Annotated in this window: 36 protein-coding genes; 22 read left to right on the top strand and 14 right to left on the bottom strand. The window is 65.4% G+C overall.

Features of this window, described 5'->3' with window-relative positions; translation table 11 throughout:
- The first annotated feature begins 24 nt into the window (after window positions 1–24).
- The 5 genes from Q1L50_RS08495 to Q1L50_RS08475 all read left to right on the top strand — a co-directional run bounded on the left by Q1L50_RS08495 (window position 25) and on the right by Q1L50_RS08475 (window position 12,606).
- Window positions 25–4,653, top strand: a complete 4,629-nt coding sequence (locus Q1L50_RS08495) for a putative Ig domain-containing protein (protein ID WP_300337528.1) — start codon at window positions 25–27, stop codon at window positions 4,651–4,653.
- Window positions 4,535–5,941 carry a putative Ig domain-containing protein gene (locus Q1L50_RS08490; protein WP_300337526.1) on the top strand — a complete coding sequence of 469 codons (1,407 nt, stop codon included), beginning with the start codon at window positions 4,535–4,537 and terminating at the stop codon, window positions 5,939–5,941. The genes Q1L50_RS08495 and Q1L50_RS08490 overlap by 119 nt, the downstream gene beginning before the upstream one ends.
- Window positions 5,925–8,876 (top strand): calcium-binding protein, encoded by a 2,952-nt coding sequence (locus Q1L50_RS08485; RefSeq protein ID WP_300337524.1) that lies wholly within the window; start codon window positions 5,925–5,927, stop codon window positions 8,874–8,876. The genes Q1L50_RS08490 and Q1L50_RS08485 overlap by 17 nt, the downstream gene beginning before the upstream one ends.
- A 113-nt stretch (window positions 8,877–8,989) precedes the next feature.
- Window positions 8,990–11,185 (top strand): type I secretion system permease/ATPase, encoded by a 2,196-nt coding sequence (locus Q1L50_RS08480; protein ID WP_300337522.1) that lies wholly within the window; start codon window positions 8,990–8,992, stop codon window positions 11,183–11,185.
- Complete coding sequence (locus Q1L50_RS08475; protein ID WP_300337520.1) at window positions 11,182–12,606, top strand: HlyD family type I secretion periplasmic adaptor subunit; 1,425 nt, start codon at window positions 11,182–11,184, stop codon at window positions 12,604–12,606. Before Q1L50_RS08480 ends, Q1L50_RS08475 begins: the two co-directional genes overlap by 4 nt.
- Window positions 12,607–12,859: 253 nt before the next feature.
- On the opposite strand, the gene Q1L50_RS08470 is transcribed toward Q1L50_RS08475, so the two are convergent.
- From Q1L50_RS08470 to Q1L50_RS08430, 9 genes are all read right to left on the bottom strand, one after another.
- Window positions 12,860–13,531 carry a lactate utilization protein C gene (locus Q1L50_RS08470; protein WP_300337518.1) on the bottom strand — a complete coding sequence of 224 codons (672 nt, stop codon included), beginning with the start codon at window positions 13,529–13,531 and terminating at the stop codon, window positions 12,860–12,862.
- Entirely contained in the window at window positions 13,528–14,670 is a 1,143-nt protein-coding gene (locus Q1L50_RS08465; protein WP_300337516.1) for an ABC transporter ATP-binding protein, read from the bottom strand. Before Q1L50_RS08465 ends, Q1L50_RS08470 begins: the two co-directional genes overlap by 4 nt.
- Window positions 14,667–15,329, bottom strand: a complete 663-nt coding sequence (gene modB, locus Q1L50_RS08460; RefSeq protein ID WP_300337535.1) for a molybdate ABC transporter permease subunit — start codon at window positions 15,327–15,329, stop codon at window positions 14,667–14,669. The genes Q1L50_RS08465 and modB overlap by 4 nt, the downstream gene beginning before the upstream one ends.
- A gap of 7 nt (window positions 15,330–15,336) precedes the next feature.
- Window positions 15,337–16,080 (bottom strand): molybdate ABC transporter substrate-binding protein, encoded by a 744-nt coding sequence (gene modA, locus Q1L50_RS08455; RefSeq protein WP_300337515.1) that lies wholly within the window; start codon window positions 16,078–16,080, stop codon window positions 15,337–15,339.
- Between the two features lie 98 nt (window positions 16,081–16,178).
- Window positions 16,179–16,817, bottom strand: a complete 639-nt coding sequence (locus Q1L50_RS08450; protein ID WP_300337513.1) for an MT-A70 family methyltransferase — start codon at window positions 16,815–16,817, stop codon at window positions 16,179–16,181.
- A gap of 91 nt (window positions 16,818–16,908) precedes the next feature.
- Window positions 16,909–17,865, bottom strand: coding sequence for a D-2-hydroxyacid dehydrogenase (locus Q1L50_RS08445; protein ID WP_300337512.1), 957 nt, complete (start codon window positions 17,863–17,865; stop codon window positions 16,909–16,911).
- Between the two features lie 25 nt (window positions 17,866–17,890).
- The gene (locus Q1L50_RS08440) at window positions 17,891–18,607 is read right to left on the bottom strand and encodes an aldehyde dehydrogenase family protein (protein WP_300337510.1); all 717 of its coding nucleotides are present in this window, start codon (window positions 18,605–18,607) and stop codon (window positions 17,891–17,893) included.
- An 83-nt stretch (window positions 18,608–18,690) separates the two neighbouring features.
- Window positions 18,691–20,145 (bottom strand): lactate utilization protein B, encoded by a 1,455-nt coding sequence (locus Q1L50_RS08435; RefSeq protein ID WP_300337508.1) that lies wholly within the window; start codon window positions 20,143–20,145, stop codon window positions 18,691–18,693.
- Window positions 20,145–20,885 carry a (Fe-S)-binding protein gene (locus Q1L50_RS08430; RefSeq protein WP_300337506.1) on the bottom strand — a complete coding sequence of 247 codons (741 nt, stop codon included), beginning with the start codon at window positions 20,883–20,885 and terminating at the stop codon, window positions 20,145–20,147. Before Q1L50_RS08430 ends, Q1L50_RS08435 begins: the two co-directional genes overlap by 1 nt.
- Before the next feature lie 148 nt (window positions 20,886–21,033).
- On the opposite strand from Q1L50_RS08430, the gene Q1L50_RS08425 reads away from it, so the two are divergent.
- From Q1L50_RS08425 to tolA, 10 genes are all read left to right on the top strand, one after another.
- Window positions 21,034–21,765, top strand: coding sequence for an IclR family transcriptional regulator (locus Q1L50_RS08425; RefSeq protein WP_300337534.1), 732 nt, complete (start codon window positions 21,034–21,036; stop codon window positions 21,763–21,765).
- Window positions 21,766–21,902: 137 nt separating this feature from the next.
- Window positions 21,903–22,784: a DMT family transporter gene (locus Q1L50_RS08420; RefSeq protein WP_300337504.1), complete on the top strand. Its 882-nt coding sequence runs from the start codon at window positions 21,903–21,905 to the stop codon at window positions 22,782–22,784.
- On the top strand, window positions 22,781–23,347 hold the full coding sequence (gene ruvC, locus Q1L50_RS08415) for a crossover junction endodeoxyribonuclease RuvC (protein ID WP_300337502.1): 567 nt from the start codon (window positions 22,781–22,783) through the stop codon (window positions 23,345–23,347). Before Q1L50_RS08420 ends, ruvC begins: the two co-directional genes overlap by 4 nt.
- Window positions 23,344–23,919 (top strand): Holliday junction branch migration protein RuvA, encoded by a 576-nt coding sequence (gene ruvA / locus Q1L50_RS08410; protein WP_300337500.1) that lies wholly within the window; start codon window positions 23,344–23,346, stop codon window positions 23,917–23,919. The genes ruvC and ruvA overlap by 4 nt, the downstream gene beginning before the upstream one ends.
- 7 nt (window positions 23,920–23,926) lie before the next feature.
- Window positions 23,927–25,012, top strand: coding sequence for an AI-2E family transporter (locus Q1L50_RS08405; RefSeq protein WP_300337498.1), 1,086 nt, complete (start codon window positions 23,927–23,929; stop codon window positions 25,010–25,012).
- Window positions 25,009–26,073, top strand: coding sequence for a Holliday junction branch migration DNA helicase RuvB (gene ruvB, locus Q1L50_RS08400; RefSeq protein WP_300337496.1), 1,065 nt, complete (start codon window positions 25,009–25,011; stop codon window positions 26,071–26,073). Before Q1L50_RS08405 ends, ruvB begins: the two co-directional genes overlap by 4 nt.
- A 76-nt stretch (window positions 26,074–26,149) precedes the next feature.
- Entirely contained in the window at window positions 26,150–26,611 is a 462-nt protein-coding gene (gene ybgC / locus Q1L50_RS08395) for a tol-pal system-associated acyl-CoA thioesterase (protein ID WP_300337495.1), read from the top strand.
- Window positions 26,608–27,285, top strand: a complete 678-nt coding sequence (tolQ, locus tag Q1L50_RS08390; protein ID WP_300337493.1) for a protein TolQ — start codon at window positions 26,608–26,610, stop codon at window positions 27,283–27,285. Before ybgC ends, tolQ begins: the two co-directional genes overlap by 4 nt.
- 4 nt (window positions 27,286–27,289) lie before the next feature.
- Window positions 27,290–27,694 carry a protein TolR gene (gene tolR / locus Q1L50_RS08385; protein WP_300337492.1) on the top strand — a complete coding sequence of 135 codons (405 nt, stop codon included), beginning with the start codon at window positions 27,290–27,292 and terminating at the stop codon, window positions 27,692–27,694.
- Window positions 27,691–28,734, top strand: coding sequence for a cell envelope integrity protein TolA (gene tolA, locus Q1L50_RS08380; RefSeq protein ID WP_366145227.1), 1,044 nt, complete (start codon window positions 27,691–27,693; stop codon window positions 28,732–28,734). Before tolR ends, tolA begins: the two co-directional genes overlap by 4 nt.
- 791 nt (window positions 28,735–29,525) lie before the next feature.
- Here tolA and Q1L50_RS08375 read toward each other — a convergent pair.
- Window positions 29,526–29,876 (bottom strand): hypothetical protein, encoded by a 351-nt coding sequence (locus Q1L50_RS08375; protein WP_300337490.1) that lies wholly within the window; start codon window positions 29,874–29,876, stop codon window positions 29,526–29,528.
- Between the two features lie 169 nt (window positions 29,877–30,045).
- The gene (locus tag Q1L50_RS08370) at window positions 30,046–32,034 is read right to left on the bottom strand and encodes a UvrD-helicase domain-containing protein (RefSeq protein ID WP_300337530.1); all 1,989 of its coding nucleotides are present in this window, start codon (window positions 32,032–32,034) and stop codon (window positions 30,046–30,048) included.
- 197 nt (window positions 32,035–32,231) lie between these two features.
- On the opposite strand from Q1L50_RS08370, the gene Q1L50_RS08365 reads away from it, so the two are divergent.
- The 6 genes from Q1L50_RS08365 (at window position 32,232) to arsC (ending at window position 38,405) form a co-directional block, all read left to right on the top strand.
- A complete protein-coding gene (locus tag Q1L50_RS08365; protein WP_300337487.1) occupies window positions 32,232–33,395 on the top strand; it encodes an efflux RND transporter periplasmic adaptor subunit in 1,164 nt (387 codons plus the stop codon).
- Window positions 33,396–33,398: 3 nt separating this feature from the next.
- Window positions 33,399–34,124, top strand: coding sequence for an ABC transporter ATP-binding protein (locus Q1L50_RS08360; protein ID WP_300337485.1), 726 nt, complete (start codon window positions 33,399–33,401; stop codon window positions 34,122–34,124).
- Complete coding sequence (locus Q1L50_RS08355) at window positions 34,106–35,314, top strand: ABC transporter permease (RefSeq protein ID WP_300337483.1); 1,209 nt, start codon at window positions 34,106–34,108, stop codon at window positions 35,312–35,314. The genes Q1L50_RS08360 and Q1L50_RS08355 overlap by 19 nt, the downstream gene beginning before the upstream one ends.
- Before the next feature lie 30 nt (window positions 35,315–35,344).
- Complete coding sequence (locus Q1L50_RS08350) at window positions 35,345–36,550, top strand: ABC transporter permease (protein WP_300337481.1); 1,206 nt, start codon at window positions 35,345–35,347, stop codon at window positions 36,548–36,550.
- A 287-nt stretch (window positions 36,551–36,837) separates the two neighbouring features.
- Window positions 36,838–37,932: an SGNH/GDSL hydrolase family protein gene (locus Q1L50_RS08345; protein WP_300337479.1), complete on the top strand. Its 1,095-nt coding sequence runs from the start codon at window positions 36,838–36,840 to the stop codon at window positions 37,930–37,932.
- Window positions 37,933–38,051: 119 nt separating this feature from the next.
- Window positions 38,052–38,405 carry an arsenate reductase (glutaredoxin) gene (gene arsC, locus Q1L50_RS08340; RefSeq protein ID WP_300337477.1) on the top strand — a complete coding sequence of 118 codons (354 nt, stop codon included), beginning with the start codon at window positions 38,052–38,054 and terminating at the stop codon, window positions 38,403–38,405.
- A 51-nt stretch (window positions 38,406–38,456) separates the two neighbouring features.
- On the opposite strand, the gene Q1L50_RS08335 is transcribed toward arsC, so the two are convergent.
- From Q1L50_RS08335 to Q1L50_RS08325, 3 genes are all read right to left on the bottom strand, one after another.
- On the bottom strand, window positions 38,457–40,304 hold the full coding sequence (locus tag Q1L50_RS08335) for a glutamine--tRNA ligase/YqeY domain fusion protein (protein WP_300337476.1): 1,848 nt from the start codon (window positions 40,302–40,304) through the stop codon (window positions 38,457–38,459).
- 33 nt (window positions 40,305–40,337) lie between these two features.
- On the bottom strand, window positions 40,338–40,787 hold the full coding sequence (locus Q1L50_RS08330) for a type II toxin-antitoxin system RatA family toxin (protein ID WP_300337474.1): 450 nt from the start codon (window positions 40,785–40,787) through the stop codon (window positions 40,338–40,340).
- A gap of 212 nt (window positions 40,788–40,999) precedes the next feature.
- Window positions 41,000–42,898, bottom strand: a complete 1,899-nt coding sequence (locus Q1L50_RS08325) for a sulfatase-like hydrolase/transferase (RefSeq protein ID WP_300337473.1) — start codon at window positions 42,896–42,898, stop codon at window positions 41,000–41,002.
- Window positions 42,899–43,086: 188 nt separating this feature from the next.
- On the opposite strand from Q1L50_RS08325, the gene Q1L50_RS08320 reads away from it, so the two are divergent.
- Window positions 43,087–44,142, top strand: coding sequence for a C4-dicarboxylate ABC transporter (locus tag Q1L50_RS08320; RefSeq protein WP_300337471.1), 1,056 nt, complete (start codon window positions 43,087–43,089; stop codon window positions 44,140–44,142).
- Window positions 44,143–44,285: the final 143 nt, after the last annotated feature.

Genomic DNA, 44,285 nt, shown 5'->3' with positions numbered 1-44,285 from the left:
GGTGTGCCGGGTGGCGAGATCCATGTGGATGGCTTTAACGCCAGCGATCCGCAGGCGGGCAGCGGCATCGAGAGCTTCCAGTTCGACGACGGCGTGCGCAGCTACCAGCAGGTCCTGGCCAAGGGATTCGACCTCAACGGGACACCCGGCGCCGACGTGATCACCGGCACGGGTGCGGCCGACCGTATCGACGCGCTGGCCGCGGACGACTGGATCTTTGCCGGGGGTGGCGACGACGTAATCGACGGCGGAGCGGGTGCGGATACGATGGACGGCAGCAGCGGCAACGACCGTTTCCTGGTCGACTCGGCCGGCGATGTGGTGGTCGAGGCGGCCAACGAGGGTGTCGATGAGGTTGTCGCCGACATCGACTACACGCTGCCGGCCAACGTCGAACGTCTGCTGCTGACAGGAGCAGCGATCCACGGGACCGGCAATGTGCTCGACAATACGCTTACCGGCAACGCGGCCGACAACCTCCTCGATGGTGGCAGCGGCGCCGATACCCTGATCGGCGGCTCGGGCAACGATACCTACGTCGTTGATGACGGCGGCGATGTGGTTACGGAAGGCGCCGGCGCGGGGGTCGATCTGGTGCAATCGAGCGTCAGCTGCACGCTCGCCGCCAATGTCGAGAACCTCACCCTGACCAGTACGAGCGCCGTCAACGCCACCGGCAACACGCTGGACAACGTGCTCATCGGAAACGGCGACGCCAATACGCTGTCCGGGGGTTCAGGGGCCGATACGATGCTGGGCGGTGGCGGCGACGACATCTACGTGGTAGACAACGTCGGCGATGTGGTCACGGAACAAGCGGGCGAAGGCAGCGATCTGGTTCGCTCCGGCATCAGCTACACGCTGATGGACAACGTCGAGAACCTCACCCTGACGGGTGCGGCGCCGCTCGACGGCACCGGCAACGCGCTCGATAACGTGCTCACCGGCAACGGCGCCGCCAACACCCTGATCGGCGGTGACGGCAACGATACGCTGGATGGCGGCAGCGGTGCCGACGTGCTGCAGGGCGGGCTCGGTGCCGATATTTACGTGATCGATAGCAGCAGCGACGTGGTTGTCGAGAACGCGGACGAAGGCGTGGACCTCGTCAGCAGCAGCGTGAGCTACACGCTCGGCGCCAACCTCGAAAACCTTACCCTCACGGGTACCGCCGTCACCGGGTTCGGCAACGCGCTCGACAACGTGCTCACCGGCAACAGTGTCGCCAATTCGCTGAGCGGCGATGCTGGCAACGACACCCTGGCTGGTGGCGGGGGCGACGACACCCTGCAAGGGGGACTCGGCAACAACACCTATTTGTTCGGCAGGGGCGATGGCCGGGACACAATCGCTGCATTCCCGGACGCCTCCGCCGGCAAGCTCAACGTGCTGGAATTGGCTGCCGGCATTACCTCTGCCGATGTCCTGGTCACGCGATCCGGCAGCGATATCGTCCTGGCGATTGCCGGTACGGAGGACAGCGTAACCATCAGCGAGTTCTTCCGGGATGAATCGCCGACCAATGCCTACAATCCAATTCAACAGGTCAAGTTTTCCGACGGCCAGACCTGGGATGTCGGGGCACTGCTGGCGACATTTGGTGCGCCACCGTCCGGGACCGACAAGGTAGTCACCATCGACGAAGATACGACCTATGTTCTGAGTGCCGCGGACTTCGGGTTCACCGACCCGGATGCCGGCGATGGCCTCAGTGCCGTGCGCATCGATCAGCTACCGGGACTGGGCGACCTTCAACTCAACGGCGTCGCGGTGAACACCGGTCAGGTGATTGCCGCGGCGGATATCGGTGGCCTGGTATTCAGCCCGCCGGCCGACGCCAACGGTGTGGACTACACCGGCCTGGATTTCTCGGTCAGGGATCAGAGGGGCTTGTTTGACGCCAGCCCCAACACGCTGAGCTTCAACGTCACGCCGGTCAACGACGCCCCGGTATTTGTCGGTGATGAAGGCAGCGGTGTCGTCAGGACAGACATGGGGTCGGCCAACGATTGGGGATACGGTGCAACCGTCCAGGCCGACGGCCGGATCCTGGTGACGGGCCGGAGCGATGTCGGCGGTTACCCTGACTACAGCCTGGCCCGCTACAACAGCAATGGCACCCTGGATACCAGTTTCGCTGGCGATGGCAAGGTCACCACGGCAATTGGTCCGTTGACCGACAATAGTTACTCCGTGGCGGTCCAGAGCGACGGCCGGATTCTGGTCGGCGGGTTCTCATGGATGTACGCTACCCACAGCGACTTCGCCGTCGTTCGATACCTCCCGGATGGCACGCTCGACACCAGTTTCAGTGGCGACGGCAAGGTCACGACCGACATCGGCGGCTATTGGGATCAAGCCTATGCCATGGGGGTGCAAGCCGATGGCAAGGTCGTCCTGGCCGGCATGAGATCCGGCAATCCTGGTGACATCAGCGATTTCGCACTCGTGCGTTACAACTCTGATGGTTCGCTCGATACCGGCTTCGATGGCGATGGCAAGGTAGTGACCAGCGCCGGCTATTACACAGAGTATCTCCACTCGGTAAGCATGCAGGCCGATGGGAAGATTCTCGCCGTAGGTTCGGGGGCCGCGCAAGGGAGCGGCATCGACCGCGATTTGGTCTTGCAACGCTATAACAGCAATGGTTCCCTGGATGGCAGCTTCGATGGCGACGGAATGGTTACCTTTGGCGTCGGCGGTTTTGGCTCGGCAGCGTCGGTGACCGCTCAGCCCGATGGAAGGATCCTGGTATTTTGCTCGAACTACAGCAGTGCTTTCTTGCTCCGTTACAACAGCGACGGTTCGCCGGACACCGCTTTCGGCGTCAATGGCAAGGTGGCAAGCTTGATCAAGCCCTGGGGTACAGGAAATTACGTCGCGGTGCAGACTGACGGGAGCATTCTGATCACTGGCCAGATCAACGGCGACCTGGCCGTCGCGCGCTATTTCGGCAGTGGTTCGCTGGACACTGGATTTGGCGTTGGCGGTTATGTCACGACCTCGTTGAGCACCGGATCCGACGCGGGATCGACCGTCCAGGTGCAGGCCGATGGAAAAATCGTGGTGGCCGGCGGCGGCTATACTTCCGCCGCTGATGCCGATTTCGCTTTGCTCAGGTATAACCAGGACGGCACCCTGGACACGTCGTTTGGCATCACCCCGACACTCCGTAACCGGACCGTCAACGAAGACAGTGCGCTCAGTTTCGCCATCCCGTCCGTCTCCTTTGTCGACGTCGATGCCGGCGACAGCCTGGCTCTCGCGGCCACATTGGCGGACGGTTCGGCCTTGCCGGCATGGCTCTCTTTCGATACGGCGACGCGAACGTTTGCTGGTACGCCGCCCGACAGCGCCGTGGGCACGATAGACCTCAAAGTAACGGCAACCGATTTGGCGGGCGCCAGCGCGTCGACGAATTTCGCCGTCACGGTGGTCAATGTCAACGATGCGCCTGCCGGCTCGGTTATTGTCACCGGCAGACCAAATCCTGACTGGACACTTACGGCCAGCAATACGCTGGCCGACGGTGACGGACTCGGCACGATCGGCTACCAGTGGCAGAGTTCGTCCGACGGGATCAACTGGAGCGCCATTGGCGGCGCGACGGCAGATGCTTTCACGCTGTCGCTAGCCGAGATCGGCCGGCAGGTGCGCGTGGTCGCCAGCTATATCGACGGCCATGGCACGGCGGAAAGCGTGGCGAGCAATGCGCTGGATGTCCGGGAAAACCGCGCACCGGTATTCGTTGGCCGCGGCGGTACGCCTGGCGTGGCCATTACCGATGCCGGATCGACCAACGAATGGGGTTACAGCGTCGCCATCCAGGCCGACGGCAAGTACTTGCTGACCGGTACGAGCAATGTCGGCGCCTACACCGACTTTACCGTCCTGCGCTACAACAGCGACGGCTCGCTGGATAGCAGCTTCGATGGCGATGGCAAGGTCACGACGGCAATTGGTCTCTATACCGACGACAGTTACGCCGTGGCGGTCCAGGCCGACGGCCGGATTCTGGTCGGTGGGTTTGCTTCGATCGGTGCGTCAGACTTTGCCGTCGCGCGCTACAACGGCAACGGATCGCTGGATACCGGTTTCAGCGGCGACGGCAAGGTAACCACGGATATCGGCGGCTATTGGGATCAAGCCTACGCGATGGCGGTGCAAGCCGATGGCAAGATCGTACTGGCCGGCATGAGCAGCGGTAGTTCAAGCTCAATGACGAATTTTGCACTGGTTCGCTATGACTCCGACGGGTCCCTGGACAGCACCTTCGATGGTGACGGCAAGGTGGTGAGCAGTGCAGGGTATTTCTCTGAATACATCAAGTCGGTAAGCATTCAGTCCGATGGGAAGATCCTCGCCGCAGGTTATGGCGACACCAACGACGCAATCGATTTCGTGCTGCAGCGCTACAACAGCAATGGTTCCCTGGATGCCAGCTTCGATGGCGACGGCATGATCGTCGTCGATTCGGGTGGCAATGAGTCCGCACGATCGGTGACGACCCAGCCTGACGGGAAGATCCTGGTGCTTGGCACGGGCAGTACGGGTTCCTTCGCTGCGATACCAGAGCGACGGGTCCCTGGACGCCGGCTTTGGTCTTGCCGGGAGGGTCGAAACCCAACTCTACAGCTGGGATCAGGCCGCTAATTCCGTCATCCTGCAGCCTGATGGAAAAATTCTGGTGGCGGGTACGCGCTATAGCGAAGAGACTGACCTCGACTTTGCCCTGGTGCGTTACAACAGCGACGGTTCGCTGGATGTCGGATTTGGCGACGATGGCTACGTCACAACTCCGGTAAGCAATTCCGCCGACGCGGGTTGCTCCGTCAAGGTGCAGACCGACGGCAAGATTGTCGTCGCTGGCGGGCAATACAACGCCGACGCCTCGGGAAGCGACTTTGCGCTGGTACGCTATAACCAGGACGGAACTCTGGATCCGTCTTTCGTTGGTGGATTTCTGCCGGATCAAGTAGCGTTCAAACATGATGCCGTGAATATCACCATCCCGGCCGGACTGTTCGTCGATCCAGATTCCGGCGATTCGCTGACCTTCTCCGCGACCCAGGCGGGTGGCGCGATCTTGCCGTCCTGGCTGTCATTCGACGCCGCCACGCGGACCTTCAGCGGAGCGCCTGGAGACGGCGATGTGGGCAGGTTCGGTGTCGTGATTACCGCCACCGACGAGGAAGGGCTGAGTGCGTCCAGAAAAGCGTTCACCCTGACCGTCGTCAAAGGTAACACCACGCCCACCGGGGACGTCACAATCATCGGCAGCGCCGCCCAGAACCAGCTGCTCACCGCCAGCAATACGCTGGACGACGTCGACGGACTGGGCAGCATTGCCTATCAATGGGAGAGCTCGCCGGAGGGCACCACCTGGAGCGCCATCAGCGGTGCTACGGCGGACAGTTTCACCCTGACGCAGGCGCAGGTTGGCCAACGCCTGCGGGTGGTCGCCAGCTATATCGACGGCCTTGGAACGGCTGAGTCTCGGGCAAGCGAGGCAACGTCGCCGATCGCCAATATCAATGACGCTCCGGTTGTCGCCAGCCCGATCAGCGACAAAACGGCAACCGAAGCGACGGCGTTCTCGGTGACCATCCCGGCGGGCACCTTTACCGATGTCGATGCCGGCGACGTATTGACCTATACGGCGACACTCGCCAGTGGCTCGGCACTCCCCGCCTGGTTGACCTTCGATGCGGCGACGCGGACTTTCCAGGGTACGCCGACTGCCGTCGGTACGGTCAGCGTGCGCCTTATCGCCACCGACAGTGGCGGGCTGACGGCCAGCGACGTATTCGACATCGTGATCGCCAGCATCAACAAAACGCTCACCGGCACCGCCAGTGCCGATACGCTGACCGGCGGGATCGGCGACGACACGCTGAGCGGTCTCGGCGGCAACGACGTGCTGAATGGACTGGGGTGGTAACGACAGCCTCGACGGTGGCAGCGGCACCGATACGCTGGTCGGCGGTGCCGGCAACGACACCTACGTGATTGACAATACCGGTGACGTCGTCACCGAGAACGCCGGCGAAGGCGCCGATCTCGTCCGATCCAGCGTGAGCTACACGCTCACCGCCAATGTCGAGAACCTCACGCTCACCGGCACCAGTGCGCTCAACGGCACGGGCAATACGCTGAACAACCTCCTCACCGGCAACAGCGGCAATAACGTCCTCAGCGGCGGAACCGGTGCCGACACGCTGATCGGCGGCGCCGGCAACGACACATACGTGGTCGACAACACCGGCGACGTGATTACCGAGAACACCGGCGAAGGTACCGATCTGGTTCAGTCCAGCGCGACCTGCACGCTCACCGCCAATGTCGAGAACCTCACCCTCACCGGCACCAGTGCCATCAACGGCATCGGCAACACGCTGAACAATACCTTGACTGGAAATGGCGCCGACAACGTTCTCGACGGCGGTAGCGGCACCGACACGCTGGTGGGTGGTACCGGCAACGACACTTATTATGTCAGCACTGGCGACGTCGTCACCGAAGCGGCCAGCGCCGGGACCGATACCGTCATCTCCGATGTGACCTGGACACTCGGCAGCAACCTCGAGAACCTGACCCTCTCCGGCACCTCGGCGATCAACGGCACCGGCAACACCTTGAACAACGTGTTGACCGGCAACAGCGCCGCCAACGTTCTGGATGGCGGCAGCGGTGTCGATACCCTGATCGGTGGCCTCGGCAACGACACCTACAAGGTCGACAATGCAGCCGACGTGATCATCGAGAACGCCGGCGAAGGCACCGACCTGATCCAGTCCAGCGTGACCTGGACCCTTTCCGTCGACGTCGAAAACCTCACCCTTACCGGCACCAGTGCCATCAACGCTACCGGCAACACCCAGAACAACATTCTCACCGGCAACAGCGGTGCCAACGTCCTCGGCGGCGGCAGCGGTGCCGATACGCTGGTCGGTGGTACCGGCAACGACACCTACGTGGTCGACAACGCTGGTGACGTGACTACCGAGAACGCCGGCGAGGGTACCGATCTGGTCCAAGCAAGCGCCACCTGGACGCTGGGCGCCAACCTGGAAAACCTCACGCTGACCGGTAGCAGTGCCATCAACGGCAGTGGCAACACCCTGAACAACAGCTTGACCGGAAATGCAGCCGACAATGTCCTCGATGGCGGAGCCGGTAACGACACGCTGGCGGGCGGCGGCGGCAATGACACCTACCATGTCAGCAGTGGCGACGTGGTCACCGAAGCGGCCAGCGCCGGGACCGATACGGTCATCTCGGACGTGACCTGGACACTCGGCAGCAACCTCGAGAACCTGACCCTCACCGGCACGTCGGCGATCAACGGCACCGGCAACACCCTGAACAACGTGTTGACCGGCAACAGCGGCGCCAACATTCTGAATGGCGGCGCCGGTACCGACACCCTGGTCGGCGGCCTCGGCAACGACACCTACACCGTCGACAACGTCGCCGATGTGATCACCGAGAACATCGGCGAAGGTACCGACCTGGTGCAAGCAAGCCTCACCTGGGTGCTCTCCGCGAACCTCGAAAACCTCACCCTGACCGGTACAACTGCCATCAACGGCACCGGCAACAGCCTGGACAATGTGCTCACCGGCAACAGTGCCGCCAACACCCTCTCCGGTGGCAGCGGCAACGACACCCTGAGTGGCGCTGCCGGCGCGGACACCCTGGCCGGGGGTCTCGGCAACGACACCTACGTGGTCGACAGCAGCGGTGACGTGGTCACCGAGAACGCTGCTGAAGGCACTGACCTGGTCCAAGCAAGCGTCACCTGCACGCTCTCCGCCAACGTCGAGAACCTCGCGCTCACCGGCACGGGTGCCATCAACGGCACCGGCAACACGCTGGACAACGTCCTCACCGGCAACAGCGGTGCCAACATCCTCGACGGCGGCGCCGGTATCGACACCCTGGCCGGCGGCCTCGGCAACGACACCTACGTGGTCGACAGTAGCGGTGACGTGGTCACCGAGAACGCCGGCGAAGGCACCGATCTGGTCAAGGCGAACCTCACCTGGACACTCTCCGACAACCTGGAAAACCTCACCCTGACCGGCGCGACCGCCATCAACGGCACCGGCAACAGCCTGGACAACCTGCTCACCGGCAACAGCGCCGCCAACACCCTCTCCGGTGGCGCCGGCAACGACACCCTGAGTGGCGCTGCCGGCGCGGACACTCTGATCGGCGGTCTCGGCAACGATACCTACGTCGTCGACAACACCGGCGACGTGATCACCGAGAACCTCGGCGAGGGGACCGACCTGGTTCAGTCCAGCGTCACCTGGACCCTCGCCGCGAACGTCGACAACCTGACGCTCACCGGAGCCAATACCATCAACGGCAACGGCAACACCCTGGACAACGTCGTCACCGGCAATACCGGCAACAACACTCTTACTGGCGGCGCCGGCAACGACACGCTGGCCGGAGGAACCGGCACCGACCGTCTGGACGGTGGCGTCGGCGACGACACCTACCTCTTTGCCCGTGGCGACGGCGCCGACGTCGCCAGCGACAACGACGCCACGGCCGGCAACAGCGACCTCGCGCAGTTCGCCGCCGGCATCGCCAATGACCAGTTGTGGTTCCGGCACGTCGGCAACAACCTCGAAGTAAGCATCATCGGCACCAGCGACGCCTTGACCATCGAGAACTGGTATAGCGGCTCGGCGTACCACCTCGAACGCTTCCAGACCGCCGACAACAAACTGCTGGTCGACACCAGCGTCGAGAACCTGGTGCAGGCGATGGCCGCGTTCGCACCGCCGTCCGCCGGCGAGACGACGCTGCCGCCCGCGTACCAGACGGCACTGGCGCCGGTACTGGCGGCCAACTGGCAGTAGATTTCCCCGAGGGTCTGCCTGAGGGTCTGCCCGAGCAGCTCCGGGCAGCACCCCTTCCAGCCGTTCCACCCCACCGACGCCCTTGCTCTCCAGCAGGGGCGTCCCCCGCCGCCATGACCGACGCCGACCTCCTCGACACGATTTCCGGTGGCCCTGACCACGCCGCCGCGCCGGAAACTTCGCCGCCCGAACCCGAACCCGACAGCGGCCTGCTCGGCCTCGTCATGCTCGCCCGCTTCCACGCCATCGCCGCCGACCCCGAGCAACTCGCGCACCTGTTCCGCGAACCCGGCCAGGTCTTCGCCACCCCGCAGATCCTCCTCGCCGCCCGACACCTCGGCCTCGCTGCCCGGCGGGTGCGCACCGAATACCAGCGCCTCGAACGGACGCCGCTGCCGGCGCTGGCCATCGACCGGCAGGGCAAGTTCTTCATCCTGGCGCGTATCGACGCCGGCAAGGTATTGATCCAGGAACCCGGCGGCGCCCGCCCGCAAGTCCTCTCCGCGGAGGATTTCGGCGCGCGCTGGAGCGGCGAACTGATCCTGTTCACCTCGCGCGCCTCGCTCGCCGGCGAACTCGCCCGTTTCGACTTCAGCTGGTTCATCCCGGCAGTCGTCAAGTACCGGAAATTGCTCGGCGAAGTCCTGCTCGTCTCCTTCGTCCTGCAGCTCTTCGCCCTGGTCACGCCGCTGTTCTTCCAGGTGGTGATGGACAAGGTACTGGTGCATCGCGGCCTGACCACGCTCGATGTCATCGCCGTCGGTCTGCTGGTGGTCGTCGTCTTCGAGTCGCTGCTCTCGGGACTGCGCAGTTACGTCTTCGCGCACACCACCAGCCGCATCGACGTCGAACTCGGTGCGCGCCTTTTCCGCCACCTGCTGCACCTGCCACTCGCCTACTTCCAGGCGCGCCGGGTCGGTGACACCGTCGCGCGCGTCCGCGAACTCGAAAACATCCGTCAATTCCTCACCGGCAACGCCATCACGCTGGTTCTCGATCTGCTGTTCTCGATCGTCTTCCTCGCCGTCATGCTCTGCTACAGCGGCTGGCTGACGCTGATCGTCGTTGCTTCGCTACCGTGCTATCTGATCCTGTCGCTCCTGATCACGCCGCTGCTGCGCGGCCGCCTGCACGAGAAGTTCAACCGCGGGGCCGAGAACCAGGCCTTCCTGGTCGAAACCGTCAACGGTATCGACACGCTCAAGGCGATGGCCGTCGAACCGCAGATGGCCCGTCGTTGGGAGAATCAACTCGCCGCCTACGTCAGCGCCGGTTTTCGTACCGCGACGCTGGGAACGCTGGCGCATGAAGGCGTTTCGCTGATCGGCAAAGGGGTGACCGTGGCGACGATGTGGCTGGGTGCGCGTCTGGTGATCGACGGCGAACTCTCGGTCGGACAGCTGATCGCCTTCAACATGCTCGCCGGCCGCGTCGCCACGCCGGTGATGCGCCTGGCGCAACTGTGGACCGATTTCCAGCAGACCGGCATCTCGGTACAACGCCTCGGCGACATCCTCAACACCCGCACAGAAGTCGCCGCCAATCATCGCAGTACGCTGCCGCCGTTGACCGGCCGGATCGAACTCGATCAGGTCGTCTTCCGCTACCGTCCGGATTCGCCGGAAATACTGCGCGGCATCCAGCTGACCATCGCAGCCGGCGAAGTGATCGGCCTCGTCGGCCGTTCGGGTTCGGGCAAGAGCACGCTGGCCAAACTGGTGCAGCGTCTGTACGTTCCCGAGCGCGGCCGGGTGTTGATCGACGGCGTCGATCTGGCACTCGCCGACAGTTCCAGCCTGCGTCGTCAGATCGGCGTCGTCCTGCAGGAGAACATGCTCTTCAACCGCACGATCCGCGACAACATCGCGCTCGCCGACCCCGGCCTGCCGATGCCGGCGGTGATCGCCGCCGCCAGACTCGCCGGCGCGCACGACTTCATCCTCGAACTGCCGGAAGGCTACGACACGCTCGTCGGCGAGCACGGCGCGACGCTCTCCGGCGGCCAGCGCCAGCGCATCGCCATCGCCCGCGCGCTGATCGGCAACCCGCGCATCCTGATCTTCGACGAAGCGACCAGCGCGCTGGACTACGAGTCCGAGCGGATCATCCAGAACAACATGCAGGGCATCTGCAAGGGGCGAACGGTGCTGATCATCGCGCACCGGCTGAGCGCGGTTCGCGATGCGCACCGGATCGTCGTCATCGACCGCGGGCAGATCGCCGAACAGGGCAGCCACGCCGAACTGCTCGCGCACGAAGCCGGGCATTACTCGCGCCTGCATCGGCTGCAACAGGGGATGCAGGCATGAGCCGGGCACTGCGGCTGGGAGCCACGGTCGACCTGTTGAAGCGCTACGCCGCCGTCTTTCGCCAGGCCTGGCGCGAGCGCGAGCGCCCGCATGCACCGCGGCCGGCGCATGAAGTCGACTTCCTGCCGGCCGCGCTATCGCTGCAGGAGCGGCCAGTGTCGCCGGCGCCGCGGCTGGCCATGGCGCTGATCGTCGGCTTCGCGCTGATCGCGCTCATCTGGGCGGTTTTCGGGCAGATCGACATCGTCGCCACGGCGCGCGGCAAGATCGTTCCCAATGATCGGACGAAGGTGATCCAGCCCTTCGAGACGTCAACCGTGAAAGCGATTCGCGTTGCCGATGGGCAGAGCGTGCGCCGTGGCGAAGTGCTGCTCGAACTCGACCCGACCAACGCCGAGGCCGACCGTGCGCGTTACGCCGGCGATCTTGACCGCGCGCACACCCAGTCGGCACGGGCGGCAGCGCTATTGGCGGCGATCGACGGCGGTCAGGCACCGGTACTGGCGCGACTGCCTGGACGGTCGGCAGACCGGCAAGTGCAGGAGCAGCGTTTCCTTGACGGCCAGTACGGCGAATACCGCGCCAGGCTGGCACGCATCGACGCCGACATCGCACGACGGGAGGCGGAACTGCGGTCCACCCGCGAAGTGGTGCGCAAGCTCGAACAAACGGCGCCGATCGCCCGCCAACGGTCTACGGATTTCAGGAAGCTGGTCGAGCAGAACTTCATTTCGCAACACGGTTACCTCGAGAAGGAGCAACTGCGCATCGAACAGGAAGCCGATCTGTCGACGCAGAAGAGCCGCCTGAACGAATTGTCGGCGGCGCTTGCCGAGGGTCGCGAACAACGCCGCGCGCTGGTCGCCGAGACCCGGCGCCTGGCGCTCGACAGTCTGAACGAGGCCGAGCAGAAGGCCGGCAGTCTTGGCCAGGAACTCGTCAAGGCGGAGTCGCGCGGCAAGCTGATGACGCTGACGGCGCCGGTCGATGGTACGGTGCAGCAACTGGCGGTGCATACCGTCGGCGGTGTCGTGACGCCGGCACAGGCGCTGATGATCATCGTCCCGAAGGACGAGGCGGTCGAAGTCGAGGCCTTCGTCGAAAACAAGGACATCGGTTTCGTCAATGCCGGCCAGGAGGCGCAGGTCAAGGTCGAGACGTTTCCGTTCACCCGCTACGGCACCATCCCGGCAACGGTGACGCAGGTTGCCAACGATGCGATCAACGACGAGAAGAAGGGCCTGCTCTATACGCTGCGCGCCAAGCTCTCGCAAGCGACGATTCGCGTCGAGGACAAGTGGGTGACGCTGTCGCCCGGAATGGCGGTGACCGTCGAGGTCAAGACCGGCCGCCGGCGGGTGATCGACTATCTTCTCAGTCCGCTGCTGCAGTACGGCGATGAGAGCCTGCGCGAACGGTAGCGCGTAGCGGGTGGCGTCCGGCGCGTCTTAGTCGCCGCTGGTGGCACTTCCTGCACGGCGCCATCCAGCGCCTTGACGACCGCTTCCTGATCAAAATTCATCTCACCCATTGAGGGACCCTCCTCATCGGCCGCAAACCCTTGTCACTACTGACGACTGAGCTTGCACCAATTCACAAGGGTTCGACTGAGGGACGTGGGTTGATTGAGCGGCCCGAAATCGGCTCGCCAGGCGGTCTGGCGCGGCCCACCCGTCAGGCTTCCGGAGCGGCCCCGACGACCACCAGATGCACCCGGTACGGCCCGTGCGCGCCGAGGACAATGGTCAGCTCGATGTCGCCGGTGCGCGAGGGGCCGGAAATGAAGTTCACCGCGCGCGGCAGTTCGCCGTGCTCCTGCCGGAGCAGCGCGAAGCCTTCCTCCATGCCGGCGACGATGCGCCCGGCGAGCACGATGGCGATATGCGTTTCGGGCAGCAGGCTGGTCGTCGCGGCCGTCGCAGGCCCGGAGAGCAGCATCAGCGTACCGGTCTCGGCGATCGCACAAAAGGCGCCGGTGATCCCCACCAGGTCGTCGTCACGCGCTGCCCGCGCGGCGACGGTCAGGCCGGCGCCGGCCCAGTCGAGGCTGGCGTACTCGTGCCAGCAAACGGCAACTGCCGGCAGGCCAGCTGCCGACAGGTAGCGGGCGACCGCTGCCGGCACCTCGGCGATGCTGCTGACCCGATCAACGGTTGACGACATCGCCTGCGAGCAGCGGCAGAAGCGCTCGAGCAGGTCGCCCACGAGCTTGGGGCGCGGGCCTTCGGTCGCCGCGGCGAGGTCTTCGAAGACCTTGTTCCGGCGTTCTCCGGCGAGCGCCGGGTCGTGCCGCAAGGCGGCGCGGACGCGCCTCAGGATATCGGCTCTGGACGAACTGTTGTTCATTGCTTGGGACCCGTGGCGCTGCCGGCAAACGCGATCTGGCCGACGGTCGCCGGGTCGGCCGGGGTGAGCGCGATGGCAGCTTTCTGCAACTGCAGCGCGACGCTGGCGCCGGGGACGAGACCGCGCCGCTGCGCGACCGACGCGCCGATGGCAAACGACAGCGTGGCGTCGCGACGGCCGCCGACGCGCGCGCTCACCGTGGCGTGTCCACGCCAGGCCAATCGCTCGTTGACGGTCGCGTTGACGGTGTTTTCGCGATCGGCCTGGTGGTCGCGAACGAGGATCACGCCGGCTTCGGGCACCACCCAGCAGACCGTCTCGCCAACCGCAAAACCGGCATGATGTGCCGCCTGCAGCGGTTGTCCGAGCCAGTCGATGAGCGTCGTGTCGGTCGCCGGCGACTGCTCCACCACCTGCCCGACGAAGATATTGGGCTGGTCGGTGAGCCGCGCGACCAGCGCGCTGACCGGCCGCGCCAGCAGTTCGTCGGGCGGCGCGGTTTGCAGCGTGCGGCCGCGATGGAGGACGGTCATGGTGTCCGCAAGCAGTGCCGCTTCCTCGAGGTCGTGGGTGACCAGGACGATCGGAATGGCCAGCGAGCGACGCAACTCGATGAGCTGGCGCAGGAGCTTTCGCCGCGTCACCTGGTCGACCGCCGAAAAGGGTTCGTCGAGCAGCAACACCTGCGGGTCGCGCGCCAGCGCGCGGGCCAGCGCGACGCGCTGCTGCTGGCCGCCGGAAAGCTCCGCTGGACGACGTCCCTCCAGACCTTCGAGGTTGGTACGCGCCAGCCACTGGCGTGCTTTCGCCGCACGCTCGCCGGCGGGCAGATGGTGCAGCGCGGCCATCACGTTGGCCAGCGCGCTCAGATGCGGGAACAAGGCGTAATGCTGAAAGACGAAGCCGACGCGCCGCTGCTGCGGCGGTACGTCGATGCCGCGCCTGGCGTCGAGCCAGGTCTCGTCACCGCAGCGCACGGTACCGGCCGCTGGCCGGTGCAGCCCGGCCAGGCAGCGCAGGATAGTCGATTTGCCGCTCCCCGACGGGCCGACCAGCGCCAACAGCTCGCCGCTGTCGCAAGCGAGGTCAGCGGCCAGCGGGATCGGTGCCGACTGTTCGAGGCGGGCGGTGAGCTTCATCGAGGCAGCACCGAACGGCCGAGCCGGCTGACCACGGTCACGGCAACGAAGGACAGCGCCAGCAGCAGCGCCGACATGGCGGCCGCCGCCGAGTCGTTGAAGGCCTGCGCCTGATCGTAGATGGCGATCGCTATGGTCCGCGTCTCGCCCGGCAGGCTGCCGCCGACCATCAGCACGACGCCGAACTCGCCGAGCGTGTGGGCAAAGGTCAGCGCCAGCGCGGCGGCGATTCCCGGCCACGCCAGCGGCAGTTCGATACGCAGGAAGGTCTGCCAGCGCGACAGTCCCGACACCCACGCCGCTTCGCGCACTTCGCGGGGAATCGACGCGAACGAGCGTTGCATCGGCTGCACGGCGAACGGCAGGTTGAAGATCAGCGAGGCGGTGAGCAGCCCGTCGAAGCTGAAAACCAGCGCCCGCCCGGTCAGCGCCTGGTAGGCCTGGCCCAGCGGCGAAGCGCCGCCGAAGCCGAGCAGCAGGTAGTAGCCGAGGACCGTCGGCGGCAGCACCAGAGGCAGCAGGATCGCCGCCTCGAGCGCGCCCTGCCAGCGAAACGCCGACCACGCCAGCAGCCGCGCCAGCCAGATCGCGAAAGGCAGCAGCAATAGCGCCGTGGCGGTGGCCAGTTGCAGCGATAGCGCGAGCGCCTGCCAGTCGATCATGCCGTCACCTCGCCGGCAGCGAGAAGCCGTAGCGCTCGAAGACCGCGCGTGCCGCCGGTTGCTGCAGGTAGTCGTAGAAACGGCTGGCGTCCTCGCCGGCCCGGCGGGTCAGGGCCATGCGCTGGCGCAAGGGCGGGTGCCAGCTTTCGGGGATCAGCGCCGCGACGCCGAGGCTGGCCAGTTCCGGTGCCTTGACCAGCGACCAGGCGACGATGCCGCCTTGTGCCGAACCGCTAAGCGCGAACTGCGCTGCCTGGGCGACGTTTTCGCCGAGCACCAGCTTGCCCTGCAAGGACTGCCAGAGTCCCGCGTGTTCGAGGGCTGCGCGCGCCGCCCGCCCGTAGGGCGCATGCTGCGGGTTGGCGATGGCCAGTCGCTGCAGGCGCCCATCGGCGAGCGCCGCGGCCAGTCCCAGCAGCTGGCCATCGACCGCCAGCGGCGAGCCGTGCCGCGCCAGCAGCGCGATGCGCCCGATCGCGTACAGCCGGCCCTGGTCGCGCAGCAGTCCCTGTTCGGCGAGCCGGAAGATGTACTCCTCGTCGGCCGACATGAACAGGTCGAAAGGGGCGCCCTGCGGGATCTGGCGGGCGAAGTTGCCCGACGATCCGAAGGCGAGAACGACCTTCCTGCCGGTCTGCTTCTCGTAGCCGGCGACGATCGCGCCAAGCGCGAACTTGAGGTCGGCGGCGGCGGCGACGCTGGTCGCCCGGACATCGGCGACGACCGCGAACAAGCCGAAAAGAAACAAGCAAACGGAATCGCGGCAGCAGCGCAGCGCGTGGCGCCGAGTCTGGCGAGCGCGTTCGGTGAGGCAATCCGTGCGAAGTGAGCGCAGGCAAGGATCGTTCATTCGTCCTGGAGAAACAAGTCACGTTGCGAATGCTTGGCGCAGGTTGGCCAGGTGGGCGAATACTGGTCCGCCTGATCGCCCCAAGTCGTCCACCCGGCGCGTGATCCGCGTGCGAACAGTTCGATGCGCGGTCCAGGGCTGCACGACTCGATCAACGCGTATTGCTCATCGGGCTTGCGCGAGTGTTCGCGCTTCATCGAGCGAATGATGTTGACCTGCCTTCGCCCCGGAGCCAGCGTGCGCGCGTGTTTGCCGCGTACGCCGAAGAGGATGATCTCGGTGGTATTGCGAAAGTAGAAGCCGACGCCGCGACCGTCAGGGCCACCGTCCTTGCGCACCTTGTGCCAGACCAGATTGCTCTTGTAGGAGAAGCCCCAGGACGCCAGGACGCGCAGGCCCTCGGGCAGCAGGGCGTTGGGAACCCAGAGATAGAGATGGGCGGTGTCGGCGCAGATCGCCGCCACCGGCAGTTCGCAGATCGCCGCCAGCGTCATGGTGTGGTAACGATTGAGCCGCTTGTGTTCCGGCGCAACCTTGCCGGTCTTGTTCTGGAATTGCCACGGCGGGTCGGCCAATACCGTTTGGAAGCGCAGTGAACCCGCCTTGATCAACAGTTCTTCCGATGCGGAAGTCATTCTGGCCAATCCTCGATCATCCGCGCAACCACGCCAAGCGCCATGTCATTTACATATACGGGCAAGCGCCATGTCTTCTTCCACACTGCTTTCAGGCGACGCGGTGCTGCGGTTCGCCGCGGGCGAAAGCTTCGAGGTTGGCGATCAGCAGGTCGGCCAGCGCCTGCATTGCCGGCCGGCTGGCCCAGGCGACGTGCGGCGTCAACACGAAATTCGGCAACGCCAGCAGATCCGGCGCCAGCAGGACGTTGCCGGCACGCGGTGGTTCGACGCTCAGCACGTCGAAACCGGCACCGGCGATCCAGCCTTCGTGCAAGGCCCTGGCCAGTGCCGCTTCGTCGACCAGGCCGCCGCGCGCGGTGTTGATCAGCAGCGCCGACGGTTTCATCGCGCGCAGCTCGGACTCGCCGATCAGGTGGGTCGTTGCGGCGGTCAGGGGGCAGTGCAGCGAGACCGCGTCGGCTCGGCCCAAGCCTTCGACGAAGGGTGTGTAACCCGGCCGTATGCTCGTCGCGTCCTTGCGCTCGCAGCGCAGGACGTGCATCCCGAAAGCGCCGGCCAGTCTGGCGACGGCGTTGCCGAGGCTGCCGCTGCCGATCAGCGCCAGCGTCGCGCCGTGCAGGTCGCGAATCGGGTAATCGAAAAAACAGAACTGCTCGGACCGTTGCCACTTGCCGTCGGCGACCGCCAGCCGATAGGCGAGGATATTGCGCGACAGCGTCAGCAACAGGGCCAGCACATGCTCGGGAACGGTGTGCGCCGCGTAACCGCGGACGTTCGAGACGACAATGCCGCGCGCGCGGCAGGCGTCGAGGTCGACGTTGTTGGTGCCGGTCGCCGCGACGGCGACCATCTGCAAGGCCGGCAGCGCGGCGATCAGCTCGGCATCGATCTGCAGCTTGTTGACGATCGCCATGGTCGCTCCGGCCAGCCGCCCCCTGACCTCGTGCTGAAGCGTTTTCGGGTGTTCGGCCCAGTGATGCGGAAAATCGGGCCGGCGAACATCGGCGATGATCGATTCGCGTTCGAGATAGACGATTCTGTGCATGGCGCGTTTGACCTCGATCCTGGCCTCAGTCCACAAAGGGCTTGCCGTGGCGGGTGGCGATGGTGGCGACCCTGGCGCCCAGCGCCGGGTCGCCGGCGAAGAGCAGCAGGCTCACGTCGCTGGCGGCACAGAGCCCCTCGATCGCCGCGAGGTCGCCGTGCAGGACGTTGAAGACGCCGCCCGGAAAATCGCTGTCGGCGGTCAGTTCGGCCAGCGCGAAGGCCGGCGATGGCGCTCTCGGACTGGGCTTGATGACCAGCGTTGCACCGGCCAGCAGCGCCGGCACGGCGTGCCGCAGCGGGCCCACCAGCGGCGCGCTGTCGTCGCTGACAATGGCCACCACCGCCGCGCCGCCGGTGGTCGTGGCCGTCTCCGTGTTCGACGCCGCGGCTCGCAGCAGGAGCAGGGCTTCGCCGACTTCGGCCGCGGCCAGCGCCGTGTCCTTGCCGGTCTCCTCGGCGATCATGCCGGCGAAGTGCTGCTCGTATTCGGCCAGCGCATCCCCGAGCGCCGCCAGCAGCGCTGCGCGCTCGCCAACCGTTCGCGCGGCCCAGCCGGCAAGCGCGGCTTGCGCGGCGTCCACCGCGGCGCGCGCTTCGGAGGCGCCACACATCGGCGTGCGCCGTCTGACCTGGCCGCTGCGTGGGTCGCGGACGTCAAAAAAACTTGGCGCCATGGTCAGGTAGGCGTGGCCATTGATCCATAGCGGAATGGCCAGGATCTCGTCGGGATCTAACGTCATTTGGAAACTGCACTCCTTGGCGAGGGCTGCTGGTTGGTCGAGTATTTCATGGTCCTGGTGCTTGCTGGTGCTCGGGTGTCTGACTACGCTCGTCGCCGCTGGCGATAAAGCTGGCGAAAGGTCTTGCCCTGCGGCGCGGGAAGATCACGGCCGGCGGTCCAGTTTGCCGTTATCCCGAGCACTTCGATTCGGTCGCGGCCACCGGCCAGCCAGTTCAGATAGCGCACGGCGATGCGCGTACCCAGCGCGTACAGTGTCGGCCGTGCCGCCAGCCAGGCCCATAGCCGCAAGCCGAAACGCTCGCTGCGCGGCCGCCAGCCCTCGCGAGTCTGTCGCTCGCGCAGCTGGCGCAGCAGTCCGGGCAGCGGGATGCGCACCGGACAGATTTCGCTGCAGCGCTGACACAGCGTCGAGGCCTGCGGCAGGTCGAGAGCTTTTTCGATGCCGCCGAACAGCGGCGTCAGGATCGAACCCATTGGCCCGGGATAGACCCAGCCGTAAGCGTGGCCGCCGATCGTCTGATAGACGGGGCAGTGGTTCAGGCAGGCGCCGCAGCGGATGCAGGCGAGCATCTGCTGGAAGTCGCCGCCGAGCAGTCCGACGCGGCCGTTGTCGACCAGGATGAAGACCATCTGCTCGGGACCGTCGGCAGCATCCGGACCGTCCGGATCGCCAGCCGCCGCGCTCCGGCGCCCGTTGCCGGTGAGCAGCGAAACATAGCTGGAGATCGCCTGACCGGTTGCCGAGCGCGGCAGCAGACGCATCAGGGTGGCAAGATCGGCGAGCGTCGGAACGATCTTTTCGATACCGGTAATCACCACGTGCACTTTCGGCAGCGTGCTCACCATCCGGCCGTTACCCTCGTTGGTGACCAGCGCCGCGCTGCCGGTCTCGGCGATCAGGAAGTTGGCGCCGGAAATCCCCATCTCGGCGCTGACGAAGTGTTCGCGCAGGACTTCGCGCGCTTCACGCGTCAGCGACGGGATGTCGGTCTTGCGGGCGGTGCCGTGCGTACTGGCGAAGAGGTCGGCGACCTGATCGACGTTCTTGTGCATGACCGGTGCGATGATGTGCGACGGCGGCTCGTTGCCGGCAATCTGCAGGATGTACTCGCCGAGGTCGGTCTCCACCGGCCGGATCCCGGCGGCCGCCAGCACCTGGTTGAGGCCGGCCTCCTCGGAGACCATCGACTTGGACTTGATCGCCTTGAGCACGCCGTGCCGTCTGGCGATGTCGACCACCAGCCCGCAGACCTCCTGCCCGTCACGGGCCCAAAGGACGGTCGCGCCGCTTGCCGTGGCCCTTTCCTCGAAGACCTCGAGCCAGCTGTCGAGATCGCCGATCACGCGCTGGCGAATCGCCTCACCGGCGGCGCGCAAGGCTTCGAAATTGCCTCCCTCTTCCTGTTCGTAATCGCGAATCGCCTGCGCGCGCGTGTCGACGAATTTGTCCCTGGCCTGGCTCAGATTGGCCTGCAGCCTGCGGTCGGCGAGCATCGCGCCGGCGCGCGCCTTGAAGAACATCGACTGCTGCTGCATCAGCCGCTGGTCCTGTCGGAAGTCCCGGCCAGCACTTCGGCGACGTGCAGCACGCGGGTGTGCCGGTCGCCCATGCGGCGCAACTTGCCTTCGATGTTCAGCAGGCAGCCGAGGTCGCCACCGACCACCGCATCGGTGGCGACCAGCCGTGCATTGACGCATTTCTGCTCGGCGATCGCTGCCGAGATGTCGCCGAACTTGACCGAGAAGGCGCCGCCAAAACCGCAGCACTCTTCGGCCGCCGGCATTTCCCGCAGCGTCAGGCCGGGCACCCGGCGCAGCAGCGCGCGTGGCTGTTCCCTGATTTGCAGGCCGCGCAGGCCGCTGCACGAATCGTGGTAAGTCACGCTGCCGGCGAAATCGCCCGGCACCGATTCGACTTGCAGGACGGTGACCAGGAAATCGGTGAGTTCGTAGGTCCGCCCGGCCAGGCGCTCGGCGCGGGTGCGCCAGTGCGGATCGTCAGCCAGCAGCGCCGGGTAGGCGTTCCTGATCTGGTCGGCGCACGAACCGCTGGGAACCACCAGGTAATCGAAGTCTTCGCACTCGGCGACCGTTTTCCTGGCCAGCGCGACCGCCGCGGCGCGGTCGCCGGCGTTGTACGCCGGCTGGCCGCAGCAGGTCTGGGTCTCCGGCACCTCGACCGTACACCGCGCGGCCTCGAGCAGCTCGATTGCCGCGAAGCCGACACTCGGGCGCAGCAGATCGACCAGGCAGGTGACGAACAGGGCAACGCGCATGATGGTAAGATGTTGCGCCGCACAAGGTACGGTGGGCGAGTGGCGGAGCGCCCAATAGTATTCCCCCGCAGGCCAAAACGGAAGGTTGGACAGGAAGGTGACAGCGGAACAGCAGGCAGAGAAGGGGTCGATCCAGGTCATCGAACGCATGATGTCGCTACTGGCGGTGCTGGCCGACCAGCCGGAACCGGCGACCCTCAAGCTGCTGGCCAGGAGCACCGGCCTGCATCCGTCGACGGCGCACCGCATCCTGGCGGCGATGACCAGCGCCGCCATCGTCGAGCGACACGACACCGGCACCTACGCGCTCGGGATCCGGCTGCTGGAGTTGGGCAACCTGGTCAAGTCGCGAATCAACATCCGCCAGGTCGCCTTGCCGTACATGCAGCAACTGCACGAGATCGTCGGCGAAGCGGTCAATCTGGGCATCCGTCACGACGACGAGATCGTTTACGTCGAACGGACGTCGAGTGGCCGCTCGCTCATCCGCGTCGTCTATCTGGTTGGCGGTCGCGCACCACTGCACCTGACTTCGGTGGGCAAGCTGTTTCTCGCCGCCGACGCCGCCGCCGACGTTCGTTCCTATGCGCGACGGACGGGCCTGCCGGGCAAGACGCCGCATTCGCTGACCCAGTTCGACGCGCTGGAAAAGGAACTCGACAAGATCCGCCGGCACGAAGTGGCTTTTGACAACGAGGAAGCAGAGATCGGCCTGCGCTGCATAGCCGCACCGGTTCTCGACGACGAGGGCCAGATCGCCGCTGGGCTGTCGGTATCGGCGCCCAGTGATCGTCTTGATCCGGACTGGGTGAAGTCGATCAAGGCCAGCGCCAGGGCGATCTCGCTGGCTCTGGGGTATCGGCCACCGCAGCGCAAGTGAGCCCCGAGCGGCGGCGCTGATCGTTGCCGCCAAGGTCGCGGCCGCCCTGGCGTGCGCACTGGCGTCAGCGGCCGTCTTGGCCACCATTGCCACGCCGATGCTTGGTACACTCCGGTGTTGCGTCCGGATGCGAATTCATGTCACCAGCGAACCACAAGGCCCGTCTGTCGGCGTGCTTGCCGTTTCTTTTCGTCTTCCTGTGGAGCACCGGTTTCATCGGCGCCAAGTTTGGCCTGCCGTACGCCGAGCCGCTGACCTTTCTGCTCACCCGCTACCTGCTGGTGCTGGCCTTGATGATTCCCCTGGTGCTGCTGACGCGCGCGCCCTGGCCGGCAGATGCGCGCCAGGTGATGCACATCGGGGTTTCCGGCCTGCTGGTGCACGCGCTCTACCTGGGAGGGGTCTTCATGGCCATCAAGCACGGCTTGCCCGCTGGCGTCACCGCGCTGGTGGTCGGCATGCAGCCGCTGCTGACCGCCTGCGGGGTCGGCTTGCTGCTCGGCGAACGCGTCTCGCCAAGGCAATGGCTGGGACTGCTGCTCGGCTTTATCGGGGTGACCCTGGTGGTGGCCAACAAGCTCGGCGACGTGCCGCTGGCGGGAATGCTCGTTCCGGCCGTCGCGGCGCTGCTGGGAATCACCCTGGGAACCTTGTATCAGAAGCGCTTCTGCCCACGTTTCGACCTGCGCACCGGTTCGCTGATCCAGTTCCTGCCGGCTGCGGTGCTCACGGCGCTGGTCGCCTGGGCGACCGAAAGCATGCGCATCGAGTGGACGCCGCAATTTGTCTTTGCCCTGCTGTGGCTGGTCCTGGTGCTCTCGGTCGGCGCGATCAGCCTGCTCAATGTGCTGATTCGCAGTGGCAGCGCGGTGAATGTCGCGACCCTGTTCTACCTGACGCCACCGAGCACCGCGCTGATCGCCTGGTTGCTTTTCGGCGAGACGCTCGGGGCGCTGGCGGTGGCCGGGATGGTGCTGGCGGTAAGCGGCGTCTATCTGGCGCGGGCGACCGCCCGATGAACGACGCCGGGCCGGCGGTGCTGCGCATTCTCGGAATTGACCCGGGCCTGCGGATCACCGGCTTCGGCCTGATCGAGAAGGCCGGAAGCCGCCTCGCCTACCTCGCCAGCGGCTGTATCAAGACCGACGCCGGCGACTCGCTGCCGAGTCGCCTGGGGATGATTCACGCCGGTTTGCGCGAGCTGATCGACCGGCACCGACCCGACCAGGCGGCCGTCGAAATCGTTTTCGTCAATGTCAACCCGCAATCGACGCTGCTGCTCGGTCAGGCGCGCGGCGCGGCGATCACCGCGCTGGTCGCCAGCGGCGTCGTGGTCGCCGAGTACACCGCCTTGCAGGTCAAGCAGGCGGTGGTCGGCAACGGCCATGCCGACAAAGTGCAGGTACAACATATGGTGCGGCGCCTGTTGTCCCTGTCGGGAGAACCCGGCGCGGACGCCGCCGACGCGCTGGCCTGCGCGATCGCGCACGCGCATGGCGGACAGGGGCTGGGCGGCATCGGCAGCCGCGGGCTGCACGTGCGCAACGGCCGTTTGATCGTTGGCAAGGAGAAGAAACGATGATCAGCCGCCTCAGCGGAATCCTGGTGGAAAAGAATCCGCCGCAGGTGGTGGTCGACGTGCATGGCGTCGGCTACGAGCTCGACGTCCCGATGAGCACTTTCTACAACCTGCCGGAGAACGGCGAAAAGCTCAGTCTACTCACCCACTTCGTGGTTCGCGAGGACGGTCACTTCCTCTACGGTTTTGCCAGCGAAGGCGAGCGTTTCGCCTTTCGCCAACTGTTGAAGATCACCGGCGTCGGCGCGCGTCTGGCGCTGTCGGTCCTGTCCGGGCTGTCGGTGGGCGATCTGGCGCAGGTGGTTGCCCGCCAGGAGGTCGGACGCCTGATCAAAGTGCCCGGCATCGGCACCAAGACGGCCGAGCGGCTGCTGCTCGAACTCAAGGGCAAGCTGGCCGAAGCGCTGCCGACAACGGTCGTCGCCGCCGATTCCAGCCGCAGTGACATTCTCAATGCACTGCTGGCGCTGGGTTACAATGAACGCGAAGCCGGTGCAGCGATGAAACAGCTGCCGGCCGACAGCACTACATCCGACGGCATTCGGCAGGCGCTCAAGCTGCTCTCAAGGGTCTGAACCGGCCATGAATCCCAGCCACAAACAACTTATCCAGATCGCCCTGGTGGCGCTGTTGTTGGTCGGCTGTGTCGCAGTCCTGCTGCCGTTTACCGGCACCCTGTTGTTCGCCATCGTGATTTGCCTCACGACCCTGCCGATCCGCAACCGCTTGCTGACTCTCTGCGGTGGCCGCAGCAACCTCGCTGCGCTGCTGCTGTCGATCCTGCTGCTGCTGCTGCTCGTGGTGCCGATGGCGCTGCTCTCGGGGACGCTCGCCGACGGGGTTCAGATGGGCGTCCGCGCGCTGAAGCCGCTGCTCGAGACCGGCCTCCCACCCGAGCCCCCGCAGTGGATCGCTGATCTGCCGATCGTCGGGCCGGATATTACCCGCTACTGGCAGGACCTGGCCGATAGCCGGGAAGAGATGAACAACCTGCTGCGCCAGGTTTTCGACCCGACCCGCAAGTTCGCTCTGGCTGCCGTAGGGCTGTTCGCGCAGGGACTGCTTCAGCTGGTGCTGGTGATCTTCTTCGTTTTCTTCATCTTTCGCGACACCCACATCTATGCCGATGCCTTGCTCACCGGCAGCCGCATGCTCGGTGGCGACCTCGGCGAACGGATGCTGACGCTGGCCGAAGGAACGGTTACCGGGGTAATGGCCGGGATCGTCGGCACCGCCGCGGCGCAGGCGCTGGTGGCCATGCTCGGATTCATCATCGCCGGCGTTCCGGGGGTCATCGCCCTGACTTTTGCCACCTTCTTCTTCTCGATGGTGCCGGTCATCGGGGCGACGCTGATCTGGCTGGGTGCCGCGATCTGGCTTTACAACGGCGGCCAGACCGGCTGGGCGGTGTTCATGGTGTTGTGGGGCATGTTCGGTATCAGCAGCGTCGACAACTTTCTCAAACCGATCCTGATTTCGCGCAGCGCCAGCCTGCCGCTGCTGTTGATCGTCGTCGGCGTTTTTGGCGGGGTGCTGGTCTTCGGCTTCATCGGCATTTTCCTCGGGCCCACCCTGCTCGCCCTCGGGCAGGTGCTGATTCGCGAGTGGCTGGCTTACGCTGTCCCGGAGACGCCCACTGCGGCTGCGGCCGTTAGGGAAACCAGATGATCCAGACCGACGACCTGAGCGCCGTTCCGATCGACCGGCTGATCGCTGGCGAGTCGAAGTCGACCCAGGAAGAGGCGATCGAGCGCGCCTTGCGGCCCAAGCGGCTGGCCGAGTATGTTGGCCAGGCGAAGATTCGCGAGCAGCTGTCGATCTTCATCGAAGCCGCCAGGCGGCGCAGCGACACGCTCGACCACGTTCTGCTGTTCGGTCCGCCCGGACTCGGCAAGACGACGCTGGCGCATATCATCGCCACCGAGATGGGCGTCAACCTGCGCTCGACTTCGGGCCCGGTGCTCGAACGTGCCGGCGACCTGGCTGCGATCCTGACCAACCTCGAGCCGCACGACGTGCTGTTCATCGACGAGATCCACCGGCTGTCACCGGTGGTCGAAGAGATCCTCTATCCGGCGCTGGAGGACTTCCAGATCGACATCATGATCGGCGAGGGCCCGGCGGCGCGTTCGGTCAAGCTCGATCTGCCGCCATTCACGCTGGTCGGGGCGACGACCCGCGCCGGCATGCTGACCAACCCGCTGCGCGACCGCTTCGGGATCGTCTCCAGGCTCGAGTTCTACACTCCCGACGAGTTGACGCTGATCGTCACCCGCTCGTCGCAGCTGCTCAAGGTGCCGGCCGATCCGGCCGGCGCGCTGGAGATCGCCAGACGTTCGCGGGGCACGCCAAGGGTCGCCAACCGGCTGCTGCGGCGGGTACGCGATTTCGCCGAGGTCAGGGCCGCCGGCCGGATCACCAGCGAGGTCGCCGATGCAGCACTGCTGATGCTCGACGTCGACCACGGCGGGCTCGACGTGATGGACCGCAAGCTGCTGGCGGCGGTGATCGACAAGTTCGGCGGCGGCCCGGTCGGCGTCGACAACCTCGCCGCGGCGATCGGCGAAGCGCGCGATACCATCGAGGATGTCCTTGAACCGTATCTGATCCAGCAGGGCTTCCTGCAGCGCACGCCGCGCGGCCGGGTGGCGACGCCGGCCATCTATCGACACCTCGGGCTCGCCAACCCGCTTGCGGAGGCGCAGGCCGAACTCTGGCGGAGTCCCTGAGCCGGCGCGCCAGGCCCGCCTGGTCACAAAACCTTACATCTGCCAGCCGCACGCTGGACTAGAATCCCATCCGGCCATGAAATACCAGCACAGACCCAATGCCTTTTCGCTTCCAGTACGTATCTACTACGAAGACACCGATGCCGGTGGCGTCGTCTACTACGCCAACTATCTCAAGTTTCTGGAACGCTGTCGTACCGAGTGGTTGCGCGCGATCGGGCACCAGCAGGCGGATTTGCTGCGCGACCCCGGCGTCGCTTTCGTGGTTCGCAGCGCCAAGGTCGATTACCTGAAACCCGCGCGCCTCGACGACCAACTGCTGGTAAGCCTGGAAGTGGAAAAGATCAGCCGCGCCCAGATCTTCTTTCGCCAGTACATCCGGCGCGCCGAAGAGAGCGTTGACCGCGTCGACGGCGTGGATCGAGGCTGGGTGGAACTGGTCAGCGCCGCAATCCACATCGTTTGTGTAAACTCGGCGCTGATGAAACCGACCTCGATCCCCGCGTTTCTGCGGTCCAAACTGGAAGCCCTGCAATGAACGTCTCGCAAGACCTCTCGATCCTGCACCTGATCCTCAACGCCAGCGCCGTCGTCCAGGCAGTGATGCTGCTGCTGGCCGGCGTCTCGTTCATGTCCTGGTATTACATTTTCCGCAAGTGGTTCACGGTCAAGGCGGCGCGACGGCAAACCGAACAGTTCGAGCGTGACTTCTGGAGCGGCGGCGATCTCAACAGCCTGTACCAGAGCGCAATCAACGATCGCCACAGTACCGGCAGCATGGAGCGCATCTTCGAGGCCGGCTTTCGCGAATTCACCAAGCTGCGCAGCCAGAAGAACCTCGATGCCAAAGACGTGATCGACGGCTCGCGACGCGCCATGCGTGCCACCTACCAGCGCGAGATGGACAGCATCGACTCGCACCTCGCCTTTCTCGCTTCGGTCGGCTCGGTAAGTCCCTACGTGGGACTGTTCGGAACGGTCTGGGGAATCATGCACTCGTTCCGGGGCCTCTCCAACGTCGGCCAGGCGACGCTCTCGGCGGTTGCGCCGGGCATCGCCGAAGCGCTGGTGGCGACGGCCATCGGCCTCTTCGCGGCGATTCCGGCGGTGGTCGCCTACAACCGCTTCGCGCACGAGATCGACCGCCTCTCGTCGCGCTTCGAGTCGTTCATGGAGGAATTCTCGAACATCCTGCAACGGCAGGTGAGGTAAGGCCATGCGTCCACGCCGTCTGAAGAACGAGATCAACGTCGTCCCGTATATCGACGTCATGCTGGTGCTGCTGGTCATCTTCATGGTTACCGCGCCGATGATGACCACCGCCAGCATCGACGTGCCGTCGGTCGGAAAAGCGGCACAGCCGCCGGCCGAAGCGCTGCAGGTGCTGATCCGCGCCGACGGCTCGCTGGCGCTGCTGGCGCCGGGAGATCACGAGCGTACGATCAGCCGTAGCGAGTTGTCGGCGGCGATCCTCGCCGCACAGGCGAAGAACCCGGAGCAGGCGGTGGTCATCGCCGGTCACCGCAGCGTCAAGTACGAAGCAGTGCTCAAGGTCATGGACGACCTGCAGCGGCAGGACGTCAAGCGCATCGGCCTGCTCGTTCAGCCAACCGGCAAGTGAGTTGCCGAGCCGTGGAACCCGAAGACGCCGCAACGCGACCGCTGCCAACCGACGATCCGGCCAAATGGCCGTCGCTGGCTCTGTCGGCGATCGTGCACCTGCTGCTGATCGCGGCGCTGTTCTTCGGCGTGCAATGGAAAAGCCAGGCGCCAAAATCGGTCGAGGTCGAAGTCTGGCGTAGCGCGCCAGCGCCGACGGCCGCCAGCCGACCCGTAGAAGTGCCGCCCACAAGGCCTGAACCCAGGCCAGAACCGAAGCCAGAACCGAAGCCAGAGCCCCAACCCGTACCGAAGCCGGCGCCCAAGCCCGAGCCGAAGCCGATCGCCAAACCCGAGCCGAAGCCGGAGCCCAAGCCCGTGGTCAAGCCGGATATCCCTCTGAAGGAAGACAGGAAGGTCAAGGAACAGCCGAAGAAAGAGGATCCGAAGCCGAAAGAGACACCAAGGAAAGAAGAGCCAAAGCCCAGGGAAGCACCGAAGAAAGAAGAGCCGAAGCCCAAGGAGCCGCCGAAGAAGGAGGAGCCGAAGCCCAAGGAGGCACCGAAGAAGGAGGAGCCGAAGCCGGAACCACGGCCAAGTTTCGAAGATGAACTGAAACGAGAGCAGAAGCAGCTGCAACAACAGAAAGCGGCGCAGGAAGCAAAGGAAAAAGCAGCCGAGAAGGCAGCAGAGAAAGCGGTTCGCGATCAGCGCGCACGTGCTGACGCCGAGGCGCGTCAGCGCAAGGAGTTGCAGGCCGAGGAGGCAGCAGCCGAACGCGCGCGCGGCCTGGCCAAGTACAGAGACGCGGTTCGTGGCAAGATTCGCGGCAACATCGCTTTACCGCCCGGTGTCCAAGGTAACCCCGAAGCCGTGTTCGAGGTAACGCAGCTGCCCTCCGGCGACGTGCTCGACGTCAAGATTCGTCGGTCAAGCGGCAACCCGGCACTCGATGCCGCCGTCGAACGTGCGATCCGTAAGTCTTCACCCTTGCCCAAGCCCCCGCAGCCGGAGCTCTTCGAGCGCATCCTGAACATCCCCTACCGCCCACGTGACGAATAGCGGGTCCCGCGAGCGCGACGACAACGACCGCCGTCATCAGGCCAGGTGGATGATCCAATGAAGCGATGGCCTGTGCTGCTCCCGAGCAAGCCTAGCAAAGGCCTGGCCTGCTTCTGCTCGGTGACTGAGCCTTGTGTTTCGTTGGCCGTCGACGGCAATCGCCAGGCGCAACGCCTGGAAGTCGTCCGGCGCAACTGCCGCTGCCTGCACTTGCACTGGTATCGGATCAACCCGGTTTGTGGCTGGACGTACGTGGGCATCAAGGCTTGGGCGCCGTACGCCACTCGGGATCTACGTCACCGGACGAGAGTGGCTGTGTCGCCTTCGAGCGCAGCGACAAGAAGGTTGCCTGGATGTCGGATTTCGAAGCCACCGCGAAATCTGCCGAGCAGGTCAATAGTACCGACTGGCCAGCTTGCCTGAGTCGCCAGGTGGCGATGGTCAATCCGCTTTCCGGTCATCGCCGCAGCGCAGTCCGACGGTGATACTCGGTGCCACTAACCTGAGGAAGGCGGGGCTGGCGATTGAGTGCGCTCGGCGTTCCGCCTGCCACCAAGGTGGGCTGTGCTGGCACAGTGGCGCGAGCCACACCAACCAGGCTTTCCGGGATCTTTCTTTGATCGTCTCGGTCTGGAGCCGTTGCGCGATACACGGCAACGACTCCGGTGGGTTCAATGAGCCGCCGGATGCTGAACCGCAGGTCGGGTGCTGTGAGTGGGTGACGGAGGGATCTCCGTCCCCTACTCGACTGCGCTCGGAAGTGTCTCCAACCGTTCCGGAGGTCTCCAGGCTTACTTGGTTACAGCCGGAACGGTAGCTGGGGCGACGCCTGTGGCGGCCGGGGTGGCTTCCATTTTTCCGGTCGCGGCAGACTTCGGTGCGGTCTTGTGGGTGGTCGCTTTCACTGTCGGTTTGGCGTCATGCATCTTCCCTTCGGCCAACACCTCGGGCTTGGCGGTCGCGGTCACTGCCGTGGCGGTGACCGCCGGGGTTGCGATAGCGGGGGTTGCCGCGGCCGGTGCGGCAACAGCTGGCTTGGCCGCCTCAACGGCCTTGGTTGCGCCAGTGGCAGCCGGGGTCTCTGCGAAGGCGACGGTGGTGACGGCAGCGGCGAGGGCGAGGGCGATGATGTTCTTGAACATGTGGGTCTCCTGACGTTGGTTGGTGTAGGTTCGCTCGGCCGGTTCCGTGTTTCCATTGTTTCGTTTCGGCCTTGCCACCAGTAACGCGGCGGCCCGCAAGCGCGATGTCAGGGCATGCGTAACGTCGCGTAACCCACTGTAACTGCATCGCGGTCCTCGGGATCGCGCTTCATCTGGCTTTGGCAAGCATCGCTTTCATCGCCGCCAGCCGGTCGGAGTTGGTGGCCTTGTCCGGCGCGGCTGCGCTCTGGCCGCCCGAAAAGCGCAGGTCTTCGCTACCCATCTCGGTGATGAATCGCGACGGCTCGCAGGGAATCGTTTCGCGGCCCTGCTTCCGTCGCTCGCCATAGCTCAGGTGCAGCGACCGCTGCGCACGGGTAATGCCCACGTACATCAGCCGGCGCTCCTCTTCGATGCGCCCGTCGGCCTGTGCTTCGCGGTGTGGCAGAACCCCCTCCTCGATGCCGATCAGAAAGACGTGCCTGAACTCCAGCCCCTTGGCCGCGTGCAAGGTCGACAGCTGCACCGCGTCGACGTCGGCTTCCTTCTGGTCGAGCATGGTGATCAGGGCGATGGTCTGGGTGAGGTCGACCAGGGTCCTGCTTTCTTCGCTGCCCTTCCTGCCCAGCCAGTCGCAGAACTCCTGGACGTTGCTCCATTTGCTTCGCGCCGCACGCTTTTCGTCGTGCTCGTTCAGCCAGTCTTCGTAGGCTATGGCCTTGAGCAGGTCGGCGACTACCGGCGCGGCCGGCTCGCGACGGGCACGTTCCTGCAGGCGCTCGATGAACTCGCAGAACTCGAGCAGCGGGGCGAGTTGACGTCCCGGGACGCGTTGCGCGAAACCTTGCTCGGTGGCCGCCGCGAACAGCGAGCGGTGACGTTCGCCGGCATAGCTTCCGAGCGCCTGCAGGGTGCTGGCGCCGACGCCTCGCCTGGGGGTGCTGACGGCGCGGATGAAGGCCGGGTCGTCGTCCTCATTCGCCAGCAGACGCAGGTACGCGGTGATGTCCTTGATCTCGGCCTTCTCGAAGAAGGACTGGCCGCCGGACAACAGATAGGGGATGCGCTGGTTGCGGAGGAACTGTTCGAGCGCTCGCGCCTGGAAGTTGCCGCGATAGAGGATCGCGTAGTCGCGAAAGGTCCCGCGATGTTCGAAGCGGTGCGCCTGCAGCTTCATCACCACCGCCTCGGCCTCCTTTTCGTTGTCCTGGCAGATGCTGACGGTGATCGGGTCGCCGTGGCCGAGGTCTGACCACAGCTGCTTGTCGAACAGTTTCTCGTTGTGCGAGATCAGCGCGTTGGCGGCCTTGAGGATGCGTACCGTCGACCGATAGTTCTGTTCGAGCTTGATCAGCTTGAGGCTCGGGTAGTCGCGCGGCAGTCCGCGCAGGTTCTCGATGTCGGCACCGCGCCAGCCATAGATCGCCTGGTCGTCGTCGCCTACCGCGGTAAACGCCGCGCGCGGTCCGGCCAGCAGCTTGAGCAGTCTGTACTGGCTGGCGTTGGTGTCCTGGTACTCGTCGATCAGCAGGTAGCGCAGGCGGTTCTGCCACTTCCCGCGCAGCTCTGGATGGTTTTCGAAGAGGGCCACCGGCAGCGCGATCAGATCGTCGAAATCGACCGCCTGGTACGCTTGCAGGGTCGCCGAATAACTGGCAAAGGCGTTGGCGGCGCTGAGTTCCGTATCGTTCCGGGCATCCTTGCGCGCCTCGTCCGGCGAACGCAGCGCGTTTTTCCAGTTCGAGATCAGCGATTGCACCTTTCGGATAGTCGCCTTGTCGACGCTGCCGGCGAGTTCCGAGACGATGGCCGAGCAGTCGGTGGCGTCGAGAATTGAAAAGTTGGGCTTGTAGCCGAGCGTGCGGGCTTCTTCGCGCAGGATGCGCACGCCGAGCGCGTGAAAAGTAGAGATCGTCAGCCCGGCCGCCGGCCTGCCGGCGAGCAGCTTGTTGACCCGCTCCTGCATCTCCTTCGCCGCCTTGTTGGTGAAGGTGATCGCGGCGATGTTGGCCGGGCTGAAGCCGCAGGATTCGATCAGGTAGGCGATCTTCTCGGTGATCACCCGCGTTTTGCCCGAGCCGGCACCCGCCAGGACCAGCAGCGGACCGTCGAGATAGCGAATTGCTTCGCGTTGCGCGGCGTTGGGGGACGACATCAAGGGATCAGGCTGAAAGGGGGGCGATTCTAGCATGGGGTCGCGAATGGTGGACCGGCCGGCATCGGCGCGGCAGCGGGAGCGGTGCTCCTCCTGCCGCTGGCTTCCGGGCGCTCGCCGCCCTTGCCACCTGGGCTGATTCGTCCGACCATAGCGGGCGTCGCTGCCAAGCCCCTTTGCCAATCCCGAGCCCCGCCATCATGCCGCCCCTGATCCGCCGTCTGCTTGTCGCCCTGCTGGTCGTCCTGATGATTGCCGCGGGCGTTTGGTGGGTGACCCGCCCGAAACCGGTGGCCGTGGTGGTCAGGGAGATCGAACGTGGCCTGGTCGAATCGACCATCGCCAACACCCGCGCGGGGACCGTCGAAGCCTGCCAGCGCACCAAGCTGTCGACCATCACCGGCGGCCGCATCGAGGTTCTGGCGGTGAAGGAAGGCGACCGCGTCCGCAAGGGCCAGTTGCTGATGAAGCTGTGGAACGACGACCAGCAGGCGCAGAGCGTCTGGTATTTGGCGCAGGTCGCTACGGCACGCCAGCGGGTCAATGAGGCGTGCGCCGTGGCCGCCAATGCCGACCGCGAAGCCGAGCGTCAGTCGGCCTTGCGGGCCAGGGGTTTCGTTTCCAGCGCCAAGGAAGAGACCGCCCGAAGTGAGGCGCATGCCCGGCGCGCCGGTTGCGACGCGGCCAAGGCCGACGTTGTCCAGGCCGAGGCGCGAGTCCGCCTGACCCGCGTCGAGCAGGGACGGACGGTGCTCTATGCGCCTTTCGCCGGCACCATCGCCAAGATCGTCGGCGAAGTCGGCGAGTACTCGACGCCGTCGCCACCAGGCGTGCCGACGCCGCCGGCGATCGATCTGATCGACGATTCGTGCCTCTACGTCAAGGCGCCGATGGACGAAGTCGACGCGCCGCGGATTGCTGCCGGGCAGCCGGTGCGAATCAGCCTGGACGCGTTGCCGAGGCGCTCTTTCGCCGGCCACGTCAAGCGCGTCGCGCCCTACGTTTCCGCGCTCGAGAAACAGGCGCGGACGGTCGATATCGAGGCCACTTTCGACGACCCGGCGGCGCCCGGCAAGCTGCTGGTCGGGTACAGCGCCGACGTCGAAGTGATTCTCGACGTTCGCCCGAACGTCGTCCGCGTGCCCACTTCGGCGCTGCTCGAGGGCGGGCGGGTGCTGCTCGCCGGCGCCGACGGCCTACTCCAGGAGCGGCAGGTCACGACCGGCCTCGCCAACTGGGAGTTTGCGGAGGTACTCGAAGGGCTGGCGCCCGGCGACCGCGTCGTGACCTCGCTCGAACGCGCTGGCGTCAAGGCCGGTGCGCCCTATTCGGTCGATGCATCGACGTCCGGGACTGGCCGCTAGCGGATGAGCGCGGCGCTGATCGAACTTGCCGGCATCGAACGCGTTTTCCACCTCGGCGACAGCGAGGTGCACGCGCTGCGCTGTCTCGATGTCAGCATCGCCGCCGGTGAGTACGTGGCGGTCATGGGGCCGTCCGGGTCGGGGAAATCGACGCTGCTCAACCTGCTTGGCCTGCTCGACCGCCCGGACGCCGGTACCTATCGGCTGGAGGGCCGCGACGTGACCACGCTGTCCGCGGAAGAGCAGGCGCGAGTCCGCAGCGAACGCATCGGTTTCGTCTTCCAGAGTTTTCACCTGGTGCCGCGGCTGACCGCCGCCGAGAATGTTGCCCTGCCGATGATTCTGGCGGGCATCGCGCCGACGCAGCGAGCGGCCAGAGTCGCGCAGACGCTACGCGACTACGGACTCGAAGACCGTGCCGGCCACCGTCCGGATCAGCTCTCCGGCGGCCAGCGCCAGCGCGTCGCCATCGCCCGCGCGACGATCATGCAACCGGCGGTGATCCTCGCTGACGAGCCGACCGGCAACCTCGACCGCGCCACCGGCGAGGAGGTGATGCGGCTGCTCGAAAAACTGAATGGCCAGGGCGTCACGCTGATCGTTGTCACCCACGATGTGGCGCTGGGCGCGCGCGCCCGCCGGCAGCTGCTGATGGAAGACGGAGCGCTGCAACACGATACCGTCGCCCGCCGCGAGGGAGTCGGCGACCCGTGCGCGCTCCCGACCTGATCCGCTTCGCCCGCGACGCGGCGACCGGCAACCCCTTGCGCAGCTTCCTGCTGGTGCTGGCGATGGCGATCGGGGTCGCCGCCGTGGTCGTTCTCACCGCGCTCGGCGATGGCGCGCGACGTTACGTGCTCAACGAATTCTCGTCGATCGGCAGCAACCTGGTGATCGTCCTCCCCGGTCGTTCGCAGACCGGCGGCTTCAATCCGGGCAACGCCGTCACCAGCACGCCGCGCGACCTGACCGTCGACGATGCGCAGGCGCTGTTGCGGGCGCGCTCGGTGCATCGCGTCGCGCCACTGGCGGTCGGCACGTCGGAAATCAGCGTCGGCGGCAAGTTGCGCGAAGTGATGGTCGTCGGCACTACCGCCGAGTTCATCGAGGTGCGGCGGCTGACCCTGGCCCAGGGGCGCTTCTTGCCACAGGGCGACTGGCGTCGAGGCGTTTCGGAAGCAGTGATCGGCGCCAAGGTGCGCGACGAGATGTTCGGTCATCGAAGCGCGCTCGGTCAGTTGGTGCGGGTTGGTGACCGGCGTTTCCGCATTGTCGGGGTCCTCGCTTCGAGCGGACAGGGGCTGGGGATGAATACCGACGAGCTGGTGATCGTGCCGGTAGCGCTGGCGCAGTCGATGTTCAACAGCAATACGCTGTTCCGGATCCTGGTCGAGGCCAGCGGCCGCGACGCCATCGAGCCGGCGCGGACGCAGGTCACCGAGATCATCAAGCTGCGCCACGAAGGTGAAGAGGACGTGACGATCATCACCCAGGACGCCGTTCTGGCGACCTTTGACCGTCTGCTCGGCACCATGACTCTGGCCGTTGCCGGCATCGCCGCGATCAGCCTGGCTGTCGCCGGCATCCTGGTGATGAACGTGATGCTCGTTTCGGTGACCCAGCGCACCGCCGAGATCGGCCTGCTCAAGGCTCTCGGCGCCACTGCCGCGACGATTCGCCAGGCTTTTCTGACCGAGGCGGCGATGCTCTCGGTGGCCGGGGCCCTGCTTGGCTTTGTGCTTGGCCAGGCCGGCGCGGCGATCATCCGCCAGCTCTACCCCGCCTATCCGGCCTTTCCGCCCGATTGGGCGGTGCTCGCCGGGTTGGCGACCGCGCTGATCACCGGCGTCGTCTTCGGCGTTCTGCCCGCCGGCCGCGCGGCTCGCCTCGACCCCGTGCAGTCGCTGTCCAGGCGCTGAGCGAGCGCGTGCGCAAGTGAAAAGCAGCCGATGATCCGTCCCGGCGATTCATTGCAGCTGGCGCTGCGGGCGATTACCGCGCACCGGCTGCGCAGCTTTCTGACCTTGCTCGGGATCGCCGTCGGCATCGCGGCGGTGATCCTGCTGACCTCGATCGGCGAGGGCATCCACCGTTTCGTCCTGGCCGAGTTCACGCAGTTCGGCACCAACGTGATCAGCGTCGCGCCGGGCCGGACCCGGACTGCGGGACACGCGCCGACCGGCATTCCGACCTCGGTGCGGCCGCTGACCCTCGAAGACGCGCGCGCCCTCGAACGGCTGCCGCATATCACCGGCATGACCGCGACCGTCTGGGGCAACACCGAGGTCAATGCCAACGGGCGCCTGCGGCGGACCACGGTCAATGGGGTCAGCCCGGACATGCTCAAGGTGTTCAGCATCAAGGTGCGCAGTGGCCAGTTCCTGCCCGCCGAGGAGGCCGACAATGCGCGCGCCTTCATCGTCCTGGGAGCACGGCTCAAGGACGAGTTGTTTGGTACCGCCAACCCCCTCGGCGCGCGGGTAAGCGTCGGCGGCCTGCAGTTTCGCGTCATCGGTGTCCTCGAAGCCAAGGGCCAATTTCTCGGCATCGACCTCGACGATGCGGCCTACATTCCGACCGCACGGGCGCTCGAGTTGTACAACCGTGACGGGATCATGAAGATCGACCTGTCGTACGAGGAGGGCGTACGAGCTGCCGGCGTTAGCGCGCTGGTCAAGGCGACGCTGGCGGCGCGCCACGGTCGCGAGGATTTCACGATCACCACACAGGAAGACATGCTGCGCACCCTGTCGAACATCCTCGACGTGCTGACCATGGCCGTCGGTGCACTCGGCAGCATTTCACTGCTCGTTGGCGGCGTCGGCATCGTCACCATCATGACCATCGCGGTCAGCGAGCGTACCGGCGAAATCGGACTGCTGGTGGCGCTTGGCGCGCCGCGCCGGACGATCTTGGGGTTGTTTCTCGGCGAGGCGGTTGCCCTCTCGGCGCTTGGCGGGTTGCTGGGCTTGCTGCTCGGCATCGGGCTGGCGCAGTTGATCCGTCTGGCAGTACCTGCATTGCCGGTGCACACGCCGCTGAGCTTCGTCGCTCTCGCCGAGGCCATCGCCGTGGCCATCGGCCTGCTCGCCGGCGTGCTGCCTGCCAGACGGGCAGCGCGCCTGAACGCGGTGGACGCGCTGCGCGCCGAATGACGCGATGCGGGATCGCGACCATGCCCTTTGTCCCGCCGCGGCCGTTCGCTCGACCGGACTGTCGGAAAACTTTACACATGTGCAGGCGCCGGCCTGCTTGGCGGGAAAATGATCTGCCAAAACAGCGCGATGCCTTCTCAGGTATGATTCTTGCGTGCGTCAGTTCGGCCACAAAATGCGCCTGCGCCGTTGCGCAGGGAAAGCAGGCCGCCGAGTCTGGAGTTCGGTTACAGGCAGCGACCTTTTCTTGACTCTTCGACGTCTACCCACCAGAGAGGGACTACCTGATGAAGAAAATGCTTGGCGCATTGGCGCTGCTGGTTTCCGCAGGGATGCCGGTTTCGGCAAACGCGGGGTTACAGACACTTTCCGACCTGTTTGTTTTTGGCGACAGCCTGTCGGATGGCGGCAACAGCGGCTTGCTCAGCCAGGCGTATGCAGGACCCGGCGTGGTCTTCCCGCCGCCGCCCTATGCGGGTGGCCGGTACTCGAACGGCCCGGTTGCTGTCGAGTACCTGTGGCAGGGGTATCACCCCGGCAGTACCGCTTTCAAACCTTCTCTGGCCGGCGGGACCAACTATGCAGTCGGTGGCGCGACGACGGGGGTAACCAGCTTCAATACCATCACTCCGACCGTGCCAGCTGCCTTGCACCCAGCCTACGAGGGGACCAGCAACACCGGACAGCTTTTCGGCTCGGCCCAGCTTCCAGGGTTCTTCACCGCACCGAGCCCCAGCTTTAACCCGGCGACCTCACTCTTCGTCGTATGGTTCTTCCCCAACGATGTCTTCAACTGGCTCTACACGGGCATGCTGCCGGGAACCGTGTTTGGCGGCCCACCCGTGGCAGGCAACGTCGTCGATTTGATATCCAACGGCATCAGCAACATCGTCGGTACCATCGGCGCCCTCGCCGGTGCCGGCGCGCAGCACTTCCTGGTTCCGAATCTGCCCGACCTTGGTGCCATCCCGGCGGCGGGACCTGGGGGAAGCGCCGACCTCACGGACCTTACGCTGGCTTTCAACGCGGCGCTTGCCAGCACCCTGACGTTTGTCGGTGCCAACCTGCTGCCTCCTTCGGCCGATATCGTGCAGTTCGACCTCTACAGCCTGTTCAACGACGTTCTCGCTCATCCTGCCGCCTACGGATTTGACAATGCCACGGATCCCTGTTTCGTAGCTCCCAGTGGCCAGAGTGCCGGAGGTCTGTGTGCCGATCCTGACAAGTACGTGTTCTGGGACCAGGTTCATCCGACGACGGCTGCGCACGAAATCCTGGGAGCGGGTCTCTTCGCCGCAGTCGTGCCGGAGCCGGCTAGCGTCGCTCTGCTTGCGCTTGGCCTGTTCGGCATTGCCGCCGTTCGTCGGCGCGACTCGCTGTAGGCTGCCGCAACGCCGTCTGGGCCCCGCTTGCGCGGGGCCTGGCGAGCCAGGCGGGCTTGCCGCGGCGCTCGCCAGTGCGGGCGCGCGCTGCGACGATCAATATTTGCCAGGGAAACCGGATGACCGAGATGCCGCTGCGGATCTATCACAACAATCGCTGCTCGAAGAGTCGCGCAGCGTACCAGTTGATCACCGAAAAGGGTATCGCGGTGGAGGTCGTCGACTACCTCAGGACGCCGCCGAGCCGGGAAGAGCTTGGCGACCTGCTGCGCAAGCTGGGCATGAAGCCCGAGCAACTTGTTCGCCGCGGCGAAGCCGTTTTCAAGGAGCACTATGCGGGGCGCTCGCTGAGCGATGACGACTGGCTGGACGCGCTGGCCGAGCACCCGATCCTGATCGAACGGCCGATCGTCGTCCATGGCGAGCGGGCGGTTCTAGGACGACCCCCCGAGAAGGTGCTGGAACTGCTGTAGGCAAGGGTAAGGCGGCAAGGCGGCGGCAAGCGCCGCCGCCGGAGCAAGTCCCTACTTTCGCGAGCCGGTCCTGGCCGACCACGAATCCCTGAGCGTCACCGTCCGGTTGAACACCGGCGCACCGGCTTGCGAGTCGACGCGATCAGCGACGAAATAACCGTGCCGCTCGAACTGGAAGCACTCTTCGGGCTGGGCATTCTTCAGCGACGGCTCAAGCCAGGCCTTGATGACGCGCATGCTGTCCGGGTTGAGGTCGTCACGGAAGTCGCGTTCGACGCCCTCGGGGTCGCCCTCACGCCTGGCGCCCGGCGAGGGAACCGCGAACAGACGGTCGTACAGGCGAACTTCGGCGGGGCAGGCATCGGCTACCGAAAGCCAGTGCAGGTTGCCCTTGACCTTGTAGTTGTCGGCGCCCGCGCTGCCGCTCTTCGAGTCGGCAAGGTATTCACAGTGGACGGCACTGACCAGCCCGTGTTCGTCGCAGTCGAAGCTGGTGCATCTGACCACGTAGCCATGGCGCAGACGCGCCATGTTGCCGGGATAGAGGCGGTGGTAGCCCTTGCTCGGCTGCGCCATGAAGTCCTCGCGTTCAATCCACAACTCGCGGCCGAAGGGCACTGCGCGGGTTCCCATTTCCGGCTTGAGCGGATGATTGGGGGCAAGGCACTCTTCGCGGTCGCCGGCCGGGTAGTTGTCGATGATCAGCTTCAGCGGATCGAGCACCGCGACGCGGCGCTCGGCTGATTCGTTAAGCACTTCACGCATGCTGTCTTCGAGCAGCGAGTACTCGATCAGCGAATCCGATCGCGAGACGCCGACGCGTTCGGCGAACAGGCGAAAGCCCGCTGCGGGGTAGCCGCGGCGGCGCGCCCCGACGAGGGTCGGCAGGCGCGGGTCGTCCCAGCCGGCGACGTGTTTTTCCTCGACCAGCTGGATCAGCTTGCGCTTCGAGAGGACAATGTAGGTCAGGTTCAGGCGCGAGAACTCGATCTGCTGCGGCAGCGGCCGCTGCAACAGCCCACCTTCGGCCAGGCGTTCGAGCAGCCAGTCGTAGAATGGCCGCTGGTCGGCGAATTCGAGCGTGCAGATCGAATGGGTGATGTTTTCGAGCGCGTCCTCGATCGGGTGGGCGTAGGTGTACATCGGGTAGACGCACCAGCGGTCACCGGTGTTGTGATGGCTGGCGTGGCGAATGCGGTAGATCGCCGGGTCGCGCAGATTGATGTTCGCTGCCGCCATGTCGATCCGCGCGCGCAGGATGTGTGCGCCGTCCGGAAACTCGCCCTGCTGCATGCGCTTGAAGAGATCCATGCTCTCCTCGGCGCGGCGCTCGCGAAACGGCGAGTCGGCTCCGGCTTCGGTCAGCGTGCCGCGACTGGCGCGCATTTCGTCGGCGCTCTGGCTGTCGACGTAGGCGTGGCCGCTGCGGATCAGGTATTCGGCGAATTCAACCATCCAGTCGAAGTAGTTGGAGGCGAAGTAAAGGTTCGACTCGCTCTCCGCCTGACCTCCGGAGGTCGGGCCGGCCCACGAAAAGCCGAGCCATTGGACCGCGTCGATGATCGAGTCGACGTACTCCTGCTCCTCCTTTTCCGGATTTGTGTCGTCGAAACGCAGATGGCAGCGGCCGCCGTAATCCTGCGCCAGTCCGAAGTTGAGACAGATCGATTTGGCATGGCCGAAGTGCAGGTAGCCGTTCGGTTCGGGTGGAAAGCGGGTGCGGATCTTCGCCGGATCCAGGGGGCCGGCGAGCTGCTGCGGACCCGGACCGGGGTGGCCGGACCACTTGCGCGAGGCGTGCTTGCCGGCGGCGAGGTCGGCCTCGATGATGTTGCGGATGAAGTTGGTGCTGGCAACGGCGGCGGTATACGCCGCCTTGCTGGTGGTCTCCTGGCTCACGGGGGCAGTCCTTGATTCGCGAAGCTTCGCATTCTAACCGGCTGCGCCGGCTTTCGCCGCCAGCGCGTGCGCTCTGGCTTCGAAAGCGCTGACCATGGTGGTTGCCATCGGCAGGATCAGCAGCTGGATCACCGGCATCAGCCACAGCGAGCGCGTCTCGCAGTCGAGCGCAAAGTCGACGTGGCAATGGTCATCGGCCAAGGGCGAAAAGGTCCAGCGGATGTCGAAGCGGCAGAACGAGCGGTCGTCGGACAAGACCGTGATCTGGCGCGGACGCTCGAGCTCGGTGCGCGTTCGGAAGCGATGCATCAACAGTCCCAAAGCCAGTCGCTGCTCGGTTTCGTAAGCGTCGTCGCCGCGGTGCACGATTTTCGCGTCGAGCATCAGCGGCACGAACTCCGGGTAGCGTTCGACGTCGGCCACGACGTCGAACAGCCATTCGGGTGACAGGGCAATGGCGCGGCTCTCGCGATGGGTTGCCACGGGCTTCGGTCTCTGCGGTCTCGCTGGTCAGGTTCGTAGCGGTCTCTTGGCAGCACCAGTCGCCGAATCTTGAGCTGCCAACCCGCGCCAGGAGTGGTCAGGCGGCGCCAGCCCTGGGCAATGGTCTCGATGATAGCAAGATTGACCTCGGCGATGGCCGCGCAGGGCCGGCGCTCTCCCGCTTCGCTCGCCGGCGGCCGTGGCCTTTGCGCTCAGCCCTTCGGACGGCTGAAGCGGTTGAGGTTGTTCATCATCTCGATCATGGCCGGCCGGATCTCGTTCTTGGCCTGGTCGGTATCGCTGACCGGCCGGTCGTCGGCGTCCAGCACTTCCTGGCGGACGGCACCCGCGGCGTTGACCGGGAAGGCGATCTTGAACTTCTCGCCGATGTAGGCAACGCGGTGCCAGTCGGCGGCAACCGCATAATCGCGGTGAAAGTCGGGCGCCAGCAGGTCGTAACCCAGCGAGTAGTCGGCCGGCGGATTCTGTACGCCAAGCAGCGGCATCAGCGTTGCCGGCAGGTCGAGGTGGCTGGTGATGCCGCGGATGACGCGGGCCTTCTCGCCGGGAACCCACAACACGGCCGGGGTGCTGGTCTGATAACGGTTGAATTCCGCGGCGTGCCCCCAACGGCTGCTGCGATCCATGAATTCCTCGCCATGGTCACCGACGACGATGACAATGGTGTTATCGAGGAGGTGCTGCTGGCGCAGATGGTCGACGACGCGCCCGATCTGCTGGTCGACGAAATGAGCGGCATTGAGGTAGCGGTTCTTGATCGGCACCATCTGCTTCTCGAAGTCGGCAGACAGGTAGTTGAAGTCTTCGAGATACGGCCGGGCGATGACGCTTTCCGGCGGGAAGGTGTAGTTGGCGTGGGTGGCCTCGAAGAACATGTAGGTCATGAACGGCCGGGAACGATCGCGACCGTCGATGAACTTGAGGATATCGTCGACGTTCTGCTGGTCGCGCTGCCATGCGGGCGCACCTTCGGCGATCACGTGCATGTCGGCAGGGTTGATCTGCGCGAAGACCGTCTTGTTGAACGCCGGATAGGTGAAGCCCTGGCTGGTGTGCAGGCTGAACTGGTAGTTCTGCTGCTGCAGTACGTCGATCAGGACCGGCGACCGCCGCGCGTCGATCATCGGAAACCAGTAGTTCCCGTAGAGTCCGTAGAACATCGAGAAGATGCCCATCTGGGTGGTGTTGCCGCCGCTGTAGTGCTGTTCGAGGCGCAGCGACTGCTCGGACAGCTTCCAGAGCTGCGGCATGATCTGGCGGTCGAGCAGGTCGAAGCGCAGTGACTCGGCGATCAGCCAGACGATGTTCAGCGGCCGCGCTGGCGCTTCGACGCGCAGCGGCACCAGCGGATAGTTCAGCCCGCTGTGCTTGACGCGCACGCCGTCGTCGGCTACTGCGCCGGTATCGATCCCCAGGCGCTTTGCCAGCCTGCTGTAGGTGGTCGGCAGGTACAGCGGATAGCTCTCGCTGGCCCGGAGAATGGGCTGATAGTGCGCGGCGGCGCTGTAGCCGTAGGCCAGGCGCTCGCTGATGGTCAGGCCCAGGATGGCCAGCAGTACCCAGCGCGCGCGCGGCGCCCAGGAGATCGGCCCGCGGTCTGAGGTGCGTCGGGTTGTCCAGTAGTAAGTCGCCGCCTGCAGTGCCAGCAGCGCGAGGGCCACCAGCGTCGCGGTCAGTTCGGTACTGCCGCTCGCTCCCAGCGAGGCGATTCCGCCCGGTGAGAAGACCAGGTCGAGGACGAAGCCGTTGATATGGAAGCCGTACATGCCATAAATGACCCGGTCGGCGAAGAGCAGCACCTGGATTGCCCCGGTCAGGCCGATCAGCACGCCGGCGAGCACCGCCAGGCTTATCCGGCCGGCGCGTGTCGCGCCGCCGCGCGATAGCAGCCAGTGCACCAGGTAGCCGGCGATCAGCGCTGGCAGCAGGTAGATGAACGCGTAGCTGGCGGTCGTCGCCACCGTCCACAGGGCGACCGCCGGGGTGCTGTAGGCCTTGGCGCTGGTAAAGGCGCTGACATGCAGGACCACCCACAGTCCGGTGAGGAAGAAGAAGCGGTTGATGCTGTGGCGAGAGGGCAATTGGCTCATGGGCAGCGTTGGCGTAATCGGGAGGATACCCATATCTTAGCGGGTAAACCTTCGCGCGGACTTAAGCGGAGCCCGCGCGAAGGAGTTCGCGCTGGCGGCGGGAGCAATTCCACGTCCACCGACGGCTTATCTGAGAACGCAGTGTTGTAGGATAATTAGTCGTTTCTAATGTTCGAGGAAGTCATCCGGTGACCGCTGCCCTGTCTACGCGCTTGCGCTTTGCCGAAGTCGTCCGCGACTTCTCGCCGGGCTGGTTCGCCGTGGTGATGGGGACCGGGGTGCTGAGCATCTCGACGCTGACCCTTTCCGCGCGTTGGCCGATCCTGGAGGCGTTCGCCTGGGGCCTGCATGGCGTCAACTTGCTGGTCTTCGGGATCCTGGCAGTCCCCTGGCTGGCCCGTTGGGTCAGGCACCGCGACCTGGCGCTGGCGACGCTGAAGCATCCGGTGCAGGCCAGCTTCTACCCGACCGTGGCCATTGCGATGCTGGTCATCGCCGCCCAGTTCCTGGTCTTTGGCGGGCACGGCGAACTTGCCTTGCTGTTCTGGTGGCCGGGGATGGCGCTCACCTTCGTTTTCAGCTTTGCCGTGCTCTACGCCATGTTCAGTGGCGAACACGTCGGACTGGAGCACGTGACACCGGCCAATTTCATTCCGGCGGTCGGCTTGGTGGTCATCCCGATTGCTGGCGGCCCGCTGCTCGGTCAGCTGCAGGGAAGCTCCAGGGATCTGGCGCTGCTGGCCAATGTCGTCGGTCTCGGCGCGGGTTCGCTGATGTACCTGGGTCTGCTGGCTCTGACACTGCAGCGCAAATATCTGGCGAAGCCGGCATTCGGGGTCATGGCGCCGACGGTGTGGATCCATCTCGGGCCGATTGGCGTGATCCCGGTAAGTCTGCTCAATCTTGCCGAGCACCTGCCTTTTTCCGCGCCGAGTGGCACCTTGCTCCTTGCCGGCCTTCTGCTGTGGGGCTTTGGCGTGTGGTGGGTGGTAATGGCCGCGCTGCTCACGGTGGCGGCTCGGCGTCGCGGGCTGCTGCCCTTTGCGTTGTCCTGGTGGGGATTCACCTTCCCGCTCGGCTCGTTCGTGTCGGCCAGCTTCCGGCTCGGGCGCGCTGCCGGACTGCCAGGCGTCGAACTGGTCGGGATCGGCTGCTGGGCGCTGCTGCTGGCCCTCTGGCTGCTCACAGTTTGGCACACGCTGCGCGGCATCGGCAGCGGCGCCGTGTTCCGCCCACATCCCTGACCGGATCGCTGGCGATGTCGGCTAGCAGCCTGTCGGACTTTCCCGGCGCCAGATCCATATATGATATAATCATGCCTCTTCGAACCATCGAGTCGTCGCATGTCAAACTTTATCGTCGCTGACCGCCAGACGGCCTATCTGCT

It is taken from the genome of Accumulibacter sp. (assembly GCF_029255145.1).
In the GTDB taxonomy this organism is placed as follows: domain Bacteria; phylum Pseudomonadota; class Gammaproteobacteria; order Burkholderiales; family Rhodocyclaceae; genus Accumulibacter.
Note: the sequence above shows the minus strand (reverse complement) of the source record. Positions and strands in the feature narration are given on the sequence as shown.

Coding starts and splice junctions, on each gene's coding strand:
- Q1L50_RS08485 (WP_300337524.1), top strand. CDS start 5,925: ATGGACTGGGGTGGTAACGACAGCCTCGACGGTGGCAGCGGCACCGAT.
- Q1L50_RS08480 (WP_300337522.1), top strand. CDS start 8,990: ATGACCGACGCCGACCTCCTCGACACGATTTCCGGTGGCCCTGACCAC.
- Q1L50_RS08475 (WP_300337520.1), top strand. CDS start 11,182: ATGAGCCGGGCACTGCGGCTGGGAGCCACGGTCGACCTGTTGAAGCGC.
- Q1L50_RS08470 (WP_300337518.1), bottom strand. CDS start 13,531: ATGAACAACAGTTCGTCCAGAGCCGATATCCTGAGGCGCGTCCGCGCC.
- Q1L50_RS08465 (WP_300337516.1), bottom strand. CDS start 14,670: ATGAAGCTCACCGCCCGCCTCGAACAGTCGGCACCGATCCCGCTGGCC.
- Q1L50_RS08450 (WP_300337513.1), bottom strand. CDS start 16,817: ATGACTTCCGCATCGGAAGAACTGTTGATCAAGGCGGGTTCACTGCGC.
- Q1L50_RS08445 (WP_300337512.1), bottom strand. CDS start 17,865: ATGCACAGAATCGTCTATCTCGAACGCGAATCGATCATCGCCGATGTT.
- Q1L50_RS08440 (WP_300337510.1), bottom strand. CDS start 18,607: ATGACGTTAGATCCCGACGAGATCCTGGCCATTCCGCTATGGATCAAT.
- Q1L50_RS08435 (WP_300337508.1), bottom strand. CDS start 20,145: ATGCAGCAGCAGTCGATGTTCTTCAAGGCGCGCGCCGGCGCGATGCTC.
- Q1L50_RS08430 (WP_300337506.1), bottom strand. CDS start 20,885: ATGCGCGTTGCCCTGTTCGTCACCTGCCTGGTCGATCTGCTGCGCCCG.
- Q1L50_RS08425 (WP_300337534.1), top strand. CDS start 21,034: ATGATGTCGCTACTGGCGGTGCTGGCCGACCAGCCGGAACCGGCGACC.
- Q1L50_RS08420 (WP_300337504.1), top strand. CDS start 21,903: ATGTCACCAGCGAACCACAAGGCCCGTCTGTCGGCGTGCTTGCCGTTT.
- ruvC (WP_300337502.1), top strand. CDS start 22,781: ATGAACGACGCCGGGCCGGCGGTGCTGCGCATTCTCGGAATTGACCCG.
- ruvA (WP_300337500.1), top strand. CDS start 23,344: ATGATCAGCCGCCTCAGCGGAATCCTGGTGGAAAAGAATCCGCCGCAG.
- Q1L50_RS08405 (WP_300337498.1), top strand. CDS start 23,927: ATGAATCCCAGCCACAAACAACTTATCCAGATCGCCCTGGTGGCGCTG.
- ruvB (WP_300337496.1), top strand. CDS start 25,009: ATGATCCAGACCGACGACCTGAGCGCCGTTCCGATCGACCGGCTGATC.
- ybgC (WP_300337495.1), top strand. CDS start 26,150: ATGAAATACCAGCACAGACCCAATGCCTTTTCGCTTCCAGTACGTATC.
- tolQ (WP_300337493.1), top strand. CDS start 26,608: ATGAACGTCTCGCAAGACCTCTCGATCCTGCACCTGATCCTCAACGCC.
- tolR (WP_300337492.1), top strand. CDS start 27,290: ATGCGTCCACGCCGTCTGAAGAACGAGATCAACGTCGTCCCGTATATC.
- Q1L50_RS08375 (WP_300337490.1), bottom strand. CDS start 29,876: ATGTTCAAGAACATCATCGCCCTCGCCCTCGCCGCTGCCGTCACCACC.
- Q1L50_RS08365 (WP_300337487.1), top strand. CDS start 32,232: ATGCCGCCCCTGATCCGCCGTCTGCTTGTCGCCCTGCTGGTCGTCCTG.
- Q1L50_RS08360 (WP_300337485.1), top strand. CDS start 33,399: ATGAGCGCGGCGCTGATCGAACTTGCCGGCATCGAACGCGTTTTCCAC.
- Q1L50_RS08350 (WP_300337481.1), top strand. CDS start 35,345: ATGATCCGTCCCGGCGATTCATTGCAGCTGGCGCTGCGGGCGATTACC.
- Q1L50_RS08345 (WP_300337479.1), top strand. CDS start 36,838: ATGAAGAAAATGCTTGGCGCATTGGCGCTGCTGGTTTCCGCAGGGATG.
- arsC (WP_300337477.1), top strand. CDS start 38,052: ATGACCGAGATGCCGCTGCGGATCTATCACAACAATCGCTGCTCGAAG.
- Q1L50_RS08325 (WP_300337473.1), bottom strand. CDS start 42,898: ATGAGCCAATTGCCCTCTCGCCACAGCATCAACCGCTTCTTCTTCCTC.